At 72.0% G+C, this 55259-nt stretch carries 55 protein-coding genes (1 of these 55 running past the window's edge); 20 read left to right on the top strand and 35 right to left on the bottom strand.

Annotated features, from left to right (window positions below):
• On the bottom strand, positions 1-519 hold the 5' portion of the coding sequence (locus ACH4ZA_RS02460) for a ferritin-like fold-containing protein (protein WP_306949411.1). Its footprint begins 219 nt before the window's first position; 519 of the gene's 738 nt are visible here — the first part of the coding sequence; the start codon lies at positions 517-519; the stop codon falls past the left edge of the window.
• A 507-nt stretch (positions 520-1026) separates the two neighbouring features.
• Here ACH4ZA_RS02460 and ACH4ZA_RS02455 point away from each other — a divergent pair.
• Together ACH4ZA_RS02455 and ACH4ZA_RS02450 are read left to right on the top strand one after the other, a co-directional pair.
• Positions 1027-3654, top strand: a complete 2628-nt coding sequence (locus ACH4ZA_RS02455) for a DEAD/DEAH box helicase (protein WP_398427646.1) — start codon at positions 1027-1029, stop codon at positions 3652-3654.
• A gap of 180 nt (positions 3655-3834) precedes the next feature.
• Positions 3835-4692: an alpha/beta hydrolase gene (locus tag ACH4ZA_RS02450; RefSeq protein WP_319280634.1), complete on the top strand. Its 858-nt coding sequence runs from the start codon at positions 3835-3837 to the stop codon at positions 4690-4692.
• A gap of 9 nt (positions 4693-4701) precedes the next feature.
• On the opposite strand, the gene ACH4ZA_RS02445 is transcribed toward ACH4ZA_RS02450, so the two are convergent.
• A complete protein-coding gene (locus ACH4ZA_RS02445; protein ID WP_398427645.1) occupies positions 4702-4899 on the bottom strand; it encodes a hypothetical protein in 198 nt (65 codons plus the stop codon).
• Positions 4900-5168: 269 nt separating this feature from the next.
• Here ACH4ZA_RS02445 and ACH4ZA_RS02440 point away from each other — a divergent pair, with 269 nt between their 5' ends.
• Positions 5169-6623 carry an NF041680 family putative transposase gene (locus tag ACH4ZA_RS02440; protein WP_398427830.1) on the top strand — a complete coding sequence of 485 codons (1455 nt, stop codon included), beginning with the start codon at positions 5169-5171 and terminating at the stop codon, positions 6621-6623.
• An 8-nt stretch (positions 6624-6631) separates the two neighbouring features.
• Here the strand turns inward: ACH4ZA_RS02440 and ACH4ZA_RS02435 are convergent, their stop codons facing one another.
• Positions 6632-7528, bottom strand: coding sequence for an NYN domain-containing protein (locus tag ACH4ZA_RS02435; protein WP_398427643.1), 897 nt, complete (start codon positions 7526-7528; stop codon positions 6632-6634).
• A gap of 195 nt (positions 7529-7723) precedes the next feature.
• Between ACH4ZA_RS02435 and ACH4ZA_RS02430 the strand changes: the two genes are divergently transcribed.
• Positions 7724-7876, top strand: coding sequence for a hypothetical protein (locus ACH4ZA_RS02430; protein WP_107105381.1), 153 nt, complete (start codon positions 7724-7726; stop codon positions 7874-7876).
• A 76-nt stretch (positions 7877-7952) separates the two neighbouring features.
• Here the strand turns inward: ACH4ZA_RS02430 and ACH4ZA_RS02425 are convergent, their stop codons facing one another.
• The 3 genes from ACH4ZA_RS02425 to ACH4ZA_RS02415 all read right to left on the bottom strand — a co-directional run bounded on the left by ACH4ZA_RS02425 (position 7953) and on the right by ACH4ZA_RS02415 (position 10265).
• A complete protein-coding gene (locus ACH4ZA_RS02425) occupies positions 7953-8558 on the bottom strand; it encodes a MarC family protein (RefSeq protein ID WP_319281071.1) in 606 nt (201 codons plus the stop codon).
• Between the two features lie 96 nt (positions 8559-8654).
• The gene (locus ACH4ZA_RS02420; protein ID WP_398427642.1) at positions 8655-9512 is read right to left on the bottom strand and encodes a PHP domain-containing protein; all 858 of its coding nucleotides are present in this window, start codon (positions 9510-9512) and stop codon (positions 8655-8657) included.
• A gap of 111 nt (positions 9513-9623) precedes the next feature.
• Complete coding sequence (locus ACH4ZA_RS02415) at positions 9624-10265, bottom strand: DUF6758 family protein (protein WP_319281075.1); 642 nt, start codon at positions 10263-10265, stop codon at positions 9624-9626.
• Positions 10266-10424: 159 nt separating this feature from the next.
• Between ACH4ZA_RS02415 and ACH4ZA_RS02410 the strand changes: the two genes are divergently transcribed.
• Complete coding sequence (locus ACH4ZA_RS02410; protein ID WP_398427640.1) at positions 10425-11648, top strand: MFS transporter; 1224 nt, start codon at positions 10425-10427, stop codon at positions 11646-11648.
• A gap of 67 nt (positions 11649-11715) precedes the next feature.
• Here ACH4ZA_RS02410 and ACH4ZA_RS02405 read toward each other — a convergent pair whose 3' ends face one another.
• Complete coding sequence (locus ACH4ZA_RS02405; protein WP_319281079.1) at positions 11716-12300, bottom strand: suppressor of fused domain protein; 585 nt, start codon at positions 12298-12300, stop codon at positions 11716-11718.
• Positions 12301-12787: 487 nt separating this feature from the next.
• Here ACH4ZA_RS02405 and ACH4ZA_RS02400 point away from each other — a divergent pair, with 487 nt between their 5' ends.
• Both ACH4ZA_RS02400 and ACH4ZA_RS02395 read left to right on the top strand, forming a co-directional pair.
• Positions 12788-13918 carry a magnesium and cobalt transport protein CorA gene (locus ACH4ZA_RS02400; protein WP_319281081.1) on the top strand — a complete coding sequence of 377 codons (1131 nt, stop codon included), beginning with the start codon at positions 12788-12790 and terminating at the stop codon, positions 13916-13918.
• Positions 13919-13942: 24 nt separating this feature from the next.
• Positions 13943-14503, top strand: a complete 561-nt coding sequence (locus ACH4ZA_RS02395) for a hypothetical protein (protein ID WP_319281083.1) — start codon at positions 13943-13945, stop codon at positions 14501-14503.
• 13 nt (positions 14504-14516) lie between these two features.
• Here the strand turns inward: ACH4ZA_RS02395 and ACH4ZA_RS02390 are convergent, their stop codons facing one another.
• Positions 14517-15266 carry a hypothetical protein gene (locus tag ACH4ZA_RS02390; RefSeq protein ID WP_319281085.1) on the bottom strand — a complete coding sequence of 250 codons (750 nt, stop codon included), beginning with the start codon at positions 15264-15266 and terminating at the stop codon, positions 14517-14519.
• Between the two features lie 249 nt (positions 15267-15515).
• On the opposite strand from ACH4ZA_RS02390, the gene ACH4ZA_RS02385 reads away from it, so the two are divergent.
• Genes ACH4ZA_RS02385 through ACH4ZA_RS02375 form a run of 3 tightly spaced genes read left to right on the top strand, consistent with a single transcriptional unit; the run spans position 15516 to position 18580 of the window.
• Positions 15516-16814: a magnesium transporter MgtE N-terminal domain-containing protein gene (locus ACH4ZA_RS02385; protein WP_319281087.1), complete on the top strand. Its 1299-nt coding sequence runs from the start codon at positions 15516-15518 to the stop codon at positions 16812-16814.
• Positions 16804-17403, top strand: a complete 600-nt coding sequence (locus ACH4ZA_RS02380) for a DUF1003 domain-containing protein (RefSeq protein WP_319281090.1) — start codon at positions 16804-16806, stop codon at positions 17401-17403. Before ACH4ZA_RS02385 ends, ACH4ZA_RS02380 begins: the two co-directional genes overlap by 11 nt.
• A gap of 43 nt (positions 17404-17446) precedes the next feature.
• On the top strand, positions 17447-18580 hold the full coding sequence (locus tag ACH4ZA_RS02375; protein WP_319281093.1) for an Mrp/NBP35 family ATP-binding protein: 1134 nt from the start codon (positions 17447-17449) through the stop codon (positions 18578-18580).
• Between the two features lie 122 nt (positions 18581-18702).
• Here ACH4ZA_RS02375 and ACH4ZA_RS02370 read toward each other — a convergent pair whose 3' ends face one another.
• The 5 genes from ACH4ZA_RS02370 to sigE all read right to left on the bottom strand — a co-directional run bounded on the left by ACH4ZA_RS02370 (position 18703) and on the right by sigE (position 24203).
• Positions 18703-19362: a hypothetical protein gene (locus tag ACH4ZA_RS02370; RefSeq protein WP_319281096.1), complete on the bottom strand. Its 660-nt coding sequence runs from the start codon at positions 19360-19362 to the stop codon at positions 18703-18705.
• A gap of 169 nt (positions 19363-19531) precedes the next feature.
• Positions 19532-19987 carry a sec-independent translocase gene (locus ACH4ZA_RS02365; protein ID WP_319281098.1) on the bottom strand — a complete coding sequence of 152 codons (456 nt, stop codon included), beginning with the start codon at positions 19985-19987 and terminating at the stop codon, positions 19532-19534.
• Positions 19988-20238: 251 nt separating this feature from the next.
• Positions 20239-22419 carry a trypsin-like peptidase domain-containing protein gene (locus ACH4ZA_RS02360; protein WP_398427638.1) on the bottom strand — a complete coding sequence of 727 codons (2181 nt, stop codon included), beginning with the start codon at positions 22417-22419 and terminating at the stop codon, positions 20239-20241.
• A 102-nt stretch (positions 22420-22521) separates the two neighbouring features.
• Positions 22522-23496 (bottom strand): zf-HC2 domain-containing protein, encoded by a 975-nt coding sequence (locus ACH4ZA_RS02355; RefSeq protein ID WP_398427637.1) that lies wholly within the window; start codon positions 23494-23496, stop codon positions 22522-22524.
• Complete coding sequence (gene sigE, locus ACH4ZA_RS02350; protein WP_107442050.1) at positions 23493-24203, bottom strand: RNA polymerase sigma factor SigE; 711 nt, start codon at positions 24201-24203, stop codon at positions 23493-23495. Before sigE ends, ACH4ZA_RS02355 begins: the two co-directional genes overlap by 4 nt.
• Positions 24204-24438: 235 nt before the next feature.
• On the opposite strand from sigE, the gene ACH4ZA_RS02345 reads away from it, so the two are divergent.
• Entirely contained in the window at positions 24439-25137 is a 699-nt protein-coding gene (locus ACH4ZA_RS02345; RefSeq protein WP_319188785.1) for an O-methyltransferase, read from the top strand.
• A 135-nt stretch (positions 25138-25272) separates the two neighbouring features.
• Here the strand turns inward: ACH4ZA_RS02345 and ACH4ZA_RS02340 are convergent, their stop codons facing one another.
• On the bottom strand, positions 25273-25440 hold the full coding sequence (locus tag ACH4ZA_RS02340) for a DUF3117 domain-containing protein (RefSeq protein WP_003966491.1): 168 nt from the start codon (positions 25438-25440) through the stop codon (positions 25273-25275).
• A gap of 378 nt (positions 25441-25818) precedes the next feature.
• Between ACH4ZA_RS02340 and ACH4ZA_RS02335 the strand changes: the two genes are divergently transcribed.
• Positions 25819-26610, top strand: coding sequence for an enoyl-CoA hydratase-related protein (locus ACH4ZA_RS02335; protein ID WP_319281105.1), 792 nt, complete (start codon positions 25819-25821; stop codon positions 26608-26610).
• A gap of 27 nt (positions 26611-26637) precedes the next feature.
• Here ACH4ZA_RS02335 and ACH4ZA_RS02330 read toward each other — a convergent pair whose 3' ends face one another.
• Positions 26638-27222, bottom strand: coding sequence for a DNA-3-methyladenine glycosylase I (locus tag ACH4ZA_RS02330; protein ID WP_319281108.1), 585 nt, complete (start codon positions 27220-27222; stop codon positions 26638-26640).
• On the bottom strand, positions 27219-27581 hold the full coding sequence (locus tag ACH4ZA_RS02325; RefSeq protein WP_398427635.1) for a DivIVA domain-containing protein: 363 nt from the start codon (positions 27579-27581) through the stop codon (positions 27219-27221). The genes ACH4ZA_RS02330 and ACH4ZA_RS02325 overlap by 4 nt, the downstream gene beginning before the upstream one ends.
• A 124-nt stretch (positions 27582-27705) precedes the next feature.
• Here ACH4ZA_RS02325 and folP point away from each other — a divergent pair, with 124 nt between their 5' ends.
• Positions 27706-28566 (top strand): dihydropteroate synthase, encoded by an 861-nt coding sequence (gene folP, locus ACH4ZA_RS02320; RefSeq protein ID WP_319281111.1) that lies wholly within the window; start codon positions 27706-27708, stop codon positions 28564-28566.
• An 85-nt stretch (positions 28567-28651) separates the two neighbouring features.
• Here the strand turns inward: folP and ACH4ZA_RS02315 are convergent, their stop codons facing one another.
• Together ACH4ZA_RS02315 and dapE are read right to left on the bottom strand one after the other, a co-directional pair.
• Positions 28652-29410, bottom strand: a complete 759-nt coding sequence (locus tag ACH4ZA_RS02315) for a TIGR00730 family Rossman fold protein (RefSeq protein ID WP_319281115.1) — start codon at positions 29408-29410, stop codon at positions 28652-28654.
• 110 nt (positions 29411-29520) lie between these two features.
• A complete protein-coding gene (dapE, locus tag ACH4ZA_RS02310) occupies positions 29521-30600 on the bottom strand; it encodes a succinyl-diaminopimelate desuccinylase (protein ID WP_319281118.1) in 1080 nt (359 codons plus the stop codon).
• Between the two features lie 95 nt (positions 30601-30695).
• Between dapE and ACH4ZA_RS02305 the strand changes: the two genes are divergently transcribed.
• Complete coding sequence (locus ACH4ZA_RS02305; RefSeq protein ID WP_319281121.1) at positions 30696-31724, top strand: heavy metal transporter; 1029 nt, start codon at positions 30696-30698, stop codon at positions 31722-31724.
• A 285-nt stretch (positions 31725-32009) separates the two neighbouring features.
• Positions 32010-32414 (top strand): ATP-binding protein, encoded by a 405-nt coding sequence (locus ACH4ZA_RS02300; RefSeq protein WP_319281124.1) that lies wholly within the window; start codon positions 32010-32012, stop codon positions 32412-32414.
• Between the two features lie 174 nt (positions 32415-32588).
• On the opposite strand, the gene ACH4ZA_RS02295 is transcribed toward ACH4ZA_RS02300, so the two are convergent.
• On the bottom strand, positions 32589-33683 hold the full coding sequence (locus tag ACH4ZA_RS02295; RefSeq protein WP_319281127.1) for a bifunctional succinyldiaminopimelate transaminase/glutamate-prephenate aminotransferase: 1095 nt from the start codon (positions 33681-33683) through the stop codon (positions 32589-32591).
• Between the two features lie 145 nt (positions 33684-33828).
• A complete protein-coding gene (gene fdxA / locus ACH4ZA_RS02290) occupies positions 33829-34149 on the bottom strand; it encodes a ferredoxin (protein ID WP_007495984.1) in 321 nt (106 codons plus the stop codon).
• Positions 34150-34290: 141 nt separating this feature from the next.
• On the opposite strand from fdxA, the gene ACH4ZA_RS02285 reads away from it, so the two are divergent.
• Both ACH4ZA_RS02285 and ACH4ZA_RS02280 read left to right on the top strand, forming a co-directional pair.
• Positions 34291-35352 carry a GNAT family N-acetyltransferase gene (locus tag ACH4ZA_RS02285; RefSeq protein ID WP_398427829.1) on the top strand — a complete coding sequence of 354 codons (1062 nt, stop codon included), beginning with the start codon at positions 34291-34293 and terminating at the stop codon, positions 35350-35352.
• Complete coding sequence (locus tag ACH4ZA_RS02280) at positions 35349-36191, top strand: tetratricopeptide repeat protein (RefSeq protein ID WP_398427632.1); 843 nt, start codon at positions 35349-35351, stop codon at positions 36189-36191. The genes ACH4ZA_RS02285 and ACH4ZA_RS02280 overlap by 4 nt, the downstream gene beginning before the upstream one ends.
• Positions 36192-36275: 84 nt before the next feature.
• On the opposite strand, the gene ACH4ZA_RS02275 is transcribed toward ACH4ZA_RS02280, so the two are convergent.
• From ACH4ZA_RS02275 to ACH4ZA_RS02235, 9 genes are all read right to left on the bottom strand, one after another.
• Positions 36276-36890 (bottom strand): response regulator transcription factor, encoded by a 615-nt coding sequence (locus tag ACH4ZA_RS02275; protein WP_319281132.1) that lies wholly within the window; start codon positions 36888-36890, stop codon positions 36276-36278.
• Positions 36887-38086, bottom strand: a complete 1200-nt coding sequence (locus ACH4ZA_RS02270) for a sensor histidine kinase (RefSeq protein ID WP_398427827.1) — start codon at positions 38084-38086, stop codon at positions 36887-36889. Before ACH4ZA_RS02270 ends, ACH4ZA_RS02275 begins: the two co-directional genes overlap by 4 nt.
• 5 nt (positions 38087-38091) lie before the next feature.
• Positions 38092-38832 carry an ABC transporter permease gene (locus tag ACH4ZA_RS02265; RefSeq protein WP_319281135.1) on the bottom strand — a complete coding sequence of 247 codons (741 nt, stop codon included), beginning with the start codon at positions 38830-38832 and terminating at the stop codon, positions 38092-38094.
• Positions 38829-39767, bottom strand: a complete 939-nt coding sequence (locus ACH4ZA_RS02260) for an ABC transporter ATP-binding protein (RefSeq protein ID WP_319281137.1) — start codon at positions 39765-39767, stop codon at positions 38829-38831. The genes ACH4ZA_RS02265 and ACH4ZA_RS02260 overlap by 4 nt, the downstream gene beginning before the upstream one ends.
• 97 nt (positions 39768-39864) lie before the next feature.
• Positions 39865-42285, bottom strand: a complete 2421-nt coding sequence (locus tag ACH4ZA_RS02255; protein WP_398427630.1) for a hypothetical protein — start codon at positions 42283-42285, stop codon at positions 39865-39867.
• 153 nt (positions 42286-42438) lie between these two features.
• Positions 42439-42849, bottom strand: coding sequence for a DUF6113 family protein (locus ACH4ZA_RS02250; protein ID WP_319282179.1), 411 nt, complete (start codon positions 42847-42849; stop codon positions 42439-42441).
• Positions 42849-43733, bottom strand: coding sequence for an N-acetyl-1-D-myo-inositol-2-amino-2-deoxy-alpha-D-glucopyranoside deacetylase (gene mshB / locus ACH4ZA_RS02245; RefSeq protein ID WP_398427629.1), 885 nt, complete (start codon positions 43731-43733; stop codon positions 42849-42851). The genes ACH4ZA_RS02250 and mshB overlap by 1 nt, the downstream gene beginning before the upstream one ends.
• A 54-nt stretch (positions 43734-43787) precedes the next feature.
• On the bottom strand, positions 43788-44408 hold the full coding sequence (locus ACH4ZA_RS02240) for a hypothetical protein (RefSeq protein ID WP_398427627.1): 621 nt from the start codon (positions 44406-44408) through the stop codon (positions 43788-43790).
• Positions 44409-44737: 329 nt separating this feature from the next.
• Entirely contained in the window at positions 44738-45223 is a 486-nt protein-coding gene (locus ACH4ZA_RS02235; RefSeq protein WP_398427826.1) for an ATP-binding protein, read from the bottom strand.
• A gap of 111 nt (positions 45224-45334) precedes the next feature.
• On the opposite strand from ACH4ZA_RS02235, the gene ACH4ZA_RS02230 reads away from it, so the two are divergent.
• Positions 45335-46213: a helix-turn-helix transcriptional regulator gene (locus tag ACH4ZA_RS02230; protein ID WP_319282173.1), complete on the top strand. Its 879-nt coding sequence runs from the start codon at positions 45335-45337 to the stop codon at positions 46211-46213.
• Positions 46210-46419, top strand: coding sequence for a DUF397 domain-containing protein (locus ACH4ZA_RS02225; protein ID WP_319282171.1), 210 nt, complete (start codon positions 46210-46212; stop codon positions 46417-46419). Before ACH4ZA_RS02230 ends, ACH4ZA_RS02225 begins: the two co-directional genes overlap by 4 nt.
• 5 nt (positions 46420-46424) lie before the next feature.
• On the opposite strand, the gene ACH4ZA_RS02220 is transcribed toward ACH4ZA_RS02225, so the two are convergent.
• A complete protein-coding gene (locus ACH4ZA_RS02220) occupies positions 46425-46619 on the bottom strand; it encodes a hypothetical protein (protein ID WP_057584374.1) in 195 nt (64 codons plus the stop codon).
• A 179-nt stretch (positions 46620-46798) separates the two neighbouring features.
• Between ACH4ZA_RS02220 and ACH4ZA_RS02215 the strand changes: the two genes are divergently transcribed.
• The gene (locus tag ACH4ZA_RS02215; protein WP_398427626.1) at positions 46799-48916 is read left to right on the top strand and encodes a prolyl oligopeptidase family serine peptidase; all 2118 of its coding nucleotides are present in this window, start codon (positions 46799-46801) and stop codon (positions 48914-48916) included.
• 190 nt (positions 48917-49106) lie between these two features.
• On the opposite strand, the gene ACH4ZA_RS02210 is transcribed toward ACH4ZA_RS02215, so the two are convergent.
• From ACH4ZA_RS02210 to ACH4ZA_RS02190, 5 genes are read right to left on the bottom strand one after another with little or no spacing between them, the layout of a single operon-like run.
• On the bottom strand, positions 49107-50147 hold the full coding sequence (locus tag ACH4ZA_RS02210) for a dipeptide ABC transporter ATP-binding protein (protein WP_319282167.1): 1041 nt from the start codon (positions 50145-50147) through the stop codon (positions 49107-49109).
• Positions 50140-51123: an ABC transporter ATP-binding protein gene (locus ACH4ZA_RS02205; protein ID WP_398427625.1), complete on the bottom strand. Its 984-nt coding sequence runs from the start codon at positions 51121-51123 to the stop codon at positions 50140-50142. Before ACH4ZA_RS02205 ends, ACH4ZA_RS02210 begins: the two co-directional genes overlap by 8 nt.
• Positions 51124-51130: 7 nt before the next feature.
• Positions 51131-52141 (bottom strand): ABC transporter permease, encoded by a 1011-nt coding sequence (locus ACH4ZA_RS02200; RefSeq protein WP_319282163.1) that lies wholly within the window; start codon positions 52139-52141, stop codon positions 51131-51133.
• On the bottom strand, positions 52134-53057 hold the full coding sequence (locus tag ACH4ZA_RS02195; RefSeq protein WP_319282161.1) for an ABC transporter permease: 924 nt from the start codon (positions 53055-53057) through the stop codon (positions 52134-52136). Before ACH4ZA_RS02195 ends, ACH4ZA_RS02200 begins: the two co-directional genes overlap by 8 nt.
• Before the next feature lie 6 nt (positions 53058-53063).
• Positions 53064-54704 carry an ABC transporter substrate-binding protein gene (locus ACH4ZA_RS02190; protein WP_319282159.1) on the bottom strand — a complete coding sequence of 547 codons (1641 nt, stop codon included), beginning with the start codon at positions 54702-54704 and terminating at the stop codon, positions 53064-53066.
• Between the last annotated feature and the right edge of the window lie 555 nt (positions 54705-55259).

Below are 55259 nucleotides of genomic sequence, written 5' to 3'. Positions count from 1 at the left end.
CGCGTCGATCGCCGAACGGACCCGGTCCACGGCGAAACCGGCGTGGCCGGTGTCGTCGAGCACCGCCAGCACCAGCGCGCGGCTGTCGGTGTCCAGACGCACCGCGACCTCACGGTAGAAGTCGCTCGCGATCGAGTCGCCGACGTACGCCTTGACCAGGCCCTCCAGCCAGTCCGAGGGGGCCGTCTGCCGGTGGAAGCCGTCGAGCGCGGCCACGAACGGCTCCATCGCCAGCGTCGGCTCCTCGCCGATCTCCGTGAGCCGGTCCCGCAGCCGCTCGAAGTGGTGGAACTCCGCCGACGCCATCTTCGCCAGCTCCGCCTTGTCCGCCAGGGTGGGCGCCAGCTTGGCGTCCTCCGCGAGCCGCTCGAACGCCGCCAGCTCGCCGTACGCCAACGCGCCCAACAGGTCCACGACCGCGGCACGGTACTGCGGGTCGGCGGAGGCCGTCGCCCAGTCCTGGGCCGCGATTCCGGTTGCGGTGATCTCGGGCTTGTCAGAGGTCGTCATGCAGCGCACAATAGCCCGCCCACCGCGGCGTGGAAGTCCCTGGTCAGTCAGTGTGACGACGAAGACGCAACGGACCGGTCCAGTCACTGTGACAACCACAACGTGACCGAATCAGCCATCGCATGTGCGCGATTCCGGGGTATGGTGGTAATGCGCCTGCCGAGTATTCGACGGGCCGCACGTATGAGGATGCCCGGTCGGTGGCCCGATCGGCTCCGACCCGACAGCCCTCATGGCTCGTACGGCACATCGCGTACGCCGGCCAGAGGGACACCCTCAGCGGTACGAGCGCTAGAGCGTCGGCAGAGGTCCCGTGCCATACGGCTTGCCGTGAGCGGTTCGCCCGTAAGGCATCCGACGTCCCCGGCACGGTCCGTCACGACCCCCGCGCTCGCCTCGCACCGCGTACACAGAAGAGGCAGCACCCTGACTACGTTCCGAGAGCTCGGAATCCTTTCCGAGACCGCCGAGGCCCTCGAGGCCGTCGGCATCACCACCCCCTTCCCCATCCAGGAGATGACGCTCCCGGTCGCCCTGACGGGCACGGACGTCATCGGACAGGCCAAGACGGGCACCGGCAAGACGCTCGGTTTCGGCCTCCCGCTCCTCGAGCGGGTGACGGTCCCCGCCGACGTCGAGGCCGGCCGCGCCCGTCCCGAGGACCTCACCGACGCCCCGCAGGCGCTCATCGTCGTCCCCACGCGTGAGCTGTGCACGCAGGTCACCAACGACCTGCTGACGGCGGGCAAGGTGCGCAACGTACGCGTCCTCGCCATCTACGGCGGCCGCGCCTACGAGCCCCAGGTCGAGGCCCTGAAGAAGGGCGTCGACGTCGTCGTCGGCACCCCGGGCCGTCTGCTGGACCTCGCCGGCCAGAAGAAGCTCGACCTCCGGCACATCCGCTCGCTCGTCCTCGACGAGGCCGACGAGATGCTCGACCTGGGCTTCCTGCCCGACGTCGAGAAGATCATCAACATGCTTCCGGCGAAGCGCCAGACCATGCTGTTCTCGGCGACCATGCCGGGCGCGGTCATCGGTCTCGCACGCCGCTACATGTCGCAGCCCACACACATCAACGCCACCTCGCCGGACGACGCGGGCCGCACCGTCGCGAACACCAAGCAGCACGTGTACCGCGCGCACAACATGGACAAGCCCGAGATGGTCGCCCGCATCCTGCAGGCCGACGGCCGCGGCCTGGTCATGGTGTTCTGCCGGACCAAGCGCACGGCGGCCGACCTGGCCGACCAGCTCCAGCAGCGCGGCTTCGCCTCCGGCGCGGTCCACGGCGACCTCGGCCAGGGCGCGCGCGAGCAGGCGCTGCGCGCCTTCCGCAACGGCAAGGTCGACGTGCTCGTCTGCACCGACGTCGCCGCCCGCGGCATCGACGTCGAAGGCGTCACCCACGTCATCAACTACCAGTCCCCCGAGGACGAGAAGACGTACCTGCACCGCATCGGCCGTACCGGCCGCGCGGGCGCCAAGGGCATCGCGATCACCCTCGTCGACTGGGACGACATCCCGCGCTGGCAGCTCATCAACAAGGCGCTGGAGCTCGACTTCAGCGACCCGCCGGAGACGTACTCCACCTCCCCGCACTTCTACGAGGACCTCGGCATCCCCGCGGGCACCAAGGGCATTCTGCCGCGCTCGGAGCGCACCCGCGCCGGGCTCGACGCCGAGGAGATCGAGGACCTCGGCGAGCCGGGCGGCCGCGGTGCGCGCGGTCGCGGTGACCGGGGCGGACGAGGCGGACGGGGCGAGTCCCGTTCCGGCGAGCGTTCCGCGGACCGTTCGGACGAGCGTTCCGACGACCGCGGGCGGGCGGCCCGCACGCCGCGTCGCCGTCGTCGTACCCGCAACGGCTCGCCCGTCGACGCGGCTGCGGCGCCCGCCGGGACCGCGCTGGACCAGGGTCCCGTCGCCGAGCCGACGCCCCTCGCCGAGGAGGCCGCCGGCCCGCGCACCCCGCGCCGTCGCCGCCGTACGCGCAACGGTTCCGCGGAGACGGCCCTCGCCCCGGTGACGGCCGTCGAGCCCGCCGCCGACGCGGCACAGACGGCCGTGACGACGGCGGAGGGCCCCGCCCTCGACACGCCGGAGACCACGACCGACGCGCCGACCGAGGCGTCGAAGCCGCGCCGCCGCCGCACCCGCAGGACGGCGGAGTCCGTCGTCGAGACGGCGGAGCCGGCCGGCACGGCCGAAGCGGCCGAGCCGGTGGCGGAAGCCGCGCCGCGCCGCCGCACCCGTAAGGCGACGGCCCCGGCCGAGGCGGCCATCGACACCGTCACGGGCGTCACCACGGCCCCGGAGGCCGTCGCGGCGGCGGAGCCCGCGGTCAAGCCGCGCCGCACCCGCAAGACGGCCGCTGCGGCCGAGACCGCGGTCGACACCGCCGAGGCGGTCGAGGCCGAGCCGCGCACCCCCACCGCTCGCAAGGCCACGGCCGACATCCCGGCCCAGGCCGCGCCGGAGGCGGAAGCGGTCAAGCCGCGCCGCACCCGCAAGACCGCCGCCGCCCTGGTCCCGGCCGAGGCGACGGCCGCGGTCGACACCGCCGAGGCGGTCGAGGCCAAGCCGCGCCGCACCCGCAAGACGGCCGCCGCCAAGGCCACGGCGACGGCCCCGGCCGCCGCGGAGGCCGTCGTGGACGCAGCCGAGGCCACCGAGGCCAAGCCCCGCCGCACGCGCAAGACGGCCGCCGCCAAGACCGCCGCCGCGACGGCCGTCGACGCCCCGGCCGCTGCCGAGGCCGAGGTCAAGCCGCGGCGCACCCGCAAGGCCGCGGCGCCCGCCGAAGCCGCGGTCGACACCGCCGAGGGCGTCGAGGCCAAGCCGCGACGCGCCCGCAAGACGGCCGCCGCCAAGGCCGTCGCGGTCACCGAGATCGCCGAGGCGGAGCCGGTCGCGGAAGCCGCCGTCGCCCGTCCGCGGCGCACCCGCAAGGCCGCCGCCACCGCCCCGGCGGAGGTGGCCGTGGAGACGGCCGAAGGCGCGGAGCCGGCGACCCGGCGCCGTACGACCCGCAAGGCCACGGCAGACATCCCGGCCCAGGCCACGCAGGAGGCGGAAACCGTCAAGCCGCGCCGCACCCGCAAGACGGCCGCCGCCAAGGCAGTCGCGGAGCCGACGGACGGCTGAGCCGGCGAGCTCACGCGCGAGGGCCCGGTCCACACCCTGTGGACCGGGCCCTCGGCGTTTCCCGGCCCCCGGTACTCTCCCCCCGTGACCGACCCCAGCGAGCCCGTCCTCTCCGCCGAGTCCCCCGTCGGACCCGCCGAGCCCCGCGCCGTCGCGCCCGTCGGCGTCGGCACCTCCGCCGTGCCTGCCTCGTTCCCCCCGCCTCCCGGCGCCCGCGCCTACCGGCTGCGGACCGCGCGCGGCGCGTTCGCCGTGGTCGACGCGCCCGTGGCCGCCGGCGTGGAGCAGCGGGGTGTCGCGCTGCTGCTGCCGGGATTCACCGGGAGCAAGGAGGACTTCCACCGGCTGCACGGGCCCCTGGCCGCCCGCGGCTACCGGAGCGTCGCGGTGGACGGCCGGGGGCAGAACGAGTCCGACGGCCCCGCCGACGACGAAGCGCCGTACGCTCAGGACGAGTTGGCCCGTGACGTGCTCGCACAGGCAGCCGCTCTCGGCACGCCGGTGCATCTCGTCGGCCACTCCATGGGCGGGCAGGTCGCCCGTGCCGCCGTCCTCCTGGACCACTCCCCCTTCGTCTCGCTCACGCTCGTCTCCTCCGGCCCGGCGGAGATCTCGGAGTCCCAGAAGCAGCGGGTGAAGCTGCTGCACGACGCGCTCGCGGTGATGACGACGGCCGAGGTCTGGCAGGCCATCCTGGCGATGGGAGCCCCGGAGGAGATCGGCGGCCCGGCCCGCGGTTTCGGCGGCCCGGCCCAGATGCAGCAGCGCTGGATCAACCACAAGCCGGCCCAACTCCTCGTCACCGGACGCCGGTTGTGCGTCGAACCGAACCGGGTCGCGGAGCTCGCCGCCGTCCCGCTGCCCTTGCACGTCCTGTCGGGTGCGACGGACGACACCTGGCCGGTGCCGCTCCTCGACACGATGGCCGAGGAACTGCGGGCGCACCGGACGGTCGTACCGGACGCGGACCACTCCCCCAACCAGGATCAGCCGCTGCTGACGGCCCGCGGTCTCGCCGACTTCTGGGACGGCCTCTAATCTTGTTCTTTAACCCTGGTCAGCGGATCCTTCGACGAGCTTCATGAGCGGAGCCAGGATCCGGGGCAGGTCGTTCTCCGAGGTGATCACCTGCTGGTCTTGCCAGGTGTACTCGGTCTGGGAATCGATGAAGAGCAGGGAAGCGCTTCCCGATTCCCATACGAACAGCTTCCCCAGGCGTTCGTCCGACTCCAGAGTGAGGCTCACGGCCGCTGCCTTCGGGTGCCCTCTGGCTGCTGTGCCAGGGGCTGGCTGATTCACTGTTGGGCTGATCCCGCGAGAGCGGAGTTCGTGTTCTTGTGCGGCATGCCAGTCCACGAGCCATTGAACGATCTCCGGCATCAGGCCCCTCGTTGTCGCAGTCGAACGAGTCGTCGAACTTGATCGTACGGAGGACGTTCGCCGGACGCTGGGGCGGCCTTCGTCTGATCATGTGCTCCGACCAAGGTGCACCGATCAAGACGAAGGCCGTGAAGGTGAGTCTGCTGCCTGAAGCCGGTCCCGGGGAAGCGCTCGCGCAAGCGTCACGCTTCCGGGAGGACTTATTCGACTGCCTGACCAAGCGCGGGGACGAGCTGTTCGAGCTCGTGGACGCGTTGCTGTGCGCGGATGGCCCGGTGACGTCGCCAGTAGACCTGACGCTGGTGGCCGAGCACCGGCGTGGGCACGGCGCGATGTATGAGGCGTTGAACAGCGGGAATGTGGACGTGCCCCGGCTGCGGCAGGTGCTGGCCGGTCTGCCGATGCCGCGGGCCGCCGACGGGCGCCTGGTCCTGGCCGTCGACGTCAGCAACTGGCTCCGCCCCGACGCGCCGACCAGCGCGGACCGCCTGTTCTGCCATGTCTACGGCCGCAGTGGACGGTCCTCGGACCAGTTCATCCCCGGCTGGCCGTACTCCTTCGTCGCCGCCCTCGAATCAGGCCGGACGTCCTGGTGCCAGCTCCTGGACGCCGTCCGTCTCGGACCCGAGGACGACGTCGCCGAGGCCACCGCTGCCCAACTCCGCCGGGTGGTCACCGACCTCATCGAGATGGGCCGCTGGCACGTCGGCGACCGCAACATCCTCATCGTCTTCGACGCCGGCTACGACGCCCCGCGCATGGCCCACCTCCTCGACGGGCTCCCCGTCGAGGTCCTTGGACGCATGCGCTCGGACCGGGTGATGCGACGACCGAGGCCCTCGCTCAAGGAGTACGCCCTGGCCTATCCCCAGGGCGGGCGCCCGCCGAAGCACGGCAAGGAGTTCCGCTTCGCCAAGCCGGAGACCTGGGGCGAGCCGGACGCGGCAACCGTGCAGGTCACCGACCGGTATGGCACTGTCAGCGCAATGGCCTGGGACCGCATCCATCCCCGCCTGACCACCCGCTCCGCGTGGATCGACCACACCGGCGAACTCCCTGTCATCGAGGGCACGCTGATTCGCCTCCAGGTCGACCGCCTGCCCGGCGGAGGCGACCCGCTCCCCCTCTGGCTCTGGTCGTCCGCCACCGCCCTGAACAGCGAGGACGTCGACGTGCGCTGGCAGGCGTTCCTGCGCAGATTCGACATCGAACACCTCTTCAGGATGATGAAACAGACCCTCGGGTGGACCCGTCCGAAGCTGCGAACCCCCGAGGCCGGCGAGCGCTGGACCTGGCTGATCATCGCCGCGCACACCCAGATCCGTCTTCTGCGCGACGCCGCCGCCGACTTGCGGCGGCCGTGGGAGAAGCCCGCCGCGCCCGGCCGGCTCACCCCGGCCCGAGTCCGCCGAGGGTTTCGGAACCTCCGCCCACACCTCCACTGTCCGGCCCGTGCACCGAAACCCTCAACTCCCGGCCCTGGACGGCCACTTGGCTCGAAGAACCGGCGGCCCGCCACCCGCTACGACGTGGGCAAGACCGTGAAACGACCCGAGAGCATCACCGAACGAAACCGACTCAGACCTTAAAGAACAAGCTAATACTGGGTCTGGACGTGCTCCCAGAAGCCGTCCCGCAGCGAGCGCCGGAGGTCCGCCTGGCCGCGCAGCGAGTACTGCAGGATGCCCTCGGCCTCCACGAGGAGGTCCTGGTCGACGGAGCCGGGGAGGTAGGGGTGGCCCGGCAGCAGCTCGGCCAGGCTCTCCCTGCCCCGCGCCGCCAGCCACTTCGCCGCGATCTGCGCGCCGGCGAAGCGGACGGCCTCACGGGTGGGCCGGCTCGTGCCGGCCGCCTCGTAGGCCGCGGCGATGCGCCGCGCGACGTAGGGCTTGAAGAAGTCGAGGTCGAGGGTGCGCTGGCTGTCGACCTCCCAGAGCAGGGGTTCGGCCTGGTTGCGGCCTTCCGGCGCCTCGATGCCCCACAGGTGGACGCGGGCGCCGTACCCCTGCGCGGCCTCCACCGCCGAGACGAGGTCCTCGTCGCCGCCCAGCAGGGCCGCGTCGCTGATGGCCCGGTGCCGGGCCAGTGACTCGAGGTCGGAGCGGATCAGCGAATCGACGCCCTTCTGCTGGTTGTTGGCGTTGAGGTTGCCCAACCGCACCTTCACGTCGGGCAGTTCGGCGATGGACTGCTGCTCGGCGGTGTGGATGCGCCGCCGGGCGCCGTCGTACCAGTAGACCCTCAGCAGCCGGCTGTCGGCGAAGATCGAGCGGGCGCGGTCGATGAGCGCCTCGATCAGGCCCTCGGCGTCGAGGTCGAAGGCCCGGCGGTCCTCGGTCCCGGCCACCAGACGCCCCGCCGCCGCGTACAGGTACCCCGCGTCGACGAAGATCGCGTGGGTCGAGGGCGTCTTGGCTACCTCGGCGAGCATGCGGGTCAGCAGCTCGTTCGTGCGGTCGATGCGGTCGGCGAGGGCCGGGAGGTCGTCGTTCATCGCCTCCATTGTCCCGGTGGTCACGCTGCGAACACAACCGGTCCCGTTCAGTCGACCCAAGCTCCCTTACTCGCTAGTAATTAGTCGTTCGAAAAATTTCTTTAGCGTAGGGAATGTTTGTAACACGCATGCCGTTGACTCCCTACGTAACCAAGTAGTTCTCCTCAGGAGGATGACCAGACGAAGGGAGAAGCCATGCGCTTCGAAATCATGCGACTCGACGACGTCGACGGAACCCCCGTGGACAGCACCGTCGTGGACGCCGCCTCCGTCAACCGGATCGTTCAGCAGGCCGCCGCCATCGGGCAGCGGCTGTGGATCCGTCCGGCCGACCCCACGGCCTCGTAACAGCGCGGGTCCCCCTACAGACTTGCGAGCCCCCTACGGAACCTTCGTAGGGGGCTCTGCTCGTCCATGCGGGCGGTCAGCTCGCCCGGACGACCTGGGTGACGCCGTTGATGATCTGCTGCACGGCGATCGCGGAGAGCATCATGCCCGCCAGCCGGGTCACCAGCACCACGCCGCCGTCCTTGATGACCCGGATGATCAGCAGCGAGTACCGCATCACCAGCCACAGCACGACGTGGATGGCGAGGATGGCCGCCCAGACCGACGCCTGCGCCGCCACCCCGTCCGCCTTCTGCACCGCGAGGATGACCGACACGATGGCGCCGGGGCCGGCCAGCAACGGCATGCCCAGCGGGACGAGCGCGACGTTGACGTCCTTGGTCTGCTTCGGCTCGTCGGTCTTGCCGGTGAGCAGGTCGAGCGCGATCAGCAGGAGCAGCAGCCCGCCCGCGATCATCAGCGCGGGCACGGAGACGTGCAGGTAATCGAGGATCTGGTGCCCGAGGAGCCCGAAGACGGCGATCACGCCGCCCGCGACGCACACGGCCTGGAAGGCCATCCGCTTCTGCACCTTGCCGGGCCGTCCGGCGGTGAGCGCGAGGAAGATCGGGGTGATCCCGGGGGGATCCATGATGACGAAGAGGGTGAGGAAGAGGGAGCCGAAGACGGCGACGTCGAACATCAGTGCAGAGCCTTGCGAGGGGAGGGAGGGAAGGAAAGAAGGCAGGCGGCCGGAAGGGCGGACGGAAGGCGGGAGCGGTAGGGCGCGTCGGCCGGGTCAGGCTCCGCCGGTGCCCGGCACCGGGAACGCGCCCGTCGCCCGCCGGGTGATCTCCCCGTACACCTCGGGGTCGGTGGTGTACTCGCCGAGCACGCACGTCTTGCGGCTGCCGTGGTAGTCCGAGGAGCCGGTGACCAGCAGCCCCAGGTCCCCGGCCAGCCCGCGCAGCCGGGCGCGGGTCTGCGCGTCGTGGTCCATGTGGTCGACCTCGATGCCGTCGAGACCGGCGGCCGCCAGCTCGGCGATCACGGCCTCCGGCACCGTGTGCCCCCGCTTGCTCGCGCCCGGGTGCGCGAAGACGGTGACCCCGCCGGCCCCCTTGACCAGCCGGATCGCCTCGAAGGGGTCGGTCTCGTGCTTTCCGACGTGGGCCCGGCCGCCGTCGGCCAGCCAGTCCCCGGTGAAGGCGTCGTTCACGGTCGGCACGACGCCGAGCTCGACCAGGGCAGTGGCGACGTGCGGGCGCCCGACAGACCCCTCTCCCGCGATCCGCGCCACCTGTTCCCAGGTGACGGGCACGCCCAGGCCGTTCAGCCGGGCGATCATCGCGCGCGCCCGGGGCACCCGGTCGTCCCGCACCAGCTCGCGTTCGGCGAGCAGCGCGGGCTCCTCGGGGTCGAACAGGTAGGCCAGCATGTGCATGCTGATCCCGTCGACACGGCAGGAGAGCTCGGCGCCGGTGACGAGGGTGAGCCCCTCGGGCAGTGCGGCGACCGCCTCGGCGTGTCCGCGGGTGGTGTCGTGGTCGGTCAGCGCGACGACGTCCAGTCCGGCTGCGGCGGCGCCTCGCACCAGCTCGGCCGGGGTGTCCGTGCCGTCCGAGGCCGTGGAGTGGCAGTGCAGATCGATGCGCACGACACGGACTCCAGACGGGGACGTACGGAAGGGGACGCCCCAGCATAGCCGGAAATCAGACCGGCCCTGTCACACCCGAAACCCCCTGGCGCCCCCTACACGTGCCGGGCGTTACGGCTCGAGGAGGCGCGGCGACAGCGCCCCGCAGGGCACCAGCTCCACCTCCGCCCCCGCGTCCCGCAGATCCGTCAGCACCAGCTCGTCGTACATGAGCAGTCCGGACTGCTCGGGCCACACCACCGCCCACAGCCACAGCCCCCGTGCCTCGCCCGCGAAGACCGCGCGGTCGTCGGGGGTGGCCGAGACGTGCCACAGCGGAGTGGGCCGGCCGGCGGCGAGCAGCTTGGCCTGTGCGGGCTTCTCGACGCTCATGTACGGGCCCGGGTCCGGCCCGTCGACGCCGGCATAGCGCGCGCCCAGGCCGACGCCGAGCTCCTCGGCGACCAGGATCAGCTCGCCCATGCCGCCGAGCGGTCCGGGCCCGGAGCAGGCAACCGCTGTGGCGCGGCCACCGCTGCGGTCGTCGCCCGCGTAGGTCACACCCGTGAAGAGCCAGCCGACCGGCAGCGGCCAGGGCATCCACACCGGCACCTGGGTGCGGTGCACGACGACACTGAGCGCCTCGACGCTGGGCGGGATCACAGGCTGCAGCGGATGGACCGTCCCGTGCACATCGCACTGCCAGGAATCGGCGAAGAGTCCGGGAGCCCTGACCCGGCCACCACACTTCGGGCAACTGGGTTCGCCCCTCATAGAGCCCCACGGTCCTACCCGAGCACGTCCACGTCAAGGACGATCACCCGTCCGGACCGAACCGATTGCACTCCAGCGATGTGCATGTAACTTGCATTTATTAGCCGCTCTAACTTACTGTGTGCATATACCAACCATCTCGGAAGGGTGAGACGCACCATGGACCCATTCGACGCGGGAGCCGGAAGCATCCTGCGGCAGCCGAAGGCGGTGTGGGCGACCGCCGGCGCGTCGGTCGTCGCCTTCATGGGCATCGGCCTGGTCGACCCGATCCTGCCGTCCATCGCCCAGGGCCTGGACGCCACGGCCGGACAGGTCTCCCTGCTCTTCACCTCGTACTTCCTGATCACCGCGATCGCGATGCTGGTCACCGGCTTCGTCTCCAGCCGCATCGGCGGCCGCCGGACGCTGCTGTCCGGGCTCGCCCTGGTCGTCGTCTTCGCCGGCCTCGCGGGCACCTCGGACTCGGTCGGGCAGCTCGTCGGCTACCGCGCCGGCTGGGGACTGGGCAACGCCCTCTTCGTCTCCACCGCGCTCGCCGTGATCGTCGGCGCGGCGGCCGGCGGCAGCGCGGCCGCCATCCTGCTGTACGAATCCGCACTCGGCCTCGGCATGGCCTGCGGACCGCTGCTCGGCGCGCTGCTCGGCGACGCCAGCTGGCGCTACCCGTTCTTCGGCACCGCGTTCCTGATGGCGATCGGCTTCCTGTGCATCACGGCGTTCCTGAAGGAACAGCCGAAGCCGGCCCGCAGGACCTCGCTGCTGGACCCGCTCAGGGCGCTCGGCCACGGCGGTCTCGCCTCCGTCGCCGCCTCGGCATTCTTCTACAACTACACGTTCTTCACCGTGCTGGCCTTCACCCCCTTCGTGCTGGACATGACCCCCTACAAGTCGGGAGCGGTGTTCTTCGCCTGGGGTGTGCTGCTCGCGGTCTTCTCGGTGCTCGTCGCCCCGCGACTGCAGAAGCGGTTCGGCTCGCCGAAGGTGCTCGGCGGCTCGCTGCTGCTGCTCGCCGCCGACGTGCTCGTCCTCGGCTACGGCGACCACGCCACGGCGATCGTCTGCACGATCCTGTCGGGTGCGTTCATCGGCGTGAACAACACCGTCTACACGGAGTTGGCACTCGGCGTGTCGGACGCCCCGCGCCCGGTGGCGAGCGCCGGGTACAACTTCGTGCGGTGGTTCGCGGCCGCGGCGGCGCCCTACTTCGCGCCGAAGATCGAGGAGTGGACCGACATCCACATGCCGTTCACGGTGGCGGCGGTGACGGCGGTGCTCGGCGCGCTCGTGGTCGTCGTCCGGCGCAGGGCGCTCACCGCAGAGGCGCGTGCACTCGAGCCGCGGCACGCGACGGAGGACGGAGTCGCGGTCTTCGCCGGCTGACCTCTCGGCGCCGGCATCGCCAACCGGCGGACGTCGGGCTCATGTTGGTGACGTTCCTCACGGAGCGTCAGTCGAGCGGCACGGACCTGCGGGACGGATCCCGCAGGTCCGTGCCGTTCGTCAGCCAGCGCTCCTGAAGGGCCTGGGCGCCGTGCACGCGCTTCCAGGCGGCCTCGTTCGGGGTCATGGGGAGCAGCGGCAGGAAGCGGACCGGGTCGAGGGGCTCGCCGAGGTCCAGGTCCTCGACCAGACCGCCCGGCTCGGCGACCAGGACCGAGGTGAAGGGAGCGCCGGGCCACAGCGGCCCGCCCACGTCGAGCGACGCGCCAGGAGCCACCACCACACCCTCGACCTGCGGGGACGCGGCGAGCACGGCGAGCGGACGGAGCACCTTGTCCGTGTCGGCGTCACCCGGGCGGACGGACAGGAGCAGTTCGGCTCGCGGGCCCTTCACCGGATCCGCGAGCACCGCCGTGGGGTCGCTCATCGGCTGCGCGGACATGCCTAGCGTGGCGTAGCGGACGATGTCGCCCTCACGGAAACGCAGCACCTCGACACGGTCGGCGCCGAGGAAGGTGACCGCCGCGCGGGCGTCCGGCTCACCCAGCGCCGTGCGCAAACGGGCGTCCACCAGAGGAAGAACATCAGCCATGCGGCGAGCATAGAACTCGTCAGTGCGCGGCAAAGCAGCACCTTGACACTTCGGTCGACTGCTACTCTGGCCCGGTGGTTCGGGGCAGCACGCCGAAGCGTCGCGATCTTGCCCCGACGCAGACGAGACTCCCTTACGAGGGACCGGCTGGAGGAGGTGGGGCTGTCATGGATCGAAGTCACCCGTGCAGTACCACTCGCTCTTCCAACCGCTGACGCAACTGCTCTGGCCTCTTCGCCTCCGGCTGGTCGCCGACTCTCGCGCTCATCTTCCCGTGGAAGAGCACTTCGTTTCGTTTTGCCTGATCTGTCTGATCTGAATCAGTAGCGAAGCTCGCCACCGCGACGGAGCGGTGCTCCCCGCTTTGTGGACGTGCCAAACCTTCCCAGCCTCGACGGCCGGGGAGACGTCAAGTCAGGACGTCCCCATTCCGGGCAGTTCCACCCGTCGTGGCGGTCTTTCTTTGCTCGTCGCGAAGGAGCCTGCCATGTCGATGATCCGCGACCTCCGTGCCGTCGTCCGCCCCGCCCGCCCCTCCCTGCGCAAGGGGGGCGGGCGTACCGACGGCGGCGCCTACGACACCACCCGCGACCCCGGCACGCCGTCGGCCGTCGTCGACTGCGCCGTCTACCGCGACGGCGCCCGCGTCATGTTCGCCCAGGCCCCGAGCCCGCAGGAGGCCATGCGTCAGGTGCGGCGCGACGGGGGCTTCGTCTGGATCGGCCTGCACGAGCCGACCGAGGCCGAATTCGCGGGCATCGCCGCCGAGTTCGGGCTGCACCCGCTGGCCGTGGAGGACGCGGTGCAGGCCCACCAGCGGCCCAAGCTGGAGCGTTACGACGACTCCCTCTTCACCGTCTTCAAGACCATCCACTACATCGAGCACGACCGGCTGACGGCCAACAGCGAGGTCGTCGAGACCGGTGAGGTCATGTGCTTCACCGGCAAGGACTTCTTCATCACCGTCCGGCACGGCGGCCAGGGCTCCCTGCGCGCACTGCGCCACCGCCTCCAGGACGACCCCGAACTGCTCGCCAAGGGCCCCTCGGCGGTGCTGCACGCCATCGCCGACCACGTGGTCGACGGCTACATCGCGGTCGCGGACGCCGTGCAGGACGACATCGACGAGGTCGAGACGGAGGTGTTCTCGCCCGGCCGCAAAGGCGCCCCGCGCGGCACGGACGCCGGGCGGATCTACCAACTCAAGCGTGAGGTCCTGGAGTTCAAGCGCGCGGTGTCGCCGCTACTGCGTCCCATGCAGCTGCTGAGCGAGCGGCCGATGCGGCTGGTCGACCCCGACATCCAGAAGTACTTCCGCGACGTCGCCGACCACCTGGCCCGGGTCCAGGAGCAGGTGATCGGCTTCGACGAACTGCTCAACTCGATCCTCCAGGCCAATCTCGCGCAGGCGTCCGTCGCACAGAACGAGGACATGCGCAAGATCACCTCCTGGGCCGCGATCATCGCCGTGCCGACGATGGTCTGCGGGGTGTACGGCATGAACTTCGACTACATGCCGGAACTGCACTGGAAGTACGGCTACCCCGTGGTCATGTCGGCCATGGTGGCGCTGTGTGTGGGCATCCACCGCACCCTCAAGCGCAACGGCTGGCTCTGAGGGACGCCGGGCTAGGCTTTCGCCATGACTAGCGAGCTGATCGGCCGGGACCACGGGGACCGGGGCCTCGTCGAGGACGCCCTCGCCGAGCGGGCACTCGTCGAGGAGGCCACCAAGAAGTCCGGCCTCGTCTGGGTCCGGGGAGCCGGCGAGACCGCGGCGCGTGCGCTGTGGCACGTGTGGCACGAGGGCGCCGCCTGTCTGGTCGGCGACGGGCCGGGCGAACAGCCGCTGCCGGGGCTCGTCGAGGGCGGTTCGGCCGAGGTCACCGTGCGCAGCAAGGACAAGGGCGGCCGGCTGGTCTCCTGGACGGCGCGGATCGTCGGGCTCGCGCCCGGCTCCGAGGCGTGGGAGGCGACCGTCGCCGAGCTCAAGGGAAAGCGACTGAACGCGCCCGACGGCGAGGCCATGACGGAGCGTTGGGCCCGGGAGTGCCGGGTGCTGCGGCTGGAGCCCGCCGGCGGCACGACGCCGCTGCCCGACGGGGACCTCGCCGCGGCGCCCGTCCCCACCCCGGCCACGACACGCGAGGCGGCGCCGGCCGCGCTCCCGAAGCTGCTGCTGAGGAAGCGCAGACGGAAGTAGGCCTGCGACGGGACTACGACGTCGGGAGCTGCTTTCCGTAGTCCACCGTCTCGCCCTTCGCCGGCTCCCGGAGGGCGAAGTCCTTGCCCCAGGCCGAGAAGGTCAGCGTGCCCGCCCCGCCGGCGCGTGCCAGGCGCAGCGGGTACGGCTTGCCCTCCAGCGACACGTCCAGCGTGCCGCCGGAGCCGCCGTCGCCGGTGATGCGGACCGTGCGGACGCCGGACTGCTCGTGGTGGCCGTCGGTGTCCAGCGAGCCGTGCAGCGTCAGCAGACCGTCGAGCAGGAGGTTCTTGTCCGTGAAGCCGCTGAACTTCTTGTACGACGGATCGCCCGTCGGCACCTTCACGTACTTGCCGTCGAGCTTCTCCCCGGCGGCGGCGCCCTTGCCGTCGTCGGACGCGGCGTCCTCGTGCTTCCAGAACGCCGCGTCGGCCTTCAGGAACAGCTGCTCGCCGACCCGCAGCAGGTGGAAGGTGGCCCCCTCGGCGGTGACCGAGCCGGTTGCGCCGTCGGCCTTCAGGCGCATGTCGAGCTTGTACGTGCGCCCGCTGGTGACCACGTTCCCCGACAGGCGCACCGCGTCGACCGAGCCCGCGGCCGTCTTCGTCCTCGCCTGGATCTCCTGGGCGGGGAGTCTGCCCACCCCGTTCGTGCCCGCGTCCGGATCCTCACTGCATCCCGTCAGTCCCAGACCCACGACCAGCGCGCACAGCGCGCTCACCAGCGGGACCCGGCGCGCACGGTTCTGGGGCATCGCAGTCACAGGGGGAGTCGCCTTTCCGCGGGGGTGTGCCGAGCGGCGTACGGCAGCGTACCGGGGTCGCGGAGCACCGGCGGAGCCAGTCCGTCCGGACCGCCCACCAGGGCGTATCCGATCGGGACGGGCTAGCCTGAAGCCCGCACGAGCGGGCATTCGGGAGAAGTGCCTCACCCGTGACCACGCGAGGGGCCGCTCCGTGGAGACAACCGTGGAGAGGCCCGTGAAGCAGTCTGCAGAGAAGGAGGTGCGGTGATGGCAGCGGGCGCCCCGCGGATCTTCGTCTCGCACCTCTCCGGCATCCCCGTCTTCGATCCGAACGGCGACCAGGTGGGCCGGGTGCGTGACCTCGTCGTCGTGCTGCGCGTGGGCCGGCGGCCGCCCCGGGTGCTCGGACTGGTCGTCGAACTGTCCACACGGCGGCGCATCTTCCTGCCCATGACCCGGGTCACCGGCATCGAGTCCGGACAGGTCATCACCACCGGCGTGCTCAACGTCCGGCGCTTCGAGCAGCGGCCGACCGAGCGGCTGGCCTTCGGGGAGTTGCTCGACCGGCGTGTGACGCTCGTCGAGACCGGCGAGGAGGTCAGCGTCCTCGACGTGTCGGTGCAGCAGCTGCCGGCCCGCCGGGACTGGGAGATCGACCGGGTCTTCGTCCGCAAGGGCAAGAAGGCGAGCGCCTTCCGGCGGGCGAAGGGCGAGACGCTGACCGTGGAATGGTCGGCGGTCACCGGGTTCTCGCTGGAGGAGCACGGGCAGGGCGCGGAGAGCCTGCTGGCCACCTTCGAGCAGCTTCGCCCCGCCGACCTCGCCAACGTCCTGCACCACCTGTCGCCGAAGCGGCGCGCGGAGGTGGCCGCGGCCCTCGACGACGACCGCCTCGCAGACGTCCTCGAGGAGCTCCCGGAGGACGACCAGATCGAGATCCTCGGCAAGCTGAAGGAGGAGCGCGCCGCGGACGTCCTGGAGGCCATGGATCCCGACGACGCGGCCGACCTGCTGTCCGAGCTCCCGGAGCGGGACCAGGAGCGGCTGCTGAGTCTGATGGAGCCGGCGGACGCGGCCGACATGCGGCGTCTGATGGCCTACGAGGAGCACACCGCGGGCGGGCTGATGACCACCGAGCCCATCGTCCTGCGGCCGGACGCCACCGTCGCGGACGCCCTCGCGCGCGTGCGCAACCGCGACCTCTCCCCCGCGCTGGCCGCGCAGGTCTACGTCTGCCGCCCGCCCGACGAGACGCCGACCGGCAAGTACCTCGGCACGGTCCACTTCCAGCGGCTGCTGCGCGACCCTCCGTACACCCTGGTCAGCTCGATCCTCGATGACGATCTGCAGGCGCTGGCGCCGGACGCGGCGCTGCCGGTCGTCGCCGGGTTCTTCGCGACGTACGACATGGTCGCGGCCCCCGTCGTCGACGACGCGGGCTCGCTGCTGGGCGCGGTGACGGTGGACGACGTCCTGGACCACCTGCTGCCCGAGGACTGGCGGGAGACGGAGTTCCACCTCGACGAGAGCGCGACGGCCGAGGAGGTGGGTCCGCATGACTCCTGAGCGCGAGAGCGGCGGACGCGCCGAGCGCACCCCGGCCGGCGCCACGGCGTCCAGCCGCCACCGGCCGCGGCTGGACCAGCCGCGGCCGCCCCGGCACCGGATCCTGCCCGAGTGGGACCCGGAGGCCTTCGGGCGGCTGTCGGAGCGCATCGCGCGCTTCCTGGGCACCGGGCGGTTCATCGTCTGGATGACGATCGTCATCATCGTGTGGGTCCTGTGGAACATCTTCGCGCCGCGCGACCTGCGCTTCGACAACTACCCGTTCATCTTCCTGACCCTGATGCTGTCGCTCCAGGCCTCCTACGCGGCCCCGCTGATCCTGCTCGCGCAGAACCGGCAGGACGACCGTGACCGGGTCAACCTGGAGCAGGACCGCAAGCAGAACGAGCGGTCCATCGCCGACACCGAGTACCTGACCCGCGAGATCGCCGCCCTGCGCATCGGTCTCGGCGAGGTCGCCACCCGGGACTGGATCCGCTCCGAGCTCCAGGACATGGTCAAGGAGCTGGAGGAACGGCGGGACGGGCGTCACGAACACGCCGTATTCCCGGCAGAACGGCCGCGGGGACGTGACGTAGACGACCGGTGACGGGCTTACCGGGGCCACCTCGCCTCGCCGTACCATCGTGCTTATGGCTAGCGAAGACGCGGTGCGCGAGGCACTGGCGACGGTGAACGACCCCGAGATCAACCGGCCCATCACCGAGCTCGGGATGGTGAAGTCGGTGGAGATCGGTGCGGACGGGGCGGTCGCGGTCACCGTGTACCTGACGGTCTCCGGCTGTCCGATGCGCGAGACGATCACGCAACGTGTCACGGACGCGGTCTCGGCGGTGGAGGGCGTCACCCGCGTCGACGTCACCCTCGACGTGATGAGCGACGAGCAGCGCAAGGAGCTGGCGAACGCCCTGCGCGGCGGCCAGACCGAGCGCGAGGTCCCCTTCGCCAAGCCGGGCTCGCTGACCCGCGTGTACGCGGTGGCGTCCGGCAAGGGCGGCGTCGGCAAGTCGTCGGTGACGGTGAACCTCGCGGCGGCGATGGCGGCCGACGGCCTGAAGGTGGGCGTCGTCGACGCCGACATCTACGGCCACAGCGTGCCGCGCATGCTGGGCGCGGACGGCCGTCCCACCCAGGTCGAGAACATGATCATGCCGCCGTCCGCGAACGGCGTGAAGGTCATCTCCATCGGCATGTTCACCCCGGGCAACGCCCCGGTCGTCTGGCGCGGACCGATGCTGCACCGCGCGCTTCAGCAGTTCCTCGCGGACGTCTACTGGGGCGACCTGGACGTGCTGCTGCTCGACCTTCCGCCGGGTACCGGCGACATCGCGATCTCGGTCGCCCAGCTGGTCCCCAACGCCGAGATCCTGGTCGTCACGACCCCGCAGCAGGCGGCGGCCGAGGTCGCCGAGCGGGCCGGGTCCATCGCGGTGCAGACCCACCAGAAGATCGTCGGCGTGGTCGAGAACATGTCCGGCCTGCCCTGCCCGCACTGCGGGGAGATGGTCGACGTCTTCGGCACGGGCGGCGGACAGTCGGTGGCCGAGGGGCTGACCCGCACGACCGGCGCCACCGTCCCGGTGCTCGGCTCCATCCCGATCGACGTCCGGCTGCGCGAGGGCGGCGACGAGGGCAAGCCGGTCGTCCTGACCGACCCCGGGTCTCCGGCGGGTTCCGCGCTGCGGGCCATCGCGGGCAAGCTCGGCGGCAGGCAGCGCGGTCTGTCGGGACTGTCGCTGGGGATCACCCCGAGGAACAAGTTCTAGGGCGGGTCCGCACCGCGGCGTCCGCCCGCCCGTGAGCCGTGCGCTCAGGGGCATCGCGTCCATGAGGGTGCCCTCCGCTCGGGGGGCACCCTTTCGCCGTGTCCGGGCGTACGCGCCGGTGTCTAGGCGTACTCGGCGATGTCCTTGACGGCGGAGAAGCCGAGGCCGTACGCGCTCATGCCGCGTCCGTACGCCCCCAGATGCACCCCGCTCTCGGTGGAACCGGCCAGCACCCAGCCGAACTCTGACTCGCGGTAGTGGAACGGGGTCGGCACGCCGTCGACCGGCAGGGAGAGCGTCGACCAGTCCGGCCCCGAGAGGTCGTCCGCGAGGACCCACGCCGTCTCGGTCTGCTGGTCCAGCCAGTCGTCGCGCAGGCTGTGGTCCATCTGGCCGGGCCAGGTGAACGACAGCAGGCCCACGCCCGCCAGCCAGGCCGCCGAGGACACGGAGGTGGCCTCGAGCACACCGGTGCCGTCCGGGCTGCGCCGGACCGGATTCGCGGCGACGGTCACGACGACCGCGAACTTCCCGCGGTCCTCGCCGGCCGTCTCGTGCCGCACGGAGGGCTCGTCGCCGTGCCCGACGGAACCGTGCTCGACGGCCCCGTCGGCCGCCGTGCCCACCTGCATCAGCCAGCGCGGCCCCGTGAAGGCCTCGTCGAGGCCGTACCAGGGAAAGGGCGCCTCCAGATAGCCGTCGACCGTACGCCGGACGGAGGGGACCTGTGGTCCGCCCTCCGCGGCCGGCGTCTGCGCGACTGCCCGACTCGTCGTCTCCATCTGCCCGGACGCCTCCTCGTTCTCCACGGAACGACCGGCCCGCCCCCCTTCGGGCGTACTCGTCCGCTCCGCACAACAACCAGGCAGCATAGCCACCCCGCCCCCGGCTGCCGGGAATCCACCCGGCGCGTGCGGCGTGCGCCCCCTCACACCGGGGGGCTCGCGTGGCTCAGGTGGCGTCCGCGTCGAAGGGCGGGCGGTCGTCGCCGCCCGGCTCCTCGGGCTTCTTGGTCATGTCGACGCGACCGCCCCCGGACGTGGAGGAGGACGGCGAGGACGACCCCGATCCGGCGGCGTCCGTGTCACGGCTGTGGACCGCGTCCGTGACCTCGGCCATCTCCTTCTTCAGGTCGAAGCCGTTGCGGATCTCCTTCAGCCCCAGCTCGTCGTTGTCCAGCTGCTTGCGGATGAACGTCTTGGGGTTGAGGTCCTCGAACTCGAAGTCCTTGAACTCCGGCCCCAGCTCGCTGCGGATGTCCGCCTTGGCGCTCTCGGAGAACTCGCGGATCTTCCGGACGGTGCGCATCACGTCCTGGATGACCTTCGGGAGCTTGTCCGGACCGAAGACGAGCACGGCCAGGACGATGATCGTCACCAGCTCGAGCGGTCCTATGTCATTGAACACCTGAAGCTCCTTGCGATGTCCGCGGTCCTCGGTCCTCGGGCCCTCAGTGGTCAGTTCGGGTCTTCCGTGGTCCGGGCGGGTCCACGGTACCTGTCACACCAGTCGAACCGGTACTGTCCCGGAGCCTCGGCGTGCATGTACGCGGCCGGTTTTCCGCGATGTTTGCCATGTCGGACCACTTTCGCGACCCCGCCTGTGACGTTTCCGTCAAACGCCGGCCGCGTCGCCGTACGCGGGCCGGAAGCGGCGCGTCAGCCGCCTCCGGACGAGCCGAGGACCAGCGTGACGGTGCGCTCGGCGCCGTCGCGCAGGACCGTCAGCCGCAGACGGTCGCCGGGGCGGTGGGCGCGGGTCCTGGCGATCAGCTCCTGGCCGGAGTGGACGCGTTGCCCGTCGACCTCGGTGACGACGTCACCGGCCCGCAGGCCGGCCTTGGCGCCGGGGCCGCCGGCGGTGACCGCGGAGCCTCCGTCACCGGCCTTCGCGCTGATCCGGGCGCCGTCGCCCGCGTACTGCAGGTCGAGGCTGATGCCGATGATCGGGTGGGTCGCCCTGCCGTTGTTGATCAGCTCCTCGGCGACCCGCTTTCCCTGGTTGATCGGGATGGCGAAGCCGAGGCCGATCGAACCGGACTGCGCGTTGCCGGCGCCGACGCCGTCGGCGGCGGAGCGGATCGCGGAGTTGATGCCGATGACGTGGCCCTGCGCGTCGAGGAGCGGCCCGCCCGAGTTGCCGGGGTTGATCGGCGCGTCGGTCTGCAGGGCGTCGACGTACGACACGTCGCCGGCGTCCCTGCCGTCGCCGCCGGACGTGATGGGCCGTTCCTTGGCGCTGATGATGCCGGAGGTGACGGTGCCCTCGAGGTCGAAGGGGGCGCCGATGGCGACGACCGGATCGCCGACCCGCACGTTGTCGGAGTTGCCGAGGTACAGGGGCTTCAGCCCCTTCACCCCGGTCACCCGCACCACGGCGAGGTCGTATCCGGTGTCCCGGCCGACGACCTCGGCCTTGGCGGTCTGGCCGCCGTTGAAGACGACGGTTATCCCGCCGTCGCTCCCGGCCGGCTCGACGACGTGGTTGTTGGTGAGGATGTAGCCGAGCGAGTCGAGCACGAAGCCGGTGCCGGTGCCGCCTTCCTCGCTGCCGCTGACGTGCAGGGTGACGACGCTGGGCAGGGCGCGGGCGGCGATCCCGGCCACGCTGTCCGCGGACCGCCCGGCGGGCTCGGCGGACGCCTGCGGCAGCCGGACCGGGTCCAGTCCGCCGTTGCGCTCGAGATACACGCCCACGGCTCCGCCGAGCACGCCGGACACCAACGCGACGGCGAGGGCGCCGCCCACCAGCTGGCTGCGCACCCACCGCCGCCGCTCCCCCGCGGCCAGGGCCCCGGCCTCGCTGTGCTGCCACGGCCCGCCGGGCACACGCGTCCCGCGCGACGACGCGGCGGCCCACGGGTCGTAGCGCCGCCAGGGGTCGGGGGCGGCGTCCTCCGCGGTCGCGTCGGACCGGTCGGACGGGGCCGACCCGGCTCCGTCCGCGGAGGCGGGGGGATACCCGAGGTCGCCGGGGGCCGCGGGCCCCGCGCTGTGACCGGAGTCCGACGCGGACCCGGCGCCGGGAGCGGCCGCCGCTGCCGCATCCGCGGCCGACGGACACGGCCCCGTACCGGCCTGCGCCGGAACGGCCGACGGCGGAGCGGCTTGCCCCGGACCGGCCGACGGCGGAGCGGCCTGATGCGCGGCCGCCGGGGCCGACGGGGCCGACGGGGCCGACGGGGCCGACGGGGCCGACGGCGGGACGGTCGCGACGGCCGGGTGCTGGACGGGGGGCGCCGGTGCCCAGGGGCCCGGTTCGCCGTACGGCGGGGTGCTGTACGGGTCGGGGTCGTGCAACGGCTTGGGACGCTCGACGGCAACCGGCTCCGGCGCCACGGGAGCGATGACGCCGCGCACGGCAGCGGTCTCCGGCGAGCCCGCCCCGCCAGGCGCCTCGTCGAAGGCGCCGGCGTCCTCGTGGACGATGCCGCCCGCGCCGGGCGCACCGGAGGCCCCGTCGGCCAGGGCGTCCGCGCGCGGCCCGGCGTCGGCCACGGCCGCCTCGCCGGGAACCACGTCGGCCGGACCGGCACCCGTCCCCGACGAGCCCACCCCAGCGACGACCTCGTGGGCGGCGCCGGGCGCGTCGGCGGAGGTGTCCCCGTCCGGCGCGGCGGGTGACGCGTCGGCGGGATCGGTCGCATGGGGCGGGGCGGCTTCGTCGGGGGCGGGGGCCACCGGGGCGACGGGGCGGGCCAGTTCGAAATCGCCGTCCGGGGTGGGCGACGAAGTCACGGGCGCGCCGTCGGAGTCGTCCGCGGTGCGCCGGTCTCCCGTGGCTTCCTGTGGTCGAGGCCGGCTCCACCACTTCGCCTTCGTGGGCTTCCCCTCGTCCATGCTCTCCCCACCCGCGCACTCCGCCTTCGCGTCCGGCTGCCTGACCGGACGCGGTCGTCCCTGGATTCAACCAGGTTCACGGCACAGTGGCGCGGGCCCTGCTCAGCGAGCGTCGCGCAGGAAGGGCGAGGGGGAGGGAGCGGAGGAGGTGTCGGGGCTGGGTGCGGCGAACAGACCGATACCGGTGACCGCAGGTGCGGGGCTCCAGGCGGTCAGCGAGATCGGCGGGGTCGTGCCGAGCGGACGTATCAGCGGGGACATCGCCGCGGCCCCGGCCACCATGGGGGTGGTGAGCCGGTGCAGGACCTGGTCGGAGCGGCCGCCGGCCGGAGCCGGAATGCCGGGCAGCAGCGGAGCGGAGGCGCCGGTCGGGGCCGCCGGGGCGTCGCCGAGCTGACCGCCCTGGGAGAGCAGGGGGCCCGCGCTGCGGCGACGCTGGTTCTCCGAAGCCGCCGAGGAGCCCGTGCCCGGAGTGCGGGCCGGGGTCACATTGCTTCCGGAGCCCGCTCCGGCACGGCCGTCCGCGTTCGTGTCGACCGGGGCGACGGTGGTCATGCCGCCGAGGGCGATCGCGGCGAGCGACACCGCGCCGGCGGCGACGAAGGCGAACCGCATGCCGCGGGAGCGCTCGGAGTCATGGCGTTCGCCACGGCCCAGCGGGTGGATGCGGAAGCCCCGGTCCGACGCCGGGGAGAGCACGGAGCCGTGGTCGCGGGCCGGTACGTAGCCGAACTCGAACGGCTCGTCCCGGCGCGTCCCTCTCACTCCGAAGACCCCGTCGGCGAAGCCGCCGCCGGGCGGCGTGCCGCCGGAGTCCGGATCGCCTCCCCCGGGGAGCCCCTGCAGACGGGCCAGAAAGCTCTCGGAGGGGGTGGGCGGCGCGACTTCCGCGAAGACGTTCTTCAGCCGGCGCTGCGCGTCGACCTCCGACTTGCACTTGGAACAGGTCGCCACGTGCGCCAGCACGCGCTCACGGGTGTCATGACCGAGCTCGCCGTCCACCAGGGCCGAGAGCCGGTCTCCGAGATGCTGCTCCGCGAGGAGCCTCTCGGCTGCGTCGTGTCGGGATCCACTCACGCGGTAGCGCCCCCTCCTCCCAGAGCGGGCACGCGCGCCACGAGCGGACGGCGTCCGGCGCGCGCCTCCGGCGAGCGGTGCGCGAGGGCCTTGCGCAGCTGGGAACGGCCGCGGTGGATGCGCGAGCGGACGGTGCCCAGCTTGACGCCCAGGGTCGCGGCGATCTCCTCGTAGGACAGGCCCTCGATGTCGCAGAGCACGACGGCGGCGCGGAACTCGGGCGCGAGGGTGTCGAGGGCCTGCTGGACGTCCGCGTCGAAGTGGGCGTCGTTGAAGAGCTGTTGAGGGGTGGGCTCCTTGCTGGGCAGCCGCTCGGCCGCGTCGTCGCCCAGCGCGTCGAAACGGATGCGCTGCTTGCGGCGGACCATGTCGAGGAAGAGGTTGGTCGTGATGCGGTGCAGCCAGCCCTCGAAGGTGCCCGGCGTGTACGTCGACAGGGAGCGGAAGACGCGGACGAAGACTTCCTGGGTGAGATCCTCGGCGTCGTGCTGGTTGCCGGTCAGCCGGTAGGCGAGCCGGTAGACCCGGCCGCTGTGCATGCTGACGATCTCCTCCCACGTGGGCGGAGTCCACGCCTGCCCGTCCGCGTCGGTGGTGAAGGTCGCGGTCTGGGCTTGTCCGGCGGCGGCGCCGGCGTGGCTGTGGTCAGCAGCGGTGTCGTTCACGGATTTCGGCCTGCCCGCCGACCCGAGAAAGCGCCGCAGCACTCCTCCCCGATCCACAGGCGCGGCCGCACCTCCCCTGTCGGCTCTGGTGGTGTCCAGTGGAGCCCCTACCATAGCCACCTCGCCCGTTAGCTCCGGATAAGCGGTTTTACGAGAGATTGATGTGCGCTGACCGGGCTCGTACGGCTGCATCAGCGCCTGGTCGGCGCCCGGTCCCTCATCGTGATCCAACTGTGTCCCCCCGTCGTCGTTCCCACCCCTTCAAACGTCCGGTCCCATCTGCGGGTTCCCGGCGGCAACGGATACAGTCACGCCGAGGCAACCACGGGGACAGGAGAGGGTCATTACCGGCAACCGGCAGGCAAGCTGGGCGTTCGCCGACGCCTATGCCGCCGAGGACGAAGCGCTGCGCTGGGCCCGCGACCGGGCCCGTGAGGCAGGGCTGCGCTCGGTGTCGCCCAGCACGGGCGCCGCGCTGCGGATGCTCGCCGCCGCCGTGGACGCGAAGGCGGTCGCCGAGATCGGCACCGGCACCGGCGTCTCCGGGATCCACCTGCTGTACGGGATGCGCCCGGACGGCGTCCTGACGACCGTCGACCCCGAGCCGGAGCACCAGCAGTTCGCCCGGACGGCCTTCCGGGCCTGCGGCTTCGCCAGCAACCGGGCCCGCTTCATCCCGGGCCGCGCGCTCGACGTGCTGCCCCGCCTCGCGGACGCGGGCTACGACCTCGTCTTCTGCGACGGCGACCGTCTGGAGCTGCAGGAGTACCTCGCTGAATCGTTGCGCCTGCTCCGCCCGGGCGGCCTGGTGGCCTTCGAGGGCGTGTTCGCCAACGGGCGCACGGTCGATTCGGGACCGCAGCCGACCGAGGTCATACGCATCCGGGAGCTGCTGCGGGCGGTGCGGGAGAGCCAGGAGCTCGTGCCCTCGCTGCTGCCGGTCGGCGACGGACTGCTGTGCGCGGTCAAGCGCTGACGACGCCGGCCGCGGCGACGGTCCGCGGACCGCGCCCGAACGGCTGACGGGGACCTCGAAAGGCGTGGAGAGACGACTGCTCCGGCGCCCAGAAGGGACGCCGGAGCGGTCGAAGAGAATTGGGTCGCTTGCGCGTCAGCCGACGACCTTCTTCAGGGCGTCGCCGAGCGCGTCGGCCTCGTCAGGGGTCAGCTCGACGACGAGCCGCCCGCCGCCTTCGAGCGGAACGCGCATGACGATGCCCCGCCCCTCCTTGGTCACCTCGAGCGGGCCATCACCCGTTCGCGGCTTCATGGCCGCCATGCTCGTTCCCCTTCCTGAAACCAGCTCATCGCCAAAGCCGACGGCCCGTGGAGGGCAGCCGCGATCCAGCGTGGGACACGCGACACCGGCATCGAACACATTGCTTCCCAGCCATTATCCCGCATCTCAGGACCCGATGACCAACATCAGTCGGCATCGCTTGGGCAACGCGCGCGAGCAAAACCACTCAATTCGGCGATGTGACTGCGATACTGCGCCACCGCACGGACTTCCGCGCACCGGAAATCGTCCCGATTTCTTTGACGCAGGTCACACGTCGCGTCCGGTCGGCGGACGGTGATCTCCGCCATGCTGTCCTCGTACACCGGACGTACTGACGAGTAATGCGTCGAAGCCGCGACGCGGAGGGGAAACGCCATGGCCGACACCGTGCTCTACGAGGTGAGCGACGGGCTCGCGACGATCACGCTCAACCGCCCCGAGGCGATGAACGCGCTGAACGTGGCGGCGAAGGTCGCCCTCCGGGACGCGGTCCGGTCCGCGGCGGCCGACGACGCCGTGCGGGCCGTCCTGCTGACCGCCGCCGGCGAGCGGGCGTTCTGCGTGGGGCAGGACCTGAAGGAGCACATCGGGCTGCTGGCCGCGGGCTCGGGGGAGGTCATGAGCACGGTCAGGGAGCACTACAACCCGATCGTGCGGGCCCTGACGGAGGCCCCGAAGCCCGTGGTCGCCGCCGTGAACGGGGTCGCCGCCGGCGCGGGCCTCGGGTTCGCGCTGGCCGCGGACTACCGCATCGTGGCCGACACGGCGTCCTTCAACACCTCGTTCGCCGGGGTGGCGCTGACCGCCGACTCCGGCGTGTCGTGGACCCTGCCCCGGGTCATCGGGCCGGGCCGGGCCGCCGACCTGCTGCTCTTCCCGCGCAGCATCACGGCCAAGGAGGCGTACGAGCTGGGCATCGCCAACCGGGTCGTTCCGGCGGCCTCGCTGCAGACCGCGGCCGAGCAGCTGGCGCGGATGCTGGCCGAGGGACCGACGGTGGCGTACGCGGCGCTCAAGGAGGCGATGGCGTACGGGTTCGCGCACTCGCTGTCCGAGACGCTGGACAAGGAGGACGAACTGCAGACCCGGGCGGGGGCGTCCGAGGACCACGCGATCGCGGTGCGGGCGTTCGTCGAGAAGGGAACGCCGAAGTACCTGGGCCGGTGAACCCCGGGGGCGACGCCGCGGGCTGCCTCAGCCGACCCTGCTGACGCAGTCCTCCAGGTGGTCGTCCACCAGGCCGCACGCCTGCATCAGCGCGTACGCCGTCGTGGGCCCGACGAACCGCAGGCCGCGCTTCTTGAGGGCCTTGGACAGGGCCGTCGACTCGTCGGTGACCGCGGGCACGTCCGCGAGGGTCTTCGGGACCGGGCGGCCGGCCCGGTCCGGGGCGTGGGACCAGATCAGCTCGTCCAGGTCGCCGGGCGCCCAGCCGGCGAGCACGCGCGCGTTGGCGACCGTGGCGTCGATCTTCGCGCGGTTGCGGATGATGCCGGGGTCGGCGAGGAGACGGGCGCGGTCCTCGTCGGTGAAGACGGCGACCGAGGCGATCTTGAAATCGGCGAAGGCGGTGCGGAAGCCCGGGCGGCGGCGCAGGATCGTGATCCAGGACAGGCCGGACTGGAAGGCCTCCAGGCTGAGGCGTTCGAACAGCGCGTCGTCGCCGTGGACGGGGCGGCCCCACTCCTCGTCGTGGTAGGTCACGTAGTCGGGCGTGGACAGCGCCCAGGGGCAGCGCAGCGCCCCGTCCGCGCCCGCGAGGGCGCCGCCGTCGCTCACCTCTGGTCCTCCGGGCCCTGCTTCTCCATCGACACGCGGGTCGCGGCCGGGCGGGCCTGCGCGCCGGCCAGCGCGGACTCGAGGTCGGCGATGCGGGCGTCCCGCTCGGCGAGCTCGGCGGCGAGGCGGTTGAGGGCGTCGTCCACGTCCGTCATGCGGTAGCCGCGGGCGGCGAGGGGGAAGCGCAGGCGGTCGACGTCGGACCGGTCGAGCGGGCGGTCCGGGGGCAGCGGGTCGTGCAGCCGCTCGGGGGCGACCTCCGGCAGCGGGCCGGTGCCCTCTCCGCCGCCCAGCACGGCGAGGGTCACCGCGGCGACCACCACGGCGAGCGCGATGACCAGGAACAAGAACATAACCATCGGTGGGCCCCCACGCTCGGTGTGCTCGGTGTGGATGTGTGCGGGTCCGATCGTGCCATGCGGGTCCGGCGGCTAGGGTCGCAGGCGGTGGTTGTGCAGGACGTTCGAGGAGAGGTCACAGGGGATGCTCAGGCTGGGCAGGCGTGAATTCGGCGCGCACGAGCCGGTGATCATGGCGATCGTGAACCGGACCCCGGACTCCTTCTACGACCAGGGTGCGACGTTCCTCGACGAGCCGGCCCTCGCTCGCGTGGAGCAGGCGGTGTCGGAGGGCGCGGCCATCATCGACGTCGGCGGGGTGAAGGCCGGCCCGGGTGAAGAGGTGACGGCGCGGGAGGAGGTCCGGCGGACCGTCGGCTTCGTGGCCGAGGTGCGGCGGCGCTTCCCGGACGTGGTGATCAGCGTGGACACCTGGCGGGCCGAGGTCGGCGAGGCGGTCTGCGAGGCCGGCGCCGACGTCCTGAACGACGCGTGGGGCGGCGTGGATCCGGGGCTGGCGGAGGTCGCGGCCCGGTACGGGGCGGGGCTGGTGTGCACGCACGCGGGCGGTGCGCAGCCGCGGACGCGTCCGCACCGGGTGACCTACGACGACGTGATGGCCGACATCCTGCGGGTGACGCTGGGGCTGGCGGAGCGGGCCGCGGGGCTGGGGGTGCCGCGGGAGTCGATCATGATCGATCCCGGGCACGACTTCGGGAAGAACACCCGGCACAGCCTGGAGGCGACCCGGCGGCTCGGCGAGATGGTGGAGACGGGCTGGCCGGTGCTGGTCTCCCTGTCCAACAAGGACTTCGTCGGGGAGACGCTGGACCGGCCGGTGAAGGAGCGGGTGGTGGGCACCCTGGCGACGACGGCGGTGTCGGCGTGGCTGGGGGCGCAGGTGTACCGGGTGCACGAGGTGGCGGAGACGCGGCAGGTGCTGGACATGGTCGCCGCCATCGCAGGGCATCGGGCGCCGGCGGTGGCGCGGCGGGGGCTCGCGTAGCCCTCCGCGCCGCCCTCCCGTCCGGCGGCCGTCCCCCGTCCGGGAGTTCCCCGTCCGGGAGCCGTGCCCCCGGACGGGCTGGACGTCAGCGGCCCGCTTCCTTCGACACCAGGGCCACCGCCTCCTCGACGTCGTCCGTGACGTGGAAGAGGAGCAGGTCCTTCTCGGCGGCCTTGCCCTGGGCGACCAGGGTGTTCGTCAGCCAGTCGATCAGCCCACCCCAGTACTCCGTGCCGAACAGGACGATCGGGAAGCGGGTGACCTTCTGGGTCTGGACGAGGGTGAGGGCTTCGAAGAGCTCGTCCAGCGTGCCGAGTCCGCCGGGCAGGACCACGAAGCCCTGCGCGTACTTCACGAACATCATCTTCCGCACGAAGAAGTAACGGAAGTTCAGGCCGATGTCGACGTACGGGTTGAGCCCCTGCTCGAAGGGCAGCTCGATGCCGAGGCCCACGGAGATGCCGCCCGCCTCGCTCGCGCCCTTGTTGGCCGCCTCCATCGCGCCCGGACCGCCGCCCGTGATCACGGCCCACCCGGCGTCGACGAGGGCGCCGCCCAGCCGTACTCCGAACTCGTACTCCGGCGACCCCACCGGCGTCCGGGCGGACCCGAACACGCTGATCGCCGGGGGGAGTTCGGCGAGGGTGCCGAAGCCCTCGATGAACTCCGACTGGATGCGCAGGACCCGCCACGGGTCGGTGTGCACCCAGTCCGAGGGGGCCCGTTCGTCCAGCAGCCGCTGGTCCGTCGTGCTCGCCTGCACCTGGTCCCGCCTGCGGAGGACCGGTCCCAGGCGCTGTTCGTCCGGTGGCTGCTTCCTGCCCTCGGGGTTCCCTGTAGCCATGGTGAGCTCCCTCCGCTTGCGTCCGTTCCACCTCAGCGTAGATCCACGCGGGTTACGGACGCGGGACGTCGGCGTGTCCGCCGTGCAGCGGCGACGCGCCGGACCCGCCCTCAGGCCGTCAGCCAGGCCCGCAGCCGCTCCTCGCCCGCCAGGATCTTGGCCGTGTCGACGCGTTCGTCCCGCTTGTGCGCCAAGTGCGGGTTGCCCGGGCCGTAGTTGACGGCGGGCACGCCGAGGGAGGAGAAGCGGCTCACGTCCGTCCAGCCGTACTTGGGCAGCGGGGTGCCGCCCACGGCCTCGATGAAGGCCGCGGCGGCCGGGTGGGAGAGGCCGGGCAGCGCGGCGGCGCTGTGGTCGTCGACGGTGAACTCCGCCACCCCGCAGTCGGCGAAGACCTCGCGGACGTGGGCGATCGCCTCGTCCTCGCTGCGGTCTGGCGCGTAGCGGAAGTTGACGGTGACGACGCACTCGTCGGGGATCACGTTGCCGGCCACCCCGCCCGTGACGCCGACCGCGTTGAGGCCCTCGCGGTACTCCAGTCCGTCGATGACGGGCCGGCGCGGTTCGTAGGCGGCCAGTCGGGCCAGGATCGGGGCGGCCGCGTGGATCGCGTTGGAGCCCATCCAGCCACGCGCCGAGTGGGCCCGTTCGCCCTGTGTCCTCAGCAGCACCCGCAGGGTGCCCTGGCAGCCGCCCTCGACCTGGCCGTCTGAGGGTTCGAGCAGCACGGCGAAGTCGCCGGCCAGCCAGTCCGGGCGGGCCTCGGCGACGTGCTTGAGGCCGTTCAGCTCGGCGGCGACCTCCTCGTTGTCGTAGAAGACGAACGTCAGGTCGCGGTTGGGGGCCGGGACCGTCGCCGCGATGCGCAACTGGACCGCCACCCCCGACTTCATGTCGCAGGTCCCGCAACCCCAGAGCACCCCGTCCTCGTCCAGCCGTGACGGCACGTTGTCGGCGATCGGCACCGTGTCGATGTGGCCCGCGAGGACCACGCGCTGCGCGTGACCGAGGTGCGTGCGGGCGACGACGTTGTTGCCGAGCCGGTCCACCGTCAGGTGCGGCAGCGCGCGCAGGGCGATCTCGATCGCGTCCGCGAGCGGCTTCTCGGCGCCGCTCTCCGAACGGAAGTCGACGAGCCTCGCGGTCAGCGCGGCGGCGTCCAGAGTGAGGTCAAGAGGGGTGTCGGCCATGCCGTCGACCCTAACGCGCCGGTCCGCCGCCCTGCTCTTCCCCACCTCTGCACATCCGCCTCCTCCTTTTCACTACTCTCCAGTACCTTGGACGCGTGCCGAAGCAGTCACCCTCCTCCAAGCGTCGCGGCCGCCTGTTCCGTTTCGGGGCGGCCTGCGTGGTCCTGTCCGCCGTCGCGGGTTACGTCGTGGTGCAGTACGTCGCCGGCGGCACCGGCGACCCGGGCTGCAGAGTCGTTTCCGCGGACGGGACGGCGGCGTACGAGTTCACGCCGGAGCAGGCGGTGAACGCCGCCACGATCGCCGCGGTCGGCACCGACCGCGCCCTGCCCGAGCGGGCCGTGGCCATCGCGCTCGCGACCGCCATCCAGGAGTCCGCGCTGCGCAACCTCGCTCACGGCGACCGGGATTCGCTCGGCCTGTTCCAGCAGCGGCCCTCGCAGGGCTGGGGCACCGAGAAGCAGGTCACCGACCCCGCCTATGCGGCGGACATCTTCTACCGGCACCTGGAGAAGGTGCGGGACTACACCGAGCTGCCGCTCACCGTCGCCGCCCAGCGGGTGCAGCGCAGCGGCTACCCGGAGGCGTACGCCAAGCACGAGGGGGACGCCGTGCTGCTGGCCGCCGCGCTCACCGGGGCCTCGCAGGCGACGCTGACCTGCGACGGCCGCTCGGTCGCCGGCACGGCGACGGCCACGCCGGCGACCACCGGGCCGGCGGCGGTCCGGGCCGCGCTGCGACGGGACTTCGGGCGGGCCGAGCGTCTGCGGACGGACGGGAAGGGCGCCTCGTCGTCCAGGTCGTCCTCGTCGTCGTCCTCTTCGTCGTCCCGGTCCGCCGATGTGCCGGCCGTGGAGAGCGGGGAGCGGACCGTGATGCTCCCGGTGTCGAAGGACACCGCCGCCGACGGGCGCAGCGCCGGCGAGCGCGGCTGGCAGCTGGCGCACTGGGCGGTGGCCAACGCCTCGGCGCTGCGTATCGAGCGGGTCTCGTACGCGGGCCGGGAGTGGGTCTCGGGGACCTCCGACATGCGGTGGCGGACGACCGGTTCGACCAGCGCGGAGGGCGCCGGAGCCGCGGCGGCGGCCGGCGGCGGCGACGTGCGGATCGTCACCGCTCAGTAGTACGGGGCGTCACCCGGCCGGGTCATGTGGCCACCCCCCGTTCGGCGGGGTGCTCAGGTTTTCGCGCCGTCACCCCTGCGCGTACGGAATCCCTTGCGGACAAAGGGGTGCGAGGAGCGGCGCACTTTCACCCGGGGCGGTTTTTGCCCGTTTTTATACGCAGCCGATAATGCGACGCATTGCCAACTCTTTACGTCGGCGGTGCGCAACCTTCGTGGATCTCGAGCGGTAGTCACTGCGTCCGGGCCCGGACAGTCCTTGTTTCACTCCCGTCGAAGGAGCAACATGTCTCTCCCCCTGACCCGCCGGATCGCCCGTGCCGCGCTGCTCGTCGCTGCGGGAGCGGCCGCCGGAGTCGGTGCGGCCGGCTCCGCCAGCGCGGCCCCCGCTCTTCCCGCCACCCCGAACCTCGGCGGACTGAGCGCCCTGGACACGGCGAACGTCGGCAGCACGCTCGACGGCGCGACCCACCACGTCACCGGACTCGCGGACAAGGCCGGCGGCAAGACCGTGCAGAAGGCGGCGCCGGTGGCGCAGAAGACGGCCGGTGAGGCGGCGGGCTCCGCCGGCGGCCTGCTCGGGGACACCGCGTCGACCGCCACCAAGGGCGGACTGCCGACGGACTCCCTCACCAAGGGCGGGCTGCCCGGCGCGCAGACCCTGCCGGTGAAGAGCCTGCCGATCGGCTGACACCGGCCGCCGCCGGTCCGGCCGCTCGAGGCCGGCCACCGGGCCCGCACTCGGGCTCGGCCGCGCGGGCCGACGACGGGGTCCTGGGAGCCTGCTCCCCGGGCCCCGTCGCGCTGTGCGCGCCCGCCGGGCGCGTCGGCGCGGCGACGGCCGCGGGGGCGCCGCGGGGCGCCGCTACAGGCGCTCCACCGCCGCGCGCACGCGTTCGTCGCTCGCCGTCAGCGCCACGCGGACGAACTTCTCGCCGGCCTCACCGTAGAAGTCGCCCGGGGCCACCAGGATGCCCCGGTCCGCCAGATGGGCGACCGTGCTCCAGCAGGACTCGTCGCGGGTGGCCCAGAGGTAGAGGCTGGCCTCGCTGTGCTCGATGCGGAAGCCGTGCGACACCAGCGCCTCACGCAGCAGGGCGCGCCGGGCGGCGTAACGTCCGCGCTGCTCACGGACGTGGGCGTCGTCGCCGAGAGCGGCCACGACGGCCGCCTGGGTGGGCGCCGAGGTCATCATGCCGCCGTGCTTGCGGATCTCCAGAAGGGGGCCGAGGACGGCCGGGTCGCCCGCCAGGAAGGCCGCCCGGTACCCGGCCAGGTTCGACCGCTTGGAGAGCGAGTGGACCGAGACGATGCCCTCGTACGAGCCGCCGTTGACGTCCGGGTGGAGGACGGAGACCGGGTCGGCCTCCCAGCCCAGCTCCAGGTAGCACTCGTCGGAGAAGACCAGCACCCCGTGCTGCCGCGCCCAGGCCACCACACGGGTGAGCTCGGCCTTGGACAGCACCCGGCCGGTGGGGTTGGACGGGGAGTTGAGCCAGAGCAGTCTGAGGTTCGCGGGGTCGAGCTCCGTCGGGTCGTCGTAGACCTCGTGCTGCGCGCGGGCCAGGCGCGCGCCCACCTCGTACGTCGGGTAGGCCAGCCGCGGGTACGCCACCTTGTCGCCGGGGCCGAGGCCGAGCTGGGTCGGCAGCCAGGCCACGAGCTCCTTGGAGCCGACGATCGGCAGGACGTGCCGGTGGGTGACGGCGCGGGCGCCCAGGCGGCGCTCCAGCCAGCCGGTGATCGCGTCGCGCAGGGCCGGGGTGCCCCACACCGTCGGATAGCCCGGGGAGTCAGCCGCCTCGATCAGGGCCTTCTGGACCAGGTCGGGGACCGGGTCGACCGGGGTGCCGACCGAGAGGTCGACGATGCCGTCCGGGTGGGCCGCGGCCGTCTTCTTGTACGGCTCCAGCTTGTCCCAGGGGAAGGCGGGAAGGCGGTCGGAGAGAGCGGAGGACACGGTGACTGACTCACTTTCGTACGTACGGCAAACGCCTCGGCCCCGTACGGCGATCAGACCTGATCAGGCCGTACGGGACCGAGGCGATGGGGTCCCCCCGGTCCGAACTCGTCCGGGATCCGGGGAGGGTGCGGCCCGCCGCGGTTTACTCGGCCTGCGGGGGCAGCGCGGCGACGAAGGGGTGGTCGCGCTCGATCAGCCCCAGCTTGCTGGCGCCGCCGGGCGAGCCGAGCTCGTCGAAGAACTCGACGTTCGCCTTGTAGTAGTCCTTCCACTCCTCCGGAGTGTCGTCCTCGTAGAAGATCGCCTCGACCGGGCAGACCGGCTCACAGGCGCCGCAGTCGACGCATTCGTCCGGGTGGATGTACAAGGACCGCTGGCCCTCGTAGATGCAGTCGACCGGGCACTCTTCGATGCACGCCTTGTCCTTCACGTCGACACAAGGCTGCGCGATGACGTAGGTCACGCTGTCGTTCCTCCTCGATAGGGCGCTGGCGGGCCTCCTCAGGCTCCGCCGCCTGGCGCGCGGGAGCGCGGCGTCGTCGATGCCCGCCACCTAGTATCTCCGTTCTTGGGCATGATCCGAACAGGAGGGGTGAACCGACCTGTGGAAATCTCGGCCGCCGGACGTCTCGAGGTCCGCATTACCGCTGCTGACGTGGGAAAACGCGTCTCCGTGCGGTGCTTGACCGACGCTGGAGCCGCCGACGCGAAATTCACCGACACGGTCGGGGTTCTCACATCATGGGACGACGGTGTGCTCGCGATCACACGGAAGAGTGGGGAAAGCGTCCGTATTGACGCGTCTTCGATGGTCGCGGGGAAGATCGTGCCCGCCGCCCCGGCCCGCCGTCGGGGGCCGGCCGCCGGCTACCGCGAGCTGGCCGGCGTCGCCGCGCGGGCCTGGCGGCCGGTGGAGAGCGCACGGCTCGGAGCGTGGGAGCTGCGGGCGGCCGCCGGGTTCACCCGCCGGGCCAACTCGGTGCTGCCGCTCGGCGACCCCGGCATGCCCCTCGACGCCGCCCTGGACGCCGTACGGGCCTGGTACGGCGCACGCGGGCTGCCCGCCTACGTGCAGACGGCGACGGGCGCCGAGGGGACCGAGGAGCTGCTCTGCGCGGAGCTGGAGCGGCGCGGGTGGGTGCGTGAGGTGACCGCGGAGCTGTGGATCGGGGCGCTGGCGCCGGTCGCCGACCGGGCGGAGGCCGGGGGTGTGGTCCTGGCCCGGGAGGCCGACGAGGCGTGGCTGGCGCGGTACGGGCGCAAAGGGGTGAGCGAGGTGGCTCTGCGGGTGCTGGCGGGGGCGTCCTCGGGCGAAGCCGGGGGCGGGGAAGGACCGTCGGTGTGGTTCGCGTCGGTGCCCGCGCCGGAGGGCGGAGCACCGGCCGCCGTCGGGCGGTGCGTCGTGGACGGGCGCTGGGCCGGCTTCGCCGCCGTGGAGGTGGCTCCGGCGCACCGCCGCCGGGGGCTCGCGACGACGGTGATGGCCGCACTGGCCGCCAGGGCGCTGGACGAGGGCGCCTCGGCGGCCTGGCTCCAGGTGGAGGAGGGCAACGCGGGGGCCCGGGCGCTCTACGCCGGGATGGGTTTCGCGGCCCACCACGCGTACCACCACTACCGGGAGCCGGCCGGGGAGGCGTCGCACGGCCGGACGCCGGGGGCGTCGTGAGCGGGTTCGAGTGGGCGCAGGTGCGGGAGCGGTTCGCGGCCGAGGCGCGGGCCGAGCGGCCCGATCTGGCGCTGCTGTGCCTGCTGATCGGAGCGGCGGCGGACCCGGCCGCGGGCGAGGACGGTCTGGACGCCGGTCAGATCGAGCTGGACCGGCTGGCGGGGCAGGTCCCCTTCCGGCCCGGCGGGCCGGCGGCGTGGGCGGAGGCGCTGCGGGAGCTGCTCGGCGAGCGGTGCGGGTTCCGCGGTTCCGCGGCGGACTACGACCGGCTGGACTCGTCGCTGCTGGACCGGGTGCTGGCGCGGCGGCGCGGACTGCCGATCCTGCTGTCCGTGGTGTGGGTGGAGGTGGCGCGGCGGGCCGGGGCGCCGGTGTACGGCGTGGCGCTGCCGGGACACTTCGTCGCCGGCTTCGGACCGCCCGAGGACGTCGGGCGGCAGGTGCTCGTCGACCCCTTCGACGGGGGACGGCTGCTGACCGGCGAGGACGCCGACCTGCTGGTCACCGGTGCGACGGGCGCGCCGCTGGAGCCGTCGATGCTGACGCCCGCGCAGCCGATGGACGTCGTGATGCGGATCCTGAACAACATCCGCTCGTGGGCCGCGGCCCGGCCCGAGCGGTCGGACGTCGCCCTGTGGGCCGTGGAGCTGGCGCTTGCCGTGCCGTCGCATCCGGCCCGGCTGCGGTACGAGCGCGGGCAGTTGCTGGTGCGTCGGGGGGACTTCCTCGGCGGGGCCGCCGAGCTGGAGGAGTACGCGGGGCTGGTGGAGGTCGTGGACGAGGGCACGGCGGAGCGGGTGCGCGGCGAGGCGTTCGCCGCCCGGGCCCTGCTGAACTGAGCGGCCGGACGGCGGCCGCCGTCCGTGCGCGCGCGTTCGTCGGCGCGTTCGTGCGTCCGGCGCGTTCGTGCGTTGGTCCGCTCGTTACAGCCAGCCCTTGTCCCGGGCGATCCGCACCGCCTCCGCGCGGTTGCGCACCGCCAGTTTCTGTATCGCCGTCGACAGGTAGTTGCGGACCGTTCCCTGGGAGAGGTGCAGGGCCGCCGCCAGTTCGGCGTTGGTGGAGCCGTCGGCCGCCGCCCGCAGGACCTCTCGTTCCCGGTCGGTGAGCGGGTTGGCGCCGCCCGCCAGGGCCGCCGCCGCCAGCGTGGGGTCGATGACCCGCTCGCCCGCCAGCACCCTGCGCACCGCTTCGGCGAGTTGCGCCGCGGGCGCGTCCTTCACGAGGAAGGCGTCGGCGCCGGCCTCCATGGCGCTGCGCAGATAGCCGGGGCGGCCGAAGGTCGTCAGCACGACCAGCTTCAACCCGGGCAACTCCGCGTGGAGTTGCGCGGCCGCCTCGATGCCCGTCGCACCCGGCATCTCGATGTCGAGGAGGGCGACGTCGACGTCGTGGGCGCGGGCGGCGGCGAGGACCTCGTCGCCGCGCGCCACCTGGGCCACCACCTCGATGTCGTCCTCGAGGCCGAGCAGGGCCGCCAGGGCCTCGCGGACCATCGACTGGTCCTCCGCCAGCAGAACCTTGATCGTGCCACTCATGAGCGGGATCCTACGTCCGGCAGCTCGCCGGCCGGGACCCTGGCGACCAGGCGGAAGCCGCGCTTGAGGCGCTCCGTCTCCAGCACGCCGCCCGCCTTCTCCAGACGTTCCGTCAGGCCGGTCAGGCCGTTGCCCGGGCCCTTGCCCGAACCGCCCGACCCGTCGTCCTCCACGGAGAGTTCGAGGACGGGGCCGTCGAGGGTCTGGCGGCGCACGACGTCCACCATGCAGCGGCCGGCGCCGCTGTGCCGGACGACGTTGGTGATCGCCTCGCGCAGGGTCCAGGCGAGGGCGGACTCGCTGTCCTCGGGAACGCCGTCCAGGTCCGGTTCGGCGGGCAGGCCGGCGATGATGCCGGCCGCCGTCAGCGCGACCTGTGCTCCCGCGAGTTCGGCGGCCAGCCTCGGCCGCCGGTAGCCGGTGACGGCCTCACGGACGTCGACCAGGGCCTGCCGGCTGACCTGTTCGATGTCGGCGACCTGCCGGGCCGCCTTGTCGGGGTGGTCGGGGAGCATCCGGCCGGCCAGCTCGCTCTTCAGCGTGATGAGCGACAGCGAGTGTCCCAGCAGGTCGTGCAGGTCCCTGGCCAGACGCAACCGCTCCTCGTTCGCGGCCAGTTGGGCGACCGTCGCCCGCGCCTTGCGCAACTCGACCGTGGTGCGGACGAGTTGGCTCACGCCCGTCATCGCGAACCCGATGAGCAGGACCAGCAGGAGCAGGTTCAGGGCCTCCTCCTCGTCGGTGCGCAGGCCGACGAGGAGCAGCACGGCTCCCGTGCCGGGGATCGTCCAGAGCGCCAGCCGCATCGGCAGCACGCTTCCGCAGGCGACGGAGACGTAGCAGTACAGGCCGAGCCAGGCGGAGCCGAGGGTGAGGGAGAGGACGGTGGCCAGCACGGCCATGGAGCCGATGAGGGCCCCGACGGCCTTCGAGGGGTACGGCGTGTCCCCCATGTTCCGGAAGAGCAGCGCCAGGTAGAGCGCGACGAACACCGCGAGCCCGAACCAGCCGGCCACCGTGCCGGACGTGGTGTGCCGCCCCGAGACCAGGTCGTGCACGGGCGAGCTGAGGAAGACCAGCCAGACCCCGATCCAGAGCAGTTTGCGCCGCCACAGCTCCCGCCGGTTGCGGGCGGGCCGGCCCGGCAGGATGCGGTTGCCCTCCAGGTCCTCCCGGCTCTGCGGGTCGTCCGTCATGGCGCTCACGCCTTCAGGGTGTCCTTCCGGTACAGCCAGGCCGCGCCGCCCGTGAACAGGGCGAAGAAGACGGCCAGGATCACGATGTCCTCGGCATGCGGGGCCCGGCTCTGCTCGATCGACTGCCCCAGGGCAGCGTACGCGTGGGTGGGCACCCACCTGGCGATGTCCTGCAGCCACCCCGGGAAGGTCGTCGTGGGCATCCACAGGCCGCCGAGGATCGACAGGCCGAAGTAGGTGATCATCGTGATGGGGCGGACGGCGTCCCCGGTCGCGAGGTAGCCGATCGCCACGCCCAGGGCGGCGAAGACGAGGCTGCCGGCCCATATCGCGCCGGTGAGCGCGGCCCATTGCCAGGCGTCCAGCCGGACGTCCTTCACGACCGCCGCGACGGCGAAGACGACGACGATGGAGGGCAGGCTGACCACGGCGGCGCTCGCGGTCTTGGCGAGGACGTAGCCGCGGCCCGGGAGGGTCGTCAGCCGCAGCTGCCGCACCCAGCCGCTCTGCCGTTCCTTGGCGATGCGCTCGCTGTTGCCCATCAGGACGGCCGTGAGGGCGCCGAAGGAGGCCATCGAGACCATCATGTACGTCGGGAGCGTGAGGCCCGTGCCGTCGATCTTCTCCTTGCTGTCGGAGCTGCCCGCGATCAGCAGGAACAGCACGGAGGGGTAGATGACCGAGAAGAACAGGAACTTGCGGTTGCGCAGGGCGCGGGTGAGTTCCAGCTTGATCAGGCCGTTCACCGGGTCTTCGCCTCCTCGGCGGTGGTGAGGGCGACGAAGGCCTGTTCCAGGCCCAGCCCTGCGACTTCGAGGTTGTGCGGGTAGAGGCCGAGGCCGTAGACCGCGTGGACGGTGGCGTCGGCGTCGGCGGACTGGATGCGCACGGTCCGGCCGGACCCGGCGGCTGAGCCGCTGTGGGACACGGTCAGGGAGGTGAGGAACGGCAGGGCGCGCAGCGCGGCCTCGTCGATCTCGCCCTCCAGGTCGAAGGCGATGCGGCGGGCGCCGGCCTTCGCCTTGATCTCGGCCGCCGTGCCGTCGGCGAGCAGCCGGCCCCGGTGCAGGACCAGCACCCGGTCGGCGATGGCGTCGGCCTCTTCGAGGTAGTGGGTGGCGAACAGGACCGTGCGGCCCTGGTCCGCCTGTTCGCGCATGGTGGCCCAGAACGCCTGCCGGGTGGTGACGTCCATGCCGGTGGTGGGCTCGTCCAGGACGATGAGGTCGCTGTCGCCGGCGGTGGCGAGGGCGAACCGCACGCGCTGGGCCTGGCCGCCGGACAGCTTGTCGACCTTGCGGTCGGCGATCTGGGCGACGCCGGCGCGGGCCAGCACGTCGGCGGGCCGGTACGGCCTGGGGTGCAGCCGGCAGGCGAGGCCGACCAGTTCGGCGACCGTCACCTCGTCCATCAGGCCGCCGCTCTGCAGCATCGCGCCGACCCGGCCGGCGACGATCGCCTCGCGCGGGGTGGCGCCGAAGAGCCGGACGGCGCCGCTGTCGGGGTGCTTGAGGCCGAGCAGCAGGTCGAGGGAGGTGGACTTGCCGGCGCCGTTGGGGCCGAGGAGCGCCACGGTCTCCCCCGGCCGGAGGTCGAGCGTCAGGCCGTCCACGGCCCGCACGTCCCCGAAGCTCTTGGTGACCTGGTCGAACCCGACCACCGGTGCTGTCTGCGTCGTCATGACGTCCATGGTCGCCGCGACGGCCCCCGGCGCGGCAGTGTCGGACGTCCGGGGCGCCGCATGACAGATGTCATGCGGCGCCCCGTTCGCGTCCGCGTCAGCTGGGGTCGGTGTCGATGATCCCGACCCGGTTCGTCGTGCTGATCAGGGCCGGGCGCAGGGCGCTGATCACGTCCTCCACCGTGACCGGCGTCTTCTGGCCGGTGCCGCGGGTGATCAGCACGCCGTTGAACGCGCCGCCGTAGAGCTCCTTCAGCGCCGCCTTGTCGTAGCTCTCCACCAGCTTGCCGTCGATCGCCTTGACGCCGAGGAACTTCCACAGGGAGTTCTTCGGGCTCATCGGGACGGCGTGCGCCGCGTCGGTCTGCACGGTGACCTTGCCGGACATCGCCGGCTCGGCGAACTCCTTCATCATGCGGTCGACCTCGGCGTTCGAGATGGTCGGCTGCCTGGTGGTCGTCGGCACCGTGACCGCTGCGGCGGTGCCGGTCTCCACCTGGCTGCGGTAGGCGTCCACCACGGCCGACTCGGCCTTCGCCGCGTCGATGCCCTTGCCCGCCTTGCCGTAGACGGGGACGGCCTTGCCCGACGTGAACTTGATGGTGCCGTCCTGGGCCGAGCCGGAGCCGCCCGCGGCGTTCTTCAGGGCCGCCTGGAGCTTCTCCTCGTCCACCGGCATCACGGGCTCGACCTCGCGGTGCTGCCCGAACAGCGAGCCGATCACGGAGACCGGGTTGTAGTCGCTCGTGGCGGCGGCGTCGACGGTGGCCTGCATGTCGAACTGCAGACCCGCCTGGTCGGGCTTGAGGGCGACCGTGTCGCCGCCGACGGACAGCTTCAGCGTCTGCGCGGCCCGCTTGTCGAACGCGTCGTCGAGCTTCTTGACGGCGTCGTCACGGGTGCCGCCGCCGATGTCGACGCCGAGCACGGTGGTGCCCTTGGGCACGTCGGAGTGGTTCATCAGCAGGCCCGCGCCGTAGAGGCCGACGCCCGCGACCACCACCAGGCCGCCCAGCAGCGGGAGTTTGCCGCGGCCCTTCTTCTTTTGCTTCTTGCCGTCGCCGGCGGACGTGCTCTGCGCGCCCTTCCCCGGCCCCTTGGGCGGGGTGTGCGGCAGCGGCCCCTCGGCGGGCGCGCCGCCCGTGAAGGGGGCTCCGGGCGCTCCCTGGCCGCCGCCGGGCACGACGGGGATGCCGCTGGTGACGGTGTGCCCGGAGACGTTGTCGGCCGGACGGCCGCCGTAACCGCCCGCGCCCGGTCCGGGGGCGGGCTTCTGCGGGGTGAGGATCGCGGTGTCGTCGCTCAGGCCGCCGCCGGGGAGCCGGCCGGAGCCGGTGACGGCTCCGACGCCGGGGGCGGCGGAACGCGGTCCGCCGGGGCCGCCGGGACCGGTCGGCGCCCCGGGGACGCCGCCGTGCATCGGGGGCACGATCGGGCCGTCGCCGGTGACCGGGCCGCCGGTCGGGCCCGCGGGGCCGCCCTGGGGGCCGCCCCGGCCGTCGGGACCGCCCGGTCCTTCGGGGCCGTTGAAGTCGTAGGAGCCGCCGGGGCCGCCGGGCCCCGCCGGGAGGGCGCCCGGGCCGTCGGGCCTGCCGCCGACGCCGTTCACGCCGTTCGGCCCCGGCAGACCGTTCTGGCCGGTGCCGGAGAAGTACGGCAGGTCGTCACGGCGCGACTCGGCGCCGCCCGGCGCCTGCCCCTGCTGCTGCCCCGGGCCCGACGTGCGGCCCTGCCCCTGGCCCTGGCCCGTGCGCGGGCCGTTGCCGAGCGGACCGGCGGCCAGCGCCTCGGTCACGTCGAAGGAGCCCGTGCCGCCGCCGTGTCCCGGAGCCACCGGGCCGCCGGTCGCACCGGAGAACCCCGCGCCGTTGGTGCCGCCGGAGCGGGCGCCGCCCGGCACACTCATGGAGCCGACCACCCCGCCGGGACGCCCCGCGCCCGGCCGTGCGCCGCCCGGCGCGGCGGCCGCGGCACCGGTGTTCGGGCCTGCCGGGGCGGGGGCGTTCGCGGACGCTGCGGACCCGGCGGCCGAACCGCCCGGCAGCCCGGCTCCGTTGGTGCCGCCGCCGCCCTGACCGGGCTTGCCCGGCGCGGACTTGCGTGGCGCGAACCAGTCGCTCGGCTTCTCCCCGGTGCCGGACGCCGGATCGGCGGGCAGCTCGAACGAACCGGTGTCGGACGAGGTCGGGCCGGCGGCGCCTGCGGGGGCCGCCTGCTGCGCGTCGGCTCCGGTGTCGGCCCTGCCGCCCGGGCCGCTGTCGTCGCCCGCGCTCTCGGCGTCGGCGACGGGTTTGCGCACGACGACCGGCGGAATGGGCCGCGATCCCGGGATGTTGATGCGAATCCGGGTGGTCAGCGTGGTCTCGGTCTTGCGTTCCTCCGGCTGCGCGGCCGAACGGCCCGCGTCCGCACCGGCGTCGGACACCATGGGGGTGCCGTACGGAGGCGTACCCGAGGGGTATGCGGCTCCGCCGCGCCCGTTGGGCCCGGAGGACGGACTGTCAGTTTCACGACTCAAGGCAGGTTCTCCAGGTTGGCTCCGCCGCTCGCCACGACCTCACGGGCTGCTCGGCGGCGCGCACCACCATACTGGCCACTTCTGGCCCGTATCCCACGACCGCCGGAAGACCCACACGGGACTCGCACGGTCACGCCGGGGTGAAGTGGTACGTCACTTGCCAAGTCGGACGTCGTCGCCGCCCGGTTGCCGCCCTCCACCGAGGGTGGCGCAGATCACAGCAAGGGCCATGCCGCCGAGCAGGAACAGATACGAGCCACCGCCCGCGCCGAACAGGAAGTCGCCCTCCGGGCGGCCGGCGGTGGAGAGGATGACGGAGATCATCCAGCCGGCGGCGGGCGCGACCGCCCCGGCGCGGCTGCCGACGGCCCGCGCGCCGCCGACGAACAGCCCGGCGGCGCCCAGGAGCGCGAGGAGCAGCCCGCCCGGGAACCAGCCGGCCTGGACGAGCGCTCCGGCGAGACCGGTGAGCGCGCCGAGCAGCAGCAGCCCGGCATAGGCGGCGGCCCGCCCGGCAGGCGGCATCCGCAGCGGCTGGGCGAGCATCGAACCCCGGTCGGACATCAGGCCGCCTCCACCGTGTCGGTCGTTCCGGCGAACAGGTCGGTTTCCCTGTTCCCGCCGTGCCCGGCCGCCTCGCCGCGGACGAGTTCGTAGTACTCGGTCGTGAAGAGGGGCTGGGCGAGGTCGTTGGAGAGGGCGAAGTACCGCTCCCCCGGGGCGACGGCGATCTGGGTGGCGTGCGCCCGCATCGCGGCGGCCTTGGCGGCGGCGTGCCCGGCGTGTGCGTCGATCTCGGCGGTGACGCGGTCGTCGTCCACGACGCCCGGCACGTCGGACACGGCGGCGGCGCTCGGGAAGGGGAGGGCCGGCAGCTCCTCCCGGAGCTTCGCGAAGGCGGCCTCGGCGACGGAGCGCGGGACGCGGTTCCAGTACACCTTCGGGATGCGCCATCCGGCGGCCTCGGCCAGCTCGGCGGCCCGCATGGCGACCCGGTGGGCCTGGATGTGGTCGGGGTGGCCGTAGCCGCCCTCGTCGTCGTAGGTGACGAGGACCTGGGGGCGCACCTCGAGGATCACCTCGACGAGGTGCGCGGCCGCGTCGTCGACGTCGGCCTGCCAGAAGGAGGCCGGGTCGTCGTTGTCGGCAAGGCCCATCATCCCGGAGTCTCCGTAGCGGCCCGCGCCGCCGAGCAGACGGAAGTCGTCCACACCGAGCTCGGCCAAGGCCGCCGCGAGTTCCCCCCTGCGGTGCTCGCCGAGCGCGGCGCCGGTCAGATGCCGCAGCTCCGGCGGGATGACCTCGCCGCGTTCGCCGAGCGTGCAGGTGACCAGGGTCACGTGGGCGCCCTCGGCCGCGTACCTGGCCATGGTCGCGCCGTTGTTGATCGACTCGTCGTCCGGGTGCGCGTGCACCAGCAACAGACGCCGTGAGGGCAGTTCCGTCATGGGGCCAACCCTACGAGGCGCCCCGTCTCCCCCCGCCACCTCCCCGCCGGTCCGTCACTCCTTCTCGACGAAGATCGCTTCCGCGGACGACGCGGTGACGGCCCTGGTGAGCCAGTGCCGCAGAAGATCGGGGTCGTCGCAGCCGGTGACGCGCTCGCGCACCTCGTCGGAGACGTCGAGGCCGCGGGCATTCAGAACGAGCAGGATGTCCTCTGCACCCCGCTGGGCTCGACCCTCGTCGCGGAACTCTTCGAAGATGTACGACTTGTACGGGGAAAGGTCCACAGCCACCAGGTTCCTCCGGAGTCCGGGCTGGTTGCAGGAGATCGTGCGGGTGACCATCCGGCCGCCCCGGATCCGGGAGCGCTCGCGGCGCAGATAGCCGTGGGCCTCCAGTTCGCGCAGCCCGGCGGCGATACGGGTGGATCCCTCGGGGAAGCGGGCGGTGAGGGCCTTGATGTCGACGCGGGCGCCCTTGGGCAGCGACTGGATGTGCACGCCCAGCCCGATCGCCAGGAGCGACAGCTCGCGGTGCTGCGCGAGGTGGTTGCCGATCACCGTGAAGCGGGTGGTGTGACGGGCGTTCTCGTGGGTGAGTCCGCCCACGCGGGTGTGGTTTTTGCCCGCGTTACGGGACTCGGCGCATGAGGGCGCGCTAGGGTTTTCGGTGTCCATCGGGAAGTCCTGTCTTCCTCGGTGGTCAGGCCCTCGCACTGGGATTGCCGTCCCGGCGGGGGCCGTCGCATGTCTGGGGTGGAGGTGCAGCACTGTGGCTCTGTGCTGCGTTGCGCTGAGCGTAAGGCAGGCAACCCGTCACGAATCCAGTCGAGTTGGGCATATTCACTCGCGGGAGTGAGTTTGACCCGGCGGGCGGGAGGGGTGGGGCTTGGTCGGGTTCTTTCGCCGCCGTCGTGGGTCTTTGGAATGAGCGCCCCTCGCCCCGAAGCTCGAGAATCCGGGTTCCGGTGACGGACGCACATCCCCTGGTCCGGGACTTGCGGCGGTCAGGAGAGGCGGCGGCCCTGAACGTCGTCCGGCGGGAGTACGAGTTCGGCCCAGACCGTCTTGCGCGGGCGCAACTCCGGAGCCCAGCCCCACCGGTCGGCGAGCGCCTCGACCAGGAGCAGTCCACGGCCCGACTCGGATCCGGTGCCGGGGCCCGAGCCGGAGCCGGGATGCGGTGGCCGGGGCGGGCGGTCCCCTGCCGTGTCGGTCACCTCGATGCGCAGCGTGTGCGCGATGACGTAGAGCGAGAGTCTGAAGTCCCGGCCCGGTACGCGTCCGTGGGTCACCGCGTTCGCCGCGAGTTCGGCGACGATCTGGCCGGCCGGGTCCACCGGCACGCCCCAGCAGTGCAGTTGCTCGACGGTGAGCAGGCGGGCGAGGCGCGCTCCGCGGGGTGTCGGGGACAACCGCACGCTGAAGTTGCGGAAGTGCTGACCGGGAGGTCGGGCCCCGAAGGAGACGGATTCCTGAATCACGTGACTCAGAGTGGCCAGTCACGCATACCGTGAACAGTGACGAAGCCGTTGCGTACGGTGACTGTCCGGGCGTTGTCCGGGCGTGTCCGAACTGTCGGCCCGGGTGACGGAGGGTGCGGAATGGAGCAGGTGAACGGCAGGCCGGTCCAGCTCAAGGAGGAGGCGGACGAGCCGGGTTGGGAGGTGGACCCGGACGACGACTGGGGTGTCGCCGTCGTGGAGACGGTGGGGCGGCAGTTGAAACTGCGCCGCGAGGCCGTGGGGATGCGCGCGGCCGACTTCGGGCTGGCGGTCGGGTACGGCGAGGACCTCGTCTACAAGATCGAGAGCGGCAAGCGGATCCCCCGCCCCGAGTACCTGGACAAGGCCGACAAGGTGCTGGGCGCGGGCGGGCTGCTCTCGGCGATGAAAGAGGACGTGAAGAAGGTCCGGTACCCGAAGAACGTCCGCGAGATCGCGAAGCTGGAGGCACAGGCGGTCGAGCTCGGGGTGTACGTCGGGCTCAGCCTGCACGGGTTGTTGCAGACGCCCGAGCACGCGCGGGCGCTGTTCGAGGTCTGGCAGCCTGTCTACTCACCGGAGGAGGCGGAGCGGCGGGTCGCTGCCCGCATGGCCCGGAAATCGATCTTCGAGCGGTCGCCTGCCCCGGCTCTCAGCTTCGTCCAGGAAGAGGCGACACTGCGTCGGCCGGTCGGAGGCACAATGGTGTGGCGTCAGCAGCTCGAACATCTGCTGGAGGTGGGACAGTTGCGCCACGTCACACTTCAGGTGATGCCGACGAGCTCCGAGGCTCACCCTGGGCTGAGCGGAAAGATCGAGGTGCTGAAGTTTCCGGACGGCACGGCAGTGGGCCGTTCCGACGGCGCGTACAACGGCCGACCGATCTCGGATCCGAAGCAGCTGCGAATCCTTGAGCTGCGGTATGGCACCATCCGGGCCCAGGCTCTCACGCCGCGGGAGTCGCTGACCTTCATCGAGCAACTGCTGGGAGAGACATGATCCACAAGGGTTCCGCTGGGGAGAACTCCGAGTTGGCGTGGTTCAAGAGCAGCTACAGCGACGGCCCTGACGGCGACTCCTGCGTCGAGATCGCCACCGCCCCCGGCACCGTCCACGTCCGCGACTCCAAGCACGCCGATGGGCCCCGCCTCCGGCTCTCGCCGGAAGCCTGGGCCGACTTCGTGCCGTACGCGTCCGAGGGCTGACGGCGTCAGAACTTGATGCTGCCGATCATGCTCGCCACGCTCGTCGTGAGATCGCTGATGGTGGGAGCGATCGTCGAGGAGGCCAGATAGAAGCCGAGCAGGATGCAGACGACAGCGTGACCGCCCTTCAGTCCCGACTTCTTGATCAACAAGAAGACGACGATCGCCAGCAGCACCACCGCCGAAATCGAGAGTGCCACGGCGGCTCACCTCCAAGGACCCGGGAAACGTGAGGAAAACAGAGCGAGGGAACACGTAAATCCATACGACTGCCAGCAGGTTCATACCCACTCAGCGCTAGTGATCATAACTACGTGTGGGCGCGCATCTCTCGGCGCACAGCCGCACAAGGGGGTCGCATGGCCAATATGGTCGGGGGATGACGACCGAGTCCGACTCCTTCCCCCGCAGGCACGCCCGCACCCAGCGTTTCACTCTCGGCGCGCCGCGATCTTTCACGGTGGCTCCCGACGGCTCCCGCGTCGTGTTCCTGCGCTCCGGCTCCGGCACGGACCGCGCGGGCGCGCTCTGGGTCCTCGATCCGGCGGACGGCACGGAACGCCTGGCCGCCGACCCGCGCACCCTCCTCGGGGGCGCCTCGGAGGACCTCTCGCCACAGGAGCGGGCACGCCGCGAACGCAGCCGTGAGGCGGGTGCCGGCATCGTCGGCTATGCCACCGACGCGGAGGTGGAGCTGGCGTCTTTCGCCTTGTCAGGGCGGCTTTTCACAGCGGAACTGAGGGCGGGGACGGCCCGGGAGCTGCCGGTCGCGGGGCCGGTGATCGACCCCCGTCCGTCCCCCGACGGGCGACTCGTCGCCTATGTCGCGGGGGGCGCCCTGCGGGTGGTGGGCGCGGAGGGCGAGGACGACCGGGCGGTGGCGGAGCCGGAATCGGACCCGGTTTCCTATGGATTGGCCGAGTTCATCGCGGCCGAGGAGATGGCCCGCTCGCGTGGCTTCTGGTGGGCTCCGGAGTCGGATCGGCTGCTGGTCGCCCGGGTGGACGACACGCCGGTGGAGCAGTGGTGGATCTCCGATCCGGCCGAGCCGAAACGTGACCCACGACACGTGCGCTATCCGGCTACCGGGACGCCCAATGCTGACGTACGCCTGTTCGTGTTCGGTCTCGACGGGGTGCGCACGGAGGTCGTCTGGGATCGTGCGCGCTATCCGTATCTGGCGCGAGTGCACTGGTCAGGGGCGGGGGCGCCGCTGCTGCTCGTACAGGCGCGCGACCAGCGAAGTCAGCTGTTCCTGGCGGTGGACACCGACTCCGGGGCGACCCGGATGGTGCATGCCGACGAAGATCGGATTTGGCTGGAACTGTTCCCTGGGGTGCCCTGTTGGAGCCCCTCGGGACAGTTGGTCCGGATCGCCGACGAAGGCGGCGCGCGGGTCCTCACGGTCGGCGAACGTCCGCTGACCGGCGACCAACTGCATGTGCGGGCGGTGCTGGACGTCACGTCCGACGACGTGCTGGTCGCCGCCTCCGCCGGGGCGGGCGCGGCGACGCCCGAGGTCGGCGAGGTGCACGTCTACCGCGTGAACGAACTCGGCGTCGAGCGCCTCTCCCAGGAGCCCGGCGTGCACGGGGCGGTCCGCGCCGGGAACGTGACCGTGCTGACGTCGGCGGTCCTGGACCGGCCGGGCACCGTGGCGCGGGTGCTGCGGGACGGGAAGCCCGCCGCGACCGTCGGGTCCTGTGCGGCGGATCCCGGCCTGTCCCCCCGCGTGAAGCTCGTCGAGGGGGGCGCACGGCGCATTCCGTGCGCCGTGCTGATGCCTGCGGACCACCGCGGCGACGCCCCGCTGCCCGTGCTCATGGACCCCTACGGCGGTCCGCACGGCCAGCGGGTGGTGGCCGCGCACAACGCCCACCTCACCTCGCAGTGGTTCGCCGACCAGGGCTTCGCGGTGATCGTCGCGGACGGCCGGGGGACGCCGGGCCGCTCGCCCGGCTGGGAGAAGGCGATCCACCACGACTTCACCGTCGCCCTCGACGACCAGATCGAGGCGCTGCACGACCTGGCGAAGAGCCATCCCCTGGACCTCTCCCGGGTGGCGATCCGCGGCTGGTCCTTCGGCGGCTGGCTCGCGGCTCTCGCAGTGCTGCGCCGCCCGGACGTCTTCCACGCGGGCATCGCCGGCGCCCCGGTGACCGACTGGCGGCTCTACGACACCCACTACACCGAGCGGTACCTCGGCGACCCGGCCACGTCACCGGCGGCGTACGCGAAGAGTTCCCTGGTCGGCGACGAGGGGCTCGCCGAGCCCGCCGAACCCCGCCGGCCGTTGATGATCGTCCACGGACTGGCCGACGACAACGTGGTCGTCGCGCACGCCCTGCGCCTGTCCTCGGCCCTGCTGGCCGCCGGCCGCCCGCACGAGGTGCTCCCGCTGTCGGGCGTCACCCACATGACCCCGCAGGAACAGGTCGCGGAGAACCTGCTGCTGCTCCAGGTGGACTTTCTCCGGCGCGCTCTCGGGCTCGGCTGACCCGAAGAGGGGGCAACGGGCCGGGGCGACATGCGCCCCGGCCCGTTTACGGCACCCGCACGGCCGTACGCTGTTCAGCCTGCCGCGTCCGTATATCGGAATCGGGTCGGCCAAGTTGCCTGCGTGTTAACGCGGTTGCTGCGCAAATGTGCGATTGCGTCTGCCCCGTCCGGTCCCGGCCCGGTCTCCGTCAGGCCTGCGGCTCCTCCGGCGGGACGACCTGTTTCAGCTCGGCGAAGTGGCACGCCGAGTCGTGCGCCTCGGGCCCCGTCGCATGGCGGAACTCCGCCGGGACGGCCAGCGCCGGCACCTCCAGCGCGCAGCGCTCCCGCGCCTTCCAGCAGCGGGTGCGGAAGCGGCAGCCGGAGGGGACGTTCGTCGGGGACGGCACGTCGCCCACCAGGATGATCCGCTCCCGGTGCTCGCGCGCCTCCGGGTCGGGCACGGGCACCGCCGACAGCAGGGCCTGGGTGTACGGGTGCGTGGGGTGGTCGTAGATCTCGGCGTCGCGGCCGATCTCCACGATGCGCCCGAGGTACATGACCCCGACCCGGTCGGAGATGTGCCGGACGATCGACAGGTCGTGCGCGATGAAGAGGTAGGACAGGTCGAACTCGCTCTGCAGGCGGTCCAGCAGGTTGATCACCTGTGCCTGGACCGACACGTCCAGCGCGGACACCGGCTCGTCGGCGACGATCACCTCGGGGCGCAGGGCCAGCCCCCGCGCGATGCCGATGCGCTGGCGCTGTCCGCCGGAGAACTGGTGCGGGTACCGGTTGATGTACTCCGGGTTGAGCCCGACGACGTCCAGCAAATCCTGGACCTTGCGCCGGCGGTCGCCTTTCGGGGCCACCTCGGGGTGGATCTCGTACGGTTCCCCGATGATGTCGCCCACCGTCATCCGCGGGTTCAACGAGGTGTACGGGTCCTGGAACACCATCTGGATGTTGCGCCGGACGGCCTTGAGGGCGCGCCCGGACAGCTTGGTGATGTCCTCGCCCCGGTAGCGGATCTCACCGGCCGTCGGCTTCTCCAGGTTGACCAGCATCTTGGCGACGGTCGACTTGCCGCAGCCCGACTCGCCGACGATGCCCAGGGTCTCGCCGCGGTGCAGGGTCAGGTCGACCCCGTCGACGGCCTTCACGGCGCCGACCTGCTTCTTGAAGAGGATGCCCCGGGTCAGCGGGAAGTGCTTGACCAGCCCCCTGACCTCCAGAATCGGCTCAGCCATGCAGGCACTCCCTCCAGAAGTGGCAGGCGCTGGCGCGGTCCGCGTCGGAGTCCTCTACGTCGTACAGCGGCGGGACGTCCGTGCGGCACACCGCCCGGGCCAGGGGGCAGCGCGGGTTGAAGGCGCAGCCGGGCGGGATGTGCATGAGGTTGGGCGGCAGGCCCTTGATGGCGTAGAGCTCCTGGCCCTTCTGGTCGAGCCGCGGGATGGAGTCGAGCAGGCCGCGGGTGTAGGGGTGGGCCGGGGCCTTGTAGATGTCGTGCACGGGGGCCGACTCGACGATCCGGCCCGCGTACATGACGGCGATGCGGTCGGCGACGTCCGCGACCACGCCGAGGTCGTGGGTGATGAGGATGAGGCCCATGTGGTACTCGCGCTGCAACTCCGCGAGCAGGTCCATGACCTGGGCCTGGACCGTCACGTCGAGCGCGGTGGTCGGCTCGTCGGCGATGATGAGCGCCGGTTCCAGGGCCATCGCCATCGCGATCATGATGCGCTGGCGCATGCCGCCCGAGAACTGGTGCGGGTAGTCCTTGACCCGTTCCCGGGCGGCCGGGATGCGGACCCGGTCCATCAGCTCGACGGCCTGGGCGCGCGCGTCCTTCTTCGACATCCCGCGGTGCACGACGAACATCTCGCCGAGCTGGTCGCCGACCGACAGCACGGGGTTCAGCGACGACAGGGCGTCCTGGAAGATCATGGCCATCTCGGCCCCCCGCACCTTGCGGCGCTCGTCCTCCTTGAGCTTCAGCAGGTCCGTGCCCTGGAAGAGGATCTCGCCGGAGGTGATCCGGCCGGGCGGCATGTCGAGGATGCCCATGATCGCCTGGGCCGTGACGGACTTGCCGGACCCGGACTCGCCGAGCACGGCGAGCGTCTCCCCCGCGTCCACGCCGTAGCTGACGCCGTTGACGGCCCGGGCGATCCCGTCCCGGGTGCGGAACTCCACGTGCAGGTCACGCACTTCGAGCAGCATCCGCCCGTCACCTCAGCTTCGGGTCGAGGGCGTCGCGGACCGCGTCGCCGAGCATGATGAAGGCCAGGACCGTGAGGGCCAGGGCGCCCGAGGGCCACAGCAGGGCGTGCGGGGCGTTGCGGATGTACGGGGAGGCGGCGGAGATGTCGATCCCCCAGGAGACCGTCGGCGGCTTCAGACCGACGCCGAGGTAGGACAGGGTCGCCTCCAGCGCGATGTACGTGCCGAGCGCGATGGTGGCCACGACGATCACTGGGGCCACCGCGTTGGGCGTGATGTGCCGCAGCAGCAGCCGGGAGTGGGAGGCGCCGAGGGCGCGGGCCGCCTGGACGTAGTCGTTCTGCTTGGCCGTGATCACCGAGCCGCGGGCGATGCGGGAGATCTGCGGCCAGCCGAGCAGCACCATGAACCCGATGACGGGCCAGACGGTGTTGCTGGTCACCACGGAGAGCAGGACGAGGCCGCCGAGGACGACCGGGATGGCGAAGAAGATGTCGGTGATCCTGGACAGGACCGCGTCCCCCGACCCGCCGAAGAACCCGGCCAGCCCGCCGAGCACGCTGCCGAAGAGCGCGACGCCGAGCGTGGCGAGGACGCCGACCGTGACGGACGTGCGGGCGCCGTAGACGACGCGTGTGTAGACGTCGCAGCCCTGACCGTCGAAGCCGAACGGATGGCCCGGCTGGGAGCCCTCCTGGGCCTTGGACAGGTCGCACTTGAGGGGGCTCAGCCAGGTGATGGATCCGGGCCACAGGGAGATGAACACCAGGAACAGGATGACCAGGGCTGAGACGATGAAGACGGGGTTGCGGCGCAGGTCCCGCCAGGCGTCGGACCACAGGGAGCGGGCCTTCTCGGTCGGGCCGGGCCCCTGCGGGCCGCCCGGGGTCTTCTCCAGCGTCTCCCCCTCCGCCGTGGCGAGGTCCATCGCCCCGCCCATGCCGGTGTCGGCGATGGCACCGTCCTCCGGGGTGCGGCCGGCGCCCGGCAGATGACGCTCCGGCGGCGGCTCAGACATAGCGGATCCTCGGGTCGAGTACGGCGTACAGCAGGTCGACGAGCAGGTTGGCCACCAGGAACACCAGGACGAGGACCGTCACGAAGCCGACGACGGTCTGGGTGTTCTGGCGGAGGATCCCCTGGTAGAGCTGGAAGCCCACGCCGTGGATGTTGAAGATGCGCTCGGTGACGATCGCACCGCCCATCAGGGCCCCGATGTCGGTGCCGATGAAGGTGACCACCGGGATGAGGGAGTTGCGCAGCAGATGCCGGGTGACGACCCGGCGATGCGGCAGCCCCTTGGCGACCGCCGTGCGGACGTAGTCGGACCGCTTGTTCTCCGCGATCGAGGTGCGGGTCAGCCGGGTGACGTACGCCAGCGACACGGACGCCAGCACCAGCCCCGGCACGATCAGTTCGCCGAACTCGGCGTCCGAGGAGACCGACGGCTTGATCCAGCCCCACTCCACGCCGAGCAGCAGTTGCAGCAGCAGACCGGTGACGAAGGTGGGGACGGAGATCACCACGAGGGTCAGCAGCAGGACGCCGGTGTCGACGGGCCGGCCCCGGCGCAGGCCCGTCACCACGCCCAGGGTGATGCCGATGACGATCTCGAAGACGATCGCGACGACGGTCAGCCGGATGGTGACCGGGAACGCCGTCGCCATCAGCTCGGTGACCGGCTGACCGTTGAACGCCGTACCGAAGTCTCCGGTGAAGACGTTCCCCATGTAGGTCAGGTACTGCTGCCACACCGGCTTGTCGAGGCCGAACTCCTTCTTCAGCTGGGCGGCGGTGGCCGGGTCGCACTGCCGGTCACCGCACAGGCCGGCGATGGGGTCGCCCATCACGTTCACCATCAGGAAGATCAGCAGCGTCGCCCCGATGAACACGGGGATCATCTGGAGCAGACGCCGGATCACATACCGGCCCACGGCGGGTCAGCTGACCTTGATCTCGTTGTAGACCGGGACGGAGAACGGGTTGAGCTTGACGTTCGAGAGCCGCTCCGAGTAGCCGGCGCTGCCGTTCTGGTACCAGAGCGGGATGGCGGCCATGTTGTCGCGGACGACCTCCTCGGCCTTCTGGAACGTCTGCACGGCCTTGGCGGTGTCGGTTTCGGCGTTCGCCTGGTTGACGAGCGAGTCGAAGTCCTTGTTCGACCACTTGCCGTCGTTGGAGGAGGCGTTCGTGTAGTAGAGCGGCTGGAGGAAGTTCTGGATGAGGGGGTAGTCCATCTGCCACCCCGCCCGGAACGGGCCGCTCATCTTCCGGTCGGTGATCTGGTTGCGGAAGTCGGCGAAGGTGCCGACCGGGTTGCCGACGCAGGCCTTGTCGTTGTCGAGGGCGTTGTTGATCGAGTTGCAGACCGCGTCGACCCACTGCTTGTGGGACCCGGTGTCCGCGTTGTAGCTGATCTTCACCTGGCCGCCGGGGAGGCCGCCGCCCTCCTTGATGAGCTGCTTCGCGGCAGCGGGGTCGTACTCGCACGCGTCCCCGCACAGGCCTTCCTTGAAGCCGCCCTCCTCGCCGAGCACCGGGGAGGTCCAGTCGGTGGCGGGGGTGCGGGTCTTCTGGAAGATCGTGTCGGTGATCTGCTCGCGGTCGATCGCACGGGACAGGCCGGTGCGGACCTTGGCCGAGCCGGCGGTGTTCCACTTCGGGTCGTAGAACGGGAAGGCGAGGGTCTGGATGATGCCGGCCGGGGTGTTGAGGTAGCGGTCGCCGAGGTCGGCCTTGACGTTCTTGAGCTGGGCCGCGGGCACGTCGTCGACCAGGTCGAGGTTGCCGGCCAGCAGGTCCGTGTAGGCGGTGTTGTTGTCGGTGTAGACCTTGAGGGTCACCCCGCCGTTCTGCGCCTTGTCCTCACCCGGGTAGTCGGCCCACTTCTTCAGCTCCATCTGGGAGCCCTTGGTGTAGGACGCGATCGTGTAGGGCCCGTTGCCGACCGGCTTCTTCAGCCAGCCGGCGTGGTCGCTGAAGAAGCTCTGCGGCAGCGGGGCGAAGGCGGGGTAACCCAGCGTGTCGGGGAAGGTCGAGAACTTCTGCGTGAGCTTGACCGTGAAGGTCTGGTCGTTGACGACCTTGAGCCCCGAGAGGGTGTCGGCGGTCTGCTTGCCGCCCTCGGCGGGGTGCGTCTGGGCGTAGCCGTCGATGTACTCGAAGAAGTACGCGTTCTTCTGGTTGTTCTTCAGGCTCGCGCCGTAGTTCCAGGCGTCGACGAACGACTTCGCCGTCACCTTCTCGCCGTTGCTGAACGTCCAGCCGGACTTGACGGTGATCGTGAAGTTCTGCGAGTCGGTGGTGTCGATCTTCTCGGCCAGCATGTCCTCGGCCGCGCCCGTCTCCGGGTTGTAGCGCTTCAGGCTCCGGAAGATCATGTCGAGGACCTTGCCGCCCTGCACCTCGTTGGTGTTGGCGGGCTCGAGCGGGTTCTGCGGGTCACCCCAGGAGGAGCTGAGGACCGCGCCGCTGTCACCGCTGCCGCCCCCGCTGTCGCTTCCCCCGCTGCCGCAGGCCGTCGCCGTGAGCGCTGCCGCGGCCGCGCATACGACCCACTTGGCGTGCGTGGCTCCACGCATGGGATGCCTCCTCGTTGACTGCGCGCCTGTCGCCCTGTCACCTGATCCTTTACCAGGCGATATCCACCTATAAGCGATTCGACGCACTTTCACCCGTCCGTACGGGTGCATCGGACGCCACGCGAGCACGCCACCGAACGGGCGCACGGACACGGCCGCACGCAGGGGAGCGGGCGGGGGCGAGGACGTCGCGCGAGACACGGACCCGCCCGCCGACAAGAGCCCGGCCCACGGGGCGAGCCACCCGCCGCGCAGGGCCGCGGGGCCGCGGGGCCGCGGGGCCGCTCGGCCGCGGGCCGGCGGACGAGGCCGCGGGCCAGCGGACGCGGGGTGCAGGGCGCGGGCCAGCGGGCGGGGGGCGACAGGCGCGGACCGGCGGACGCGGCGCGGGCCGCGGGCCCGACGGGCGCGGGGTGCAGGGCGCGGGCCAGCGGGCGGGGGGCGACAGGCGCGGACCGGTGGACGCGGCGCGGGCCGCGGGCCCGACGGGCGCGGGGTGCAGGGCGCGGGCCAGCGGGCGGGGGGCGACAGGCGCGGACCGGTGGACGCGGCGCG

Source organism: Streptomyces sp. NPDC020597 (genome assembly GCF_044335095.1).
GTDB lineage: Bacteria > Actinomycetota > Actinomycetes > Streptomycetales > Streptomycetaceae > Streptomyces.
The sequence above is the reverse complement of the archived record's forward strand: the minus strand, read 5'-3'. Positions and strand labels throughout refer to the sequence as shown.

Coding starts and splice junctions, on each gene's coding strand:
- ACH4ZA_RS02455 (WP_398427646.1), top strand. CDS start 1,027: ATGACGCTCCCGGTCGCCCTGACGGGCACGGACGTCATCGGACAGGCC.
- ACH4ZA_RS02435 (WP_398427643.1), bottom strand. CDS start 7,528: ATGAACGACGACCTCCCGGCCCTCGCCGACCGCATCGACCGCACGAAC.
- ACH4ZA_RS02430 (WP_107105381.1), top strand. CDS start 7,724: ATGCGCTTCGAAATCATGCGACTCGACGACGTCGACGGAACCCCCGTG.
- ACH4ZA_RS02425 (WP_319281071.1), bottom strand. CDS start 8,558: ATGTTCGACGTCGCCGTCTTCGGCTCCCTCTTCCTCACCCTCTTCGTC.
- ACH4ZA_RS02415 (WP_319281075.1), bottom strand. CDS start 10,265: ATGAGGGGCGAACCCAGTTGCCCGAAGTGTGGTGGCCGGGTCAGGGCT.
- ACH4ZA_RS02410 (WP_398427640.1), top strand. CDS start 10,425: ATGGACCCATTCGACGCGGGAGCCGGAAGCATCCTGCGGCAGCCGAAG.
- ACH4ZA_RS02405 (WP_319281079.1), bottom strand. CDS start 12,300: ATGGCTGATGTTCTTCCTCTGGTGGACGCCCGTTTGCGCACGGCGCTG.
- ACH4ZA_RS02400 (WP_319281081.1), top strand. CDS start 12,788: ATGTCGATGATCCGCGACCTCCGTGCCGTCGTCCGCCCCGCCCGCCCC.
- ACH4ZA_RS02395 (WP_319281083.1), top strand. CDS start 13,943: ATGACTAGCGAGCTGATCGGCCGGGACCACGGGGACCGGGGCCTCGTC.
- ACH4ZA_RS02385 (WP_319281087.1), top strand. CDS start 15,516: ATGGCAGCGGGCGCCCCGCGGATCTTCGTCTCGCACCTCTCCGGCATC.
- ACH4ZA_RS02380 (WP_319281090.1), top strand. CDS start 16,804: ATGACTCCTGAGCGCGAGAGCGGCGGACGCGCCGAGCGCACCCCGGCC.
- ACH4ZA_RS02375 (WP_319281093.1), top strand. CDS start 17,447: ATGGCTAGCGAAGACGCGGTGCGCGAGGCACTGGCGACGGTGAACGAC.
- ACH4ZA_RS02370 (WP_319281096.1), bottom strand. CDS start 19,362: ATGGAGACGACGAGTCGGGCAGTCGCGCAGACGCCGGCCGCGGAGGGC.
- ACH4ZA_RS02360 (WP_398427638.1), bottom strand. CDS start 22,419: ATGGACGAGGGGAAGCCCACGAAGGCGAAGTGGTGGAGCCGGCCTCGA.
- ACH4ZA_RS02340 (WP_003966491.1), bottom strand. CDS start 25,440: ATGGCGGCCATGAAGCCGCGAACGGGTGATGGCCCGCTCGAGGTGACC.
- ACH4ZA_RS02335 (WP_319281105.1), top strand. CDS start 25,819: ATGGCCGACACCGTGCTCTACGAGGTGAGCGACGGGCTCGCGACGATC.
- ACH4ZA_RS02325 (WP_398427635.1), bottom strand. CDS start 27,581: ATGGTTATGTTCTTGTTCCTGGTCATCGCGCTCGCCGTGGTGGTCGCC.
- folP (WP_319281111.1), top strand. CDS start 27,706: ATGCTCAGGCTGGGCAGGCGTGAATTCGGCGCGCACGAGCCGGTGATC.
- ACH4ZA_RS02315 (WP_319281115.1), bottom strand. CDS start 29,410: ATGGCTACAGGGAACCCCGAGGGCAGGAAGCAGCCACCGGACGAACAG.
- dapE (WP_319281118.1), bottom strand. CDS start 30,600: ATGGCCGACACCCCTCTTGACCTCACTCTGGACGCCGCCGCGCTGACC.
- ACH4ZA_RS02300 (WP_319281124.1), top strand. CDS start 32,010: ATGTCTCTCCCCCTGACCCGCCGGATCGCCCGTGCCGCGCTGCTCGTC.
- ACH4ZA_RS02275 (WP_319281132.1), bottom strand. CDS start 36,890: ATGAGTGGCACGATCAAGGTTCTGCTGGCGGAGGACCAGTCGATGGTC.
- ACH4ZA_RS02270 (WP_398427827.1), bottom strand. CDS start 38,086: ATGACGGACGACCCGCAGAGCCGGGAGGACCTGGAGGGCAACCGCATC.
- ACH4ZA_RS02260 (WP_319281137.1), bottom strand. CDS start 39,767: ATGACGACGCAGACAGCACCGGTGGTCGGGTTCGACCAGGTCACCAAG.
- ACH4ZA_RS02250 (WP_319282179.1), bottom strand. CDS start 42,849: ATGTCCGACCGGGGTTCGATGCTCGCCCAGCCGCTGCGGATGCCGCCT.
- mshB (WP_398427629.1), bottom strand. CDS start 43,733: ATGACGGAACTGCCCTCACGGCGTCTGTTGCTGGTGCACGCGCACCCG.
- ACH4ZA_RS02240 (WP_398427627.1), bottom strand. CDS start 44,408: ATGGACACCGAAAACCCTAGCGCGCCCTCATGCGCCGAGTCCCGTAAC.
- ACH4ZA_RS02230 (WP_319282173.1), top strand. CDS start 45,335: ATGGAGCAGGTGAACGGCAGGCCGGTCCAGCTCAAGGAGGAGGCGGAC.
- ACH4ZA_RS02225 (WP_319282171.1), top strand. CDS start 46,210: ATGATCCACAAGGGTTCCGCTGGGGAGAACTCCGAGTTGGCGTGGTTC.
- ACH4ZA_RS02215 (WP_398427626.1), top strand. CDS start 46,799: ATGACGACCGAGTCCGACTCCTTCCCCCGCAGGCACGCCCGCACCCAG.
- ACH4ZA_RS02210 (WP_319282167.1), bottom strand. CDS start 50,147: ATGGCTGAGCCGATTCTGGAGGTCAGGGGGCTGGTCAAGCACTTCCCG.
- ACH4ZA_RS02205 (WP_398427625.1), bottom strand. CDS start 51,123: ATGCTGCTCGAAGTGCGTGACCTGCACGTGGAGTTCCGCACCCGGGAC.
- ACH4ZA_RS02200 (WP_319282163.1), bottom strand. CDS start 52,141: ATGTCTGAGCCGCCGCCGGAGCGTCATCTGCCGGGCGCCGGCCGCACC.
- ACH4ZA_RS02190 (WP_319282159.1), bottom strand. CDS start 54,704: ATGCGTGGAGCCACGCACGCCAAGTGGGTCGTATGCGCGGCCGCGGCA.